Here is a 56,712-nt window from a genome sequence, read left to right on the forward strand (position 1 = left end):
GTACGGGCCTGGCCCTCCTCGTCGATCGTCAGCGCGATCAACGCCGCCCCATGCTCCTGCGCCAGCCGCGTGACCTTTGCGAACCGCGACTCCGGCCCGTCACCATCCTCATAATTCACCGAGTTGATGACCGCACGGCCGCCGAGCTTCTCCAAACCCGCCTGGAGGACATCTACTTCGGTGGAGTCCAGGACGATCGGGAGGGTGGAGGCGGTGGCGAACCGCCCGGCCAGTTTCTCCATGTCGGCGACGCCGTCCCGGCCCACGTAGTCGACGCACAGATCGAGCATGTGCGCGCCCTCGCGGATCTGGTCCCGCGCCATCTCGACGCAGTCGTCCCAGCGACCCTCAAGCATCGCCTCGCGGAACTTCTTCGAACCATTCGCGTTCGTCCGCTCACCGATCGCCATATAGGAGGTGTCCTGGCGGAACGGGACCGTCTGATAGAGCGAGGCGGCACCGGGCTCGGGACGCGGCTCACGGGCCGTCGGCGTCAGACCGCGCACCCGCTCCACGACCTGGCGCAGATGCTCCGGGGTCGTACCGCAGCAGCCGCCGACCAGCGAAAGGCCGTAGTCGCGGACGAAGGTCTCCTGGGCGTCGGCCAGCTCGGCGGCGGACAGCGGGTAGTGCGCGCCGTTCTTGCCCAGGACCGGCAGACCGGCGTTCGGCATGCAGGACAGCGGGATCCGGGAGTGCCGGGCGAGGTAGCGGAGGTGCTCGCTCATCTCGGCCGGGCCGGTGGCGCAGTTCAGACCGATCATGTCGATGCCGAGCGGCTCCAGCGCGGTCAGCGCGGCGCCGATCTCCGAGCCGAGGAGCATCGTTCCCGTCGTCTCCACCGTCACCGAACAGATCAGCGGCACGGTGTAGCCGGCGCTCTCCATCGCCCGCCGTGCGCCGATGATCGACGCCTTGGTCTGGAGCAGATCCTGGGTGGTCTCCACGAGCAGCGCGTCGGCGCCGCCCGCGAGCATCCCCTCGGCGTTCTCCTGGTACGCGTCACGCAGCGTCGTGTACGGGGCGTGCCCGAGGGTCGGCAGCTTGGTTCCCGGGCCCATCGAGCCGAGCACCCAGCGCTGCTGTCCGGTGGCGGCGGTGAACTCGTCGGCGACCTCGCGGGCGATCCGGGCGCCGGCCTCGGACAGCTCGAAGTTCCGCTCGGGAATGTCGTACTCCGCGAGCGCCGCGAAGTTCGTGCCGAAAGTGTTGGTCTCCACGCAGTCGACACCGGCGGCGAAGTACTCCCGGTGCACGTTGCGGACGATGTCCGGGCGCGTGACGTTCAGGACCTCGTTGCAGCCTTCCAGCTGCTGGAAGTCGTCCAGCGTGGGGTCCTGGGCCTGGAGCATCGTGCCCATCGCGCCGTCCGCCACCACCACCCGGGTCGCGAGTGCCTCGCGGAGTGCGGCGGCGCGGGTCCGGCTGTCAACGGAAGGGGTCGGCGACGAGGCCATGGATGAGCTCCCAGGATCGCGACGGCTGTCGGCTTCGCGCCCCGTGGCACCGGCACCCCTGGTCAGGGGCGCGGCAGTCCGCGGGGCGCTCTGTAAGCCTCTTCAGCTGGGAGCGGGGCGTCAACGCGAGACCTGTCAGGTCTCGGTGAAGCTGGTTCACAGGGAGGTCAAGGTTCGGCCCGTACGTATCGGCGTCCGGGGAGCAGGATCGCGGAGGTCACTCCGCGCCGGCCAGCGGGTCGAGGACCATCGGCTGGATCTTGCCCTCCAGCATGGCCCCGAGCCCGAGGATCGCGCAGACGTCGGGCCGTTCGGCGATGGCCACGGGCATCCCGGTGGCCTCGCGCAGCATCTGGTCGAGCCCCGGCAGCAGGGCGCTGCCACCGACCATCATGATGCCGCGCTCGGCGAGGTCGGCCACCAGGTCCGGCGGGCAGTCCCGCAGGATCTTGCCGATGCCGTCGAGGACGGCGGTCAGCGGGGTGTGGATCGCGTCGCGTACGGCGGCGGTGTCGACGGTCACCGAGCGGGCCAGGCCGGTGGCGACGTCCCGGCCGTGGATCTCGGTGTAGCTGGGGCCCTGGAGGGTCAGGCCGTTCCCGCTGAGGGCGAGTTGCAGCGGGCGGACGGACTGGCTGGGCAGCATCAGTTCGTGCTGGTGGCGCAGGTGCTGGATGACCGCGTGGTCGATCGCGTCACCTCCCACCGGGATCCGCTCGGCGGTCACGATGGAGCCCAGCGACAGCACGGCGACCTGGGTGGTCGCCGCCCCGCAGACCATGATCATGGTCGCGGTGGGCTGCTCGACGGGGAGTCCGCAGCCCACGGCTGCCGCGATCAGGGTGTCGACCAGCTCGACCCGCCGGGCGCCGAGACCGACGAGGGTCTCCACGGCCGCGCGCTGGGCGAGCGGGTCGCTGTCGTGCGGGGTGCTGGCGGCGGCGCGGAGCCGGGGCTTGCGGCGCAGCTGGCGGCGGAGCTTCTCGCCGAGCAGATGACGGAGCATCCGCTGGGCCATCTCGATGTCGACGACGGTGCCGCCGGAGACGGGCCGCACGACGCGGATGTAGTCGGGGGTGCGGCCGGTCATCTTCTCGGCGAGGGCGCCGACGGCGATGAGGGCGCCGGTACGGGTGTTCACGGCGGCGACACTGGGCTCGTCGACGACGAGCCCGGCGCCCTTGACGAAGACCCGGGTCCTGGCGGCCCCCAGGTCGACGGCGAGATGGCAACGGCGCAGCTGCTCAAGGCTGACGGTCACGGCAGATCCTCCGGAGTGCGGTGCTGGCACGGAGCGAGGCGAGGTGGATTCGCGTTCTGTTCGCATCGTGCGACCCGCTTCGGCGCGGCGCGCGCTGGGATGAGCCGCCCGGGGGTGTAAAGAGCCCTGACGCCAGGTCAGGGACCCGGCCGGGGGGCGTCGGTCGGAGCAGACGTCGACGCGGGCGGAAGCAGTCGCTGCAGCAGGCCCCAGGTGAACTCGGCGGCACCGGGGGAGCCGTCGGGGAGGGTGAAGTCCAGGCGCAGCCGGGTCGGCGCGCCGCCGTCGCGCGCCCGGGCCGGCGGGAAGGCGTTCCCGACCTCGGCGACCGTGCAGCTCCAGGGCCGCAGATCCGCCTCCGTGCGCAGCTCGGGGACGGGGGAGCCGGGCGCGCGGACCAGGCCGCTGCCCCAGACGTCCGGCGTCCGGCGGCCGAGCGGGCCCACCAGGACCTCCCAGCGCAGGTGCGGCCAGAGCGGCAGCTCCCACTGGAGGATCTCGGAGTCGTACCGCTCCACCCGGCGGCGCGCCACCGGCTCGCCGAGCGCCGCGCGGTACCGGGCGAGTCCGCCCGGGCCCCGGCGGGCGTGCGCCCAGGCCTGCCAGCGCCGGTTGGCCTCGCGCATCTCCGTCCTGGAGGCCCCGAGCGCGCGGACGGCGTCCTCGACGAGGTCCGGTTGGTGGTCGGCCATCCGGCGGAGCAGGACGAGCTGGAACTCGGTGGGCCCGAAAGGCTCGGACGAGGTCATGCGACCATCCTGCCCGAAGCGGGAGAATCACGACGACACGCCGTCGACCTGGGGTTTCCTCACAGGATCCACACGTTCTCGCCTACCTGTGGTGTCCCGCCGACACATACTCTGCGGCAGCCATGGACTACTGCCATCAGTGCCGACGGCATCTCAACGGCGCCCTCGCCTGTGCGGGGTGTGGAACGCCGGTGGAGGAGCTGCGGTACGAGCCCCCTCGCGCGACCGCGCCCCCGGCCGCGTACTCGGCACCGGTCGCGTATGCGGCCCCGACCGCGTACTCGGCCCCGACCGAGCACGCGGCCGAGGCCGAGCACGTCTACGAGCTGGACGTCGTCGAGCCTCCGCGCCCCGCCGCGGGGAGCCGGCGCGCCGCTCGGCGTGGCGCCGCGGCCGGGCCCGCCGCGGCCGGCCGTGCGGCCTCGCGCAAGGGGCGTCGGGCCCGCAGTCGCAAGGGGCGAAACGTTCTGGTGGGCGCGCTCGGCCTGGTCCTCGCGACCGGCGCGCTGAGCCTGACGAAGGCGGCCCTGGACCCCCCGGACGAGGGCGGCGCCGCCACCGCCGTACAGGAGGACGAGGTCGTCGAGACCTCACTGCCGCCGGTGCCTTCGGAGAGCGCCGTCCGGACCACGGACCCCGGGCCGGTCCGGGTGTCGACGTCGGCCGTACCCAAGGACACGGACACTCCCGCGCCCGGGCATACGGGCATACCCGGCGCCGGGTCCGGCGGATCGGGGTCCGGCGGGTCCGGGTCCGGCGGGTCCGGGTCGGGATCCGGCCGAGGCGGCGGGAACGGGGGCGATCAGGGCCCGGCCGGTAGCGCGGGCGGTTCGAGCGCCACGCCCACCGGTTCGCCGTCCGCGTCCACCGGGGGTCCCACCGAGAGCGGGAGCCCCTCGGCGCCCGGATCGACGCCCACAGGGCAGCCCACCGGGCCGACGTCCACCCCGGCACCTCCCACGCCGAGCCCGGAGCCTAGCTGCTTCCTCTGGATCTGCTGGTAGCCGACGAGGAGGCCGTCAGGCCACGTCCTCGCCCAGCATCCGCTTCAGCAGGTCCCGCAGCAGCGTCCGCTCGACCTCCGTGAGCTGCCCGAGCGGCTCGCGCGCGAAGTCCAGCGACTCCCGCAGCCGGCGGGCGGTGTCACGCCCCTCCGGTGTGGGCGCGGCCAGCTTGACGCGGCGGTCGGCCGGGTCCGGGCGGCGCTCCACCAGGCCGCGCGTCTCGAGCCGGTCGACGATCCCCGTCACGTTCGACGGCTCGCACTTCAGCTTCTGGGCGATCTTCCGCATCGGCACCGGCTCCATGGAGAGCAGCCCGAGGACCCGGGCCTGGGCGCCGGTGAGCGCGTGCTCCGAGGCCGCCTGCTCGTACTCCTCGTGGTACCGCGCCACGACCGTGCCGATCAGGTCCACGACTTCGAGGGTCAGGGGGTCTGTGCGTGAGGTGGCCATGGGCATCATCGTACCCAGATACTTGACAACATGAAATATCGAAGCGCATGGTTGTTTCAGTTGGTGAAGTAATTTTCCCGTTCCAGGAGGCAGAGCCGATGTCCGTACTTCCCGCGTCCAGCCGTGAGTGGCACCTCGTCGCACGCCCGCACGGCTGGCCGACCCCCGCGGACTTCGCGCTCCGTGAGACCCCCGTCACCGCGCCCGCCGAGGGCCGGATCCTGGTCAAGAACCTGCACTTCTCCGTCGACCCGTACATGCGCGGCCGGATGAACGACGTGAAGTCGTACGTCCCGCCGTTCAAGCTGGACCACCCCATGGACGGCGGCGCGGTCGGCGAGGTCGTCGCGTCGAACGCGGAGGGCTTCGCCGTCGGCGACCACGTCCTGCACGGCCTCGGCTGGCGTGAGTACGCCGACGTGCCCGCCCAGCACGCCACCAAGGTCGACCCCGACCTGGCCCCCCTCTCCACGTACCTGGGCGTGCTCGGCATGACCGGTCTGACGGCCTACGCCGGCCTCTTCGAGGTCGCCTCCTTCAAGGAGGGCGACACGGTCTTCGTCTCCGGTGCGGCCGGTGCCGTCGGCAGCCAGGTCGGCCAGATGGCCAAGCTCAAGGGCGCCTCCCGGGTCATCGGCTCGGCCGGCTCCGACGAGAAGGTCAAGCTCCTCGTCGAGGAGTACGGCTTCGACGCCGCGTTCAACTACAAGAACGGCCCGGTCAAGGACCAGCTCCGCGCGGCCGCCCCGGACGGCATCGACGTCTACTTCGACAACGTCGGCGGGGACCACCTCGAAGCCGCCATCTCCTCGCTCAATGTGCACGGCCGCGCCACCATCTGCGGCATGATCGCGCAGTACAACGACACCGAGCCGGTGGCCGGACCGCGCAACATGGCCATGATCATCGGCAAGCGGCTGCGCCTCCAGGGCGTCCTCGTCGGCGACCACTACGGGATGCAGCAGCAGTTCGTCCAGGAGGTCGGCGGCTGGCTGCGCTCCGGTGAGCTGAAGTACGGCGAGACCTTCGCCGAGGGCATCGAGAACGGCGCGGAGGCCTTCCTCGGTCTGCTCCGCGGCGAGAACACCGGCAAGATGATCGTTTCGCTGACCCGTTAGTCTTCCCTCAGCCGTCGCGATCGTGGGCGCGAGTCGCGGCGAACCAGCAGAAGGAAGCAACCAGATGTCCATCCAGCAGTCTGACGTCCTGTACACCGCCGTCGCCACCGCCGAGAACGGGCGGGACGGCCGGGTCGCGACCGACGACGGTCAGCTCGACGTCGTGGTGAACCCGCCGAAGGCCATGGGCGGCTCCGGCGCGGGCACCAACCCCGAGCAGCTCTTCGCCGCCGGTTACAGCGCCTGCTTCCAGGGCGCGCTGGGCGTCGTGGCGCGCAATGAGAACGCCGACATCTCGGGCTCGTCGGTCACCGCCGAGGTCGGCATCGGCAAGAACGACGACGGCTTCGGCATCATCGTGAAGATATCGGCGACCATCCCGAACGTGGACGCCGAGACCGCGAAGAGCCTGATCGAGAAGGCCCACCAGGTCTGCCCGTACTCCAAGGCGACCCGCGGGAACATCACGGTCGAGCTCGCCGTCTGAGTTCCGCATACGATGAAGTGGGCCGCACCTCGACCGACCGGGGTGCGGCTCTCTTTCGTACGGGCCGGTTCCGGCTTCGTACAGGCCGGTCCCGGCCGCCCGATAGGGTGATCGACATGCGTGATCTCGGGGCTGGGTTCGGGTTTCTGGTACAGGGGCAGAAGTGGGTGGGCCGGCACGGCCGCTGGTTCGGGTTCGGGCTGCTGCCCGGGCTCGTGACCCTCGTGCTGTACGTGGGCGCGCTCATCGGTCTCGGCTACGGAGCCGACGACCTGACCACCTGGGCGACCCCGTTCGCCGACGACTGGACCTCCCCGTGGCAGGGCCTCTTCCGGGGCTTCCTGACGGGTCTGGTCTTCGCCTTCGGCCTCTTCCTCTCGATCATCACCTTCACCGCGGTGACCCTGCTGGTCGGCCAGCCGTTCTACGAGTCGCTCTCCGAGCAGGTCGACCGCACCGAGGGCGGCGAGGTCCCCGAGTCCGGCCTGCCGCTCTGGCGTGAGCTGTGGATCTCCGCGCGCGACAGCCTGCGCGTGCTGCTCCGGGTCGTCCTGTACGGCATCCTGCTCTTCGCCTGTGGCTTCATCCCGGTCGTCGGCCAGACGGTGGTACCGGTCATCGGCTTCTGCGTCTCCGGCTTCTTCCTCGCCCATGAGCTGACGTCCGTCGCCCTCCAGCGCCGTGGCGTCGAGCTGAAGGAGCGCCTCACCATGCTCCGGGGCCGCCGGATGCTCACCCTGGGCTTCGGCGTCCCGCTGACCCTGTCGTTCCTGGTCCCGTTCCTCGCCGTGTTCCTGATGCCGGGCGCGGTCGCGGGCGCGACGCTGATGGCCCGCGAGCTGACCGGCGAGGCGGGTACGGGGGACGACGAGGCCCCCGCCCCCACCACGGTCCCGGCCGGCGCCCCCGATCTGCGGAAGCGCCAGGGCGCCTAGCCGGCTCACCCGTGGCCGGCCCACCCGTGGCCGGCCCACCCCTGGCCGGCCCACCCCTGGTCAGCCCACCCCTGGTCACCCCACCTCGGCGAGGACGAACCCCGCCCGCTCGGGGCCCGCGTCGACGATCAGCTCGCCGTCCGGGCCCCAGACGCCGCTGCGGCCGACGCACGTGCCCGCCTCGCTCGTGCCGAGCGGGTTGGACAGCACCACGTACAGCCCGAATTCCCTGGCCCGTACCGGATACACCTTCTCGAACTGGTCGCTGTCGGCGTCCAGCGCCGAGCTCGCCAGATAAACCGTGCAGCCGGCGGCGACGGCCCGCTCCGCGATCTCGGGGAAGCGGTTGTCGTAGCAGGTGGCGAGCGCGAAGCCGACGCCGTCGAGGGTGAAGCGGCCGTCGGCCGTACCCGGGGCGAAGACCTCGTTCTCGATGCCGTGCAGATGGGCCTTGTCGTACCGGGCGAGGAGCTCCCCGTCCGGGCCGATGACGAGGGAGGCGATGGCCGGCCGGCCCCCCGCCGTGTACACGGCGGCGCAGACCACCGCCGCCGTGCCCGCCGCGCGGCAGGCCTCCCGTACCGGCTCCAGCCGGACGTCGTCCTCGGTGAGGGACATGGCCGGCGTCGCGCCGATGAGGGCCGGTTCGTAGCCGGTGACGGCCAGCTCGGGGAGGAGGACGACCCGGGCGCCCTCGGCACCCGCGGCGCGGACCAGGCCGGCCGCCGTCCGGAGGTTGGCCTCGACGTCCCCGGTGACCGGGGCGAACTGTGCGGCTGCGATGATCATGACCGCCATCATCCCGCCGCCGCGCCGGGAGCGGAAGCCCCCGCCGCCACCGCGACGATCGCCCGGACCTGGCCGATGATGTCCAGCCGGTTGCGGACGAACTCCGGATCCGTGACCGTGCCCGTCGCCGGGTCGGTGTTGCCCGCGCCGAACTCCAGGACCGGCGTGTGGACATGTCCGCCGGGCAGCTCCCGCAGGCCGAGCCGGTCGCGCAGCAGCGTCGCCCGGTAGGCGATCTCGTTGGAGAGATAGTTCCCGCCGCCGCCCGCGCGGGCCGTGGACCCCGGCGTCGGACCGTCCGCCCGCTCCACGGGCCCGGTCCCGCCCGCCGGGATCTCCGTCACCGCCGTGTTGTCCCGTACCGGGAAGCGCCCGGTGTCCGCCGCGACGATCGAGGCGTACGGCAGGGTCGTCGCCGTCCACTGGGGCCGCGCGGCCGGGTCGTCGACCGGGACGGTCCCGGTGCGGGAGACGTTCTCGTTGTCCGGGAAGCCACCCCGCCAGGCGCCGTTGTACCGCTCGATGTCGAAGCGGCCCGGCCGGCCCTGGCTGACCGTGGTGAAGAGGTCCACCTCCGGCAGGTGCGCGCGCAGGGTCTGCTCGACCGTGCCGTCCGCGAAGTCCTGCCAGCGGACCGGGAAGACGGCCGTCTCGATCCGGGCGGGGCTCCCGTCCGCCGTCCCGATCCAGGTCCCGTCGAGGGCCAGCGCGGTGGCCCCGGACGGGTTGCTGATCCGGACGTCCCGGTCGAGCGTGAAGGGGTCGAAGCCGGTCAGCAGGATCCGCTTCACGCCCTTGCCGGCCGGAAACCGGATCGCGTCCTGGCCGCGCGAGGCGCGTTCGAGCCGGTCGAGCAGCCGGTCCCTGCCCTCCTCGGAGAGCGTGAACTGCGGGTCCCAGCCGCGCAGTTCGCGGGTCAGGGCGAGGCGCGCCCAGTACAGCGGGCGGTCGTCGTCCACGCTGAGGTCACCGCGCACCCGGCGCCCCTGTGCCCGGTCGACGGCGTCCCGCCAGAGCCGTGCCCCGTGCCGTACGACCGCCCGCTCGGCCTCCCCGTACGACTCCGCGCCGGCCAGCGCCCGCGCGAACTCCGGTGCCGCGGCGGCGAATCCACCGCGCCGGAGGATCTCCTGGGGCGCGGCGCGGTCGAGCCGCGCCTCCTCCACGGTGCCGACCCCGGCGGCCGAGGCGGGCGGCGCGCCAAGCGTCAGGGTTGCGGTGATCAGCGCGAGACCGAGCGCTGCGTGACGTATCCGGGACAGCACGGGCGGAACCTCCGTCGAGTCGGAAACCGGCCCGCGCAGTATCCCGGCTCACCCGTAACTCCCGCTACGGCGCCCTCACTTGTCGCTTGTGTCCCCGGGCTGCCCGAGGTCCCCGGGCTCACCGCCGTACAGCAGCCGCAGGAAGTCCCGGAACACGGCGGGCATGTCCACCGCCGCCGGGTCCAGCAGCCACTGGTACTGGAGCCCGTCCATCACCGCCGTCAGGATCGGAGCCGCCCGCTCCGGTGTCAGCCCGCTCGGCAGGCGCTCGCCGAACTCCAGGCGCAGCACGATCGCCATCTCCGAACGGACCTGGGAGTAGCGCTCGGTGAAGAACGAGCGGGCCGGATGGTCCTCCGTCACGCTCTCGCCCAGCAGCGCCGAGAAGGTCTGCACGATCCCCGGCCGCATGGCGTTGTACTCGACCAGCGAGTCGATCAGGTCGAGCCGCCAGCCCTCCCGCGAGCCCGCCCCGCTGGTGTCCCACTTGTCGCGCTCCGCGAGGACCGCGACGAGCAGGGCCTCCTTCGTCGGGAAGTAGTGCAGCAGCCCCTGCTGCGTCAGCCCGACCCGCTCCGCGACGGCGCCGAGCGACGCGCCCCGGTAGCCGCGCTCGGCGATCACCTCAAGGGCCGCGCGCACGATGTCCGCGCGCCGCTCCTCGCTCCTGGCCCGCACCACGCCGTGGCCCCCTTCCCCCGCTGTTCGTCCGCCCGAAGGCTCCTCGTCACGAGGACCGTACGGCATCGAATCATTACGAAATAATAACGTAACCTACCGCTCTACAGGTACGAGGTCCACCATGGGCCCCACAACGACTTCAACGAGGAGGTACGGCCGTGACGGAGAACAGCGCGGAGACCGTCCGCGAGCAGGCCGTCGAGGCGGCGCTCGGCAAGCTCGACCTGGACACCAAGGCACGGCTGCTCAGCGGTCAGGACATGTGGTCCCTGCCGGCCGTCCCCGAGATCGGACTGCGGTCGATCGTGATGTCGGACGGCCCGATCGGCGTCCGCGGTGTCCGCTGGACCGCCGACGACCCGTCCGTCGCCCTGCCCTCCCCGACGGCCCTCGCCGCCGCCTGGGACCCGGCCCTCGCCCGCCGCGCCGGCCGCCTGCTCGCCCAGGAGGCCCGTCGCAAGGGGGTCCACGTCCTCCTCGCCCCCACCGTCAACCTGCACCGCACCCCGCTCGGCGGCCGCCACTTCGAGGCCTACAGCGAGGACCCGTACCTCACCGGAGCCATCGGCACCGGTTACGTCCAGGGCGTCCAGGACGGCGGCGTCGGCACCACCGTCAAGCACTTCGTCGCCAACGACGCCGAGACCGACCGCTTCACCGTGAACAACACGATCGCCCCGCGCCCGCTGCGCGAGCTCTACCTCGCGCCCTTCGAGGCCATCGTCAAGAACGCCCACCCCTGGGGCATCATGACCGCCTACAACCAGGTCAACGGCGCGACGATGACCGAGCACCGCTACCTCGTCAACGAGGTCCTGCGCGGCGAGTGGGGCTTCGACGGCTACAACGTCTCCGACTGGATGGCCGCCCGCTCCACCAAGGGCGACATCGAGGGCGGCCTCGACGTCGCCATGCCAGGACCGCAGACCGTATACGGCGAGGCGCTCGCCGCCGCCGTCCGGGCCGGCGAGGTCGAGGAGTCGGCCGTCGACGCGGCCGTACGGAACGTGCTGCGGCTCGCCGCCCGCGTCGGCGCCCTCGAAGGCGCCCCGCCGGTCGTCGCCGAGCCCCCGGCCGCCATCGACGGCGACGCGCTCGCCCGCGAGATCGCCCGCCGCGGCTTCGTCCTGGTACGGAACGAGGGCGCGCTCCCCCTGAAGCCCGGCACCGTCGCCCTCGTCGGCGCCGCCGCCCGCGACGCCCGGGTCCTCGGCGGCGGCTCCGCCCAGGTCTTCCCCGACCACACCGTCTCCCCGCTCGACGGCCTCACCGCCGCCCTGCCCGACGGCGCCCTGACCTTCACGATCGGCGCCGACCCGAGCGACGAACTCACCCCCGCCGACCAGGGCTTCACCCTCCGCGCGATCTGCCGCGACGCCGCCGGCGACATCCTCGGCGAGGGCACCCTGCCCAACGGCCAGGTCCAGTGGATCGGCGACGACCTCCCGGCCGGCGCCACCCACGAGACCCTCGCCTCCATCGAGGTCGTCGGCACCTTCACCCCGCGCGAGTCCGGCGAGCACTCCTTCGGCACCCGCGGCCTCGGCGCCTACACCCTCCGCATCGCAGGGGAGAGCGTCTTCGACGGCGTCCAGACGATGGGCCCCGAGACCGACCCCTTCGAGGCGTTCTTCGGCTCCCCCGTCGAGCGGGCCAAGGTCGCCCTCACCGCCGGCCAGACCGTCGAGGTCTCCCTGCTCCACACCCTCGACAAGGAGTTCGCCGCCCCGCTGCCGGCCGTCATGTTCTCCTTCGTCCACCTCGGGCCGCGCCGCGACCCCGGCGAACTGATCGCCGAAGCCGTCGAGGCCGCCCGCGCCGCCGACACCGCCGTCGTGGTCGTCGCCACCACCGAGCGCGTCGAGTCCGAGGGCTTCGACCGCAAGGACCTCGGCCTGCCGGGCCGCCAGGACGAGCTGGTCCGGGCCGTCGCCGCCGTCAACCCGAACACGGTCGTCGTCGTCAACGCCGGCTCCCCGGTCGAGATGCCCTGGCGCGAGGAGGTCGCCGCGATCCTGCTCAGCTGGTTCCCCGGCCAGGAGGGCGGCGACGCGCTCGCCGACGTCCTCACCGGCGCCGAGGAGCCCGGCGGCCGGCTCCCCACCACCTGGCCCGTCGCCCTCGCCGACGTCCCGGTCACCGAGGTCACCCCCACCGACGGCGAACTCGCCTACGCCGAGGGCGTCTTCATCGGCTACCGCGCCTGGGACAAGGCCGGCACCACCCCCGCGTACCCCTTCGGCCACGGCCTCGGCTACACCACCTGGACGTACGACTCCCTCGAAGTCACCCCCACCGAGGCGAAGGTCCGGATCACCAACACCGGAAGCCGCACCGGCCGCGAGGTCGTCCAGGTCTACCTGGCGCCGCAGTCGACCGTGCCTGACAGCGCGCGGAGCACGACCGTGGAGCGCCCGGCCCGCTGGCTGGCCGGCTTCGCGAGCGTCGCGGCGGGCCCCGGCGAGAGCGTCGAGACCACGATCGCGCTGCCCCGCCGCGCCTTCGAGGTCTGGGACGAGGAGAAGGGCGACTGGTCCTGCGTCGCCGGCACGTACGAGGTGCGGGCCGCCCACTCGCTGACCGACGCGCGCCTCACGGCCACGCTGGACATCTGAGGCCGGGGAACACCCTCATGACCGGCCCCGGGGCGGAACCTGACAGCCGCCCCGGGGCTGCAGCACGTCGTTCGCCGAGGTCGGCGCCTTCGACCGGCCGCAGCGTCACCTCGCCACCCGCCCCCCGTGGCTCTTGGGTGCTCGACGTTCCCGCGGGGCCCGGCGATCTTCGGGCTCCCCGGACATTCCGGAGATCGTCTCGGAGAGCGTCGCTTTCGCCGCTTGGTTCGGCGTGCCGTTCGGTGCGTCGTTCAGCGCGTGCCGAAGCGGTACACGGTCGTGGACATGTACACCTCGTCCGGCCGCAGCACCGTCGACGGGAACTCCGGCCGGTTCGGCGAGTCCGGGAAGTGCTGGGTCTCCAGTGCGACCCCGCCGAGCTCCGGGTTCGCGTACACCTGGAGCCCGGGCTCGGTCGTGTCCACGCCCACCGCCCGCCCGGTGTCCGGCGCGTACAGCTCGGCGGCCGGCGAACCGCCCCCGTCGAGGACGAAGTTGTGGTCCAGCGGAATCGCCGGCGGCCTGCCGGTACGGAAGTCCAGCTCCGTGCCCGCGACCTCGGCGAACGCCCCGGTGGGGACCCCCGTCTCGTCGGTCGGCGTCCAGCGGTCCGCTGCGACCCGCAGCTCGTGCGCCCCGCCGCCGAGCCGCCAGTACGCGTGGTTCGTCAACGCCACGACCGTCGGCGCGTCCGTCACCGCCCGGTAGCCGATGCACAGCGCCCCGTCCTCCCGCAGCCGGTAGCTCACCGAGACCTTCAGGCGGCCGGGGAAGCCCTCCTCACCGGCCGGGCTCACCCGGGAGAGCCGTACGCCCGAGGTGACCTCCTCCGCGTCCCACACGTGCTTGTCGAAGCCGCGCTCCCCGCCGTGCAGGCAGTTCGGCCCGCCGTTCCGGGCCAGCCGGTACGCCGTGCCGTCGAGGGCGAACGACCCGCCCGCGATCCGATTGGCGTAACGCCCCACCAGAGCGCCGAAGTACAGCTCCGGATGCTTCAGATAGCCCGTCAGATCCGGGAACCCGAGGACCGACTCGCCCGGCACGCCGTCCCGGTCCGGCGTCACCACGGACTGCACGATGCCGCCGTACGTCAGCACCCGCACCCGCACGGCGCCCCGCTCCAGCGTCCAGCGCGACACGTCCGTGCCGTCGGCCGAACCGAAGGGCTCCCGGGTGATCCTCATGATCCGGAACCCTTCGCGGGCGGCTCCGAGGCCGTCACCTGCCGATGTGCCAGCTCCGCGAGCCGCGCCTGCCCGTTCCTGCTGGGATGGAACCAGTCCCACGGACTCAGCTGCCCGCCGTCGAAGCGGAAGCCGAACACGGCCCCGCCGTCGTACCGGCAGCGCTCGTCCTTCGCGCAGACCTCCGCCAGGACCTCGTTGTACGCCACCACCCGGTCCCGTACCGCCGTCCGGCGCCGCTCGGCCGGTGCGCTCAGATCCTCGGCGTCGGCAAGCATCGAGGCGCAGATCCCCAGCTTCCAGACCTGCCGGCCCATCGGGCTGCCCTTGCCCTGCGCCCACAGCCGCTTCAGGTCCGGCACGCTCGACACGTACACCTGCGCCTTGGGCGCGGCGGCCCGCAGACTCGCGAGCGACGCCTCGAAGTCCGCGCGGAACTCGGCGACCGGGGTCATCAGTTCGGCCCGGTCCCGGCAGGCGTCGTTGGCGCCCATCATCACCGTCACCAGCTCCGGCCTGCGGGCGCCCGCCCGCGCCATCTGCTGGGGCAGCTCCGCCATCCGGGCCCCGGTCCGCGCCAGGTTCCAGCTGCGCTCGCCGACCCGCTCGGGGCCGAGGAGCCGCAGCGCCAGGCTGTTGACCCCGGTGTCCGTGCCGGTCGCCCAGGAGGCCTCCGGGCAGTCCGCCAGGACCGTACAGGCGTCGAAGGCGCGGGTGATGGAGTCGCCGACGGCGGCGACGGAGGCGGGCGTACGGTCCCAGAGCGGGGTCGGCCGTGGTGTCGGCGCCATCTTCCGCGCGGCTTCCGCGGCGGGCTCCGCCGTCTCACACCCCGTCAGGACGCCCGCGCACAGCAGCGCCACGGCCCCCGCCGCGGCGACGGTGGTACGGAATCGTCGGCTCCCGCGCATCCCCCTGGCCCTTCTCCCGCATCCGGTCGGCGTCCTGGCGAGTGAAAGCTTCGTGTCCACCGGCCCCCGGACCGACCGTACGTCACCCCAAGGGCGGTGCGGCACGGTAGCTTTTCCCCCGTCGAACCAGAGGCACCTTTGCCAATCGGCTCCGGTAAATTACATCACGTCACATGCTGTCCCCTTTTCGGGGGTTTACGGACTTTACTCCCGATGCTGTTTACTGAGGCCGCTGGGAAAGGCGAACCTCGTCCCACACTGGAGGTCCCGGTGACGACACGTGGAGTCCTGTACGTACACTCCGCACCGCGCGCGCTGTGCCCGCACGTCGAATGGGCGGTCGCGGGTGTCCTCGGTGCGAGGGTCCAGCTCGACTGGATCCGCCAGCCTGCGTCGCCCGGCACGTGGAGAGCCGAGTTCTCCTGGCGGGGCGAAACCGGTACGGCGTCCAAACTGGCCTCCGCGCTGCGCGGCTGGCAGATGCTCCGCTTCGAGGTCACCGCGGAGCCGTGCCCGACCGCCGAGGGCGAGCGCTACAGCGCCACCCCCGAACTCGGCATCTTCCACGCGGTCACCGGCATGCACGGCGACATCCTGATCCCGGAGGACCGCCTGCGGGCCGCCCTCGCCCGCTCCGTGCGCGGCGAGACGGAGCTGGAGGCGGAGATCGCCAAACTCCTCGGCAAGCCCTGGGACGACGAACTGGAACCCTTCCGCTACGCCGGCGAGGGCGCCCCGGTCCGCTGGCTGCACCAGGTCGTCTGATCCGCTGGGGCGATGGGGGTTCCCCCGGACGAAGTCCGGGGGAGGGTGGGCACAACGGAGCGGCGCCCTGGCGGGCGCGTCCGCCCCGTGCCCGTCCGTCCACCCCAAGGGCCCTGCACAGCGCAACGGCCCCGGGCCGGAACGCCGAAGGCCCACCCCCGCCCGGGGGTGGGCCTCATGCGTGACTTCGGGTCAGATGGTGCGGAACGCCAGCACCACGTTGTGGCCGCCGAAGCCGAAGGAGTTGGCCCCTTCCTCGTGCGCCCCTCGCGCCGCTTCGCGGGCTTCGGAGCGCTGTGCCGGACTCCGTCCGGCCGCGACCGCGGGCGTGGCAGAGGCCCACCCCGTGCCCGGGGGTGGGCCTCATGCGTGACTTCGGGTCAGATGGTGCGGAAGGCCAGCACCACGTTGTGGCCGCCGAAGCCGAAGGAGTTGTTGATCGCGGCGATCGTGCCCTGCGGGAGCTCGCGGGGCTGGTCGCGGACGATGTCCGCCTCCACGGCCGGGTCCAGGTCGTCGCAGTTGATCGTCGGCGGGGCCAGGCGGTGGTGCAGCGCCAGGACCGTCGCGACGGTCTCGATGCCGCCCGCGCCACCGAGCAGGTGACCCGTCATCGACTTCGTCGCGGAGATCGCGACATGGTCCAGGTCGTCGCCGAGCACCTTGCGCAGCGCCTTGATCTCGGCGACGTCACCCTGCGGCGTCGACGTCGCGTGCGCGTTGAGGTGCACGACCTCGGCCGGCTTCAGGTCCGTCGCGTCCAGCAGGTTCTGCATCGCGGCCGCGATGCCCCGGCCGGTCGGCTCGGGCTGCGCGATGTGGTGGCTGTCGGCCGACAGGCCCTGCCCCAGCACCTCGCAGTAGATCCGCGCGCCACGGGCCTTCGCGTGCTCCTCGGACTCGAGGATCACCACACCCGCGCCCTCGCCGAGCACGAAGCCGTCCCGGCCCGTGTCGTACGGACGCGAGGCCTTCGTCGGCTCGTCGTTGTTCTTGGACATCGCCATCATGTTGGCGAAGGCCGCGATCGGCAGCGGGTGGATCGCCGCCTCGGTACCGCCGGCCACGACCACGTCGGCGCGACCCGTACGGATCATCTCGACGGCGTAGCCGATCGCCTCGGCACCCGACGCGCACGCGGAGACCGGGGTGTGCACGCCCGCCCGGGCGTTCACCTCCAGGCCGACGTTGGCGGAGGGGCTGTTCGGCATCAGCATCGGCACGGTGTGCGGGGACACGCGGCGGACGCCCTTTTCCTTCAGGACGTCGTACTGGTCGAGCAGAGTCGTGACACCGCCGATGCCGGAGGCGATGACGGAGCCGAGCCGCTCGGGCGCGATGCTGTCGTCCTCACCGGCCGGGGCGGTGTAGCCCGCGTCGGCCCACGCTTCACGGGCCGCGATCAGCGCGAACTGCGCCGAGCGGTCCAGCTTGCGGGCGAGCGGGCGGGGCAGAACGTCGCCCGGGTCCACCGCGGCGGGCGCCGCGATCTGGACCGGCAGTTCGGCGAATCGTTCGCCCTCGAGAGCCTTGACGCCGGAGCGTCCCGCGATCAGACCTTCCCAGGTCGATGCGGAGTCGCCACCCAGCGGTGTGGTTGCGCCGATACCGGTGACGACCACAGTGCGATTGGTCGAGCTCACAGGAATTCGTTCTCCATGTGTGTGATGGTCGGAATACGGCGCCACCGCCGGGTGGCTGACCGGGTCAGCAGGGGCCGAATCAGCCCTGGTGCTTCAGGATGTAGTCGGTCGCGTCGCCGACCGTCTTGAGGTTCTTGACGTCCTCGTCCGGGATCTTGACCTCGAAGCGCTCTTCGGCGGCCACAACGACCTCGACCATGGACAGGGAGTCGACATCGAGGTCGTCGGTGAAGGACTTGTCCAGCTGGACGTCCTCGACCGGGATGCCGGCGATCTCGTTGACGATCTCGGCAAGACCCTTGACGATCTCTTCCTGGGTGAAGGCCATGTTGGCGCTCCTTCTGTGATTGCTTCGGTAAACGGCTTCCGGAAGATCCGGGGGTGCCTAGGGGAGAGTAACGACCGTCGCGGCGAAGACGAGACCCGCCCCGAAGCCGATGAGGAGCGCCGTGTCGCCGCTCTTCGCCTTGCCGGTCGCCAGAAGCCGCTCCATCGCGAGCGGAATCGAGGCGGCCGAGGTGTTGCCGGTGGTTTCGACGTCACGCGCGACCGTGACGTGCTCCGGCAGCTTGAGAGTCTTCACCATCGAATCGATGATCCGCATGTTCGCCTGGTGCGGAATGAAGACATCCAGGTCGTCCGCCGAGATTCCGGCGGCGTCCAGCGCCTGCTGGGCGACCTTCGCCATCTCGAAGACGGCCCAGCGGAAGACCGCCTGACCCTCCTGCGTGATGGCGGGGAACTTGATCTCACCCTGCTCGTTGAGGGGAAGATTGGAGACATCGCCGATGGCGAATTCGTCCCACGGCACGGTCTGCTTGATCGTCTCGGACTTGTCGCCCTCCGAACCCCACACCGTGGGGCCGATGTGCGGCACGTCGGACGGGCCGACCACGACCGCGCCGGCGCCGTCGCCGAACAGGAAGGCCGTCGCGCGGTCCTCCAGGTCGGTCAGGTCGCTCAGCCGCTCGACGCCGATGACGAGGACGTGCTCCGCCGAACCCTCGACGATCATGCCCTTCGCGAGGGTCAGGCCGTAGCCGAAGCCCGCGCAGCCGGCGGAGATGTCGAACGCGGCCGGCTTGCCGGCGCCGATCTTGTCGGCGATCTCGGTGGCGACGGCCGGGGTCTGCTTGAAGTGCGAGACCGTGGAGACGATCACCGCGCCGATCTGCTCCGGGGTGATCCCGGCGTCGGCGATGGCCTTCCCGGAGGCCTCGACCGACATCGCGGTCACGGTCTCCTCGGGGGAGGCCCAGTGGCGGGTGGCGATGCCGGAGCGCGAGCGGATCCACTCGTCGGACGAGTCGATCGTCTCGAGGATCACCTCGTTCGGCACGACCCGGGTGGGGCGGTAGCCGCCGACACCCATGATCCGCGCGTACGGGGCGCCCTTGCTGGGCTTGATCTTCGACATGCTCTACGGCTCCTTCTCAGGCTGCAGTCTGCTCGGCGACGAGCGTGCGGGCCGCGTCGAGGTCGTCGGGGGTCTTCAGGGCGACGGTCTTGACGCCCGGGAGCGCGCGCTTGGCGAGACCGGTCAGGGTGCCGCCGGGGCACACCTCGATCAGCGCCGTCGCGCCCAGCTCCTTGAAGGTCTCCATGCACAGGTCCCAGCGGACCGGGTTGGCGACCTGGCCGACGAGCCGGGAGATGACCTCCGCGCCCTCGGTGACGACCTGGCCGTCCTTGTTGGAGACGTAGCGGAGGGTCGGCGCGGAGACCGTCAGCTCCTTCGCGGCGGCCGCCAGCTTCGCCACCGCCGGGGCCATGTGGTGCGTGTGGAACGCGCCGGCGACCTTCAGCGCGACGACGCGACGGACACCCTCGGGCTTGTCCGCGTCCAGCGCGGCCAGCTGCTCCAGGGTGCCGGCGGCCACGATCTGGCCGGCGCCGTTGACGTTGGCCGGGGTCAGGCCGAGCTTCTCCAGGTGCGGGACGGTCACCTCGGGATCGCCACCGAGCAGCGCGGACATGCCGGTCTCGGTGACCGTGGCGGCCTCGGCCATCGCCAGACCACGCGTCCGTACGAGACGCAGCGCGGCTGCCTCGTCGAGGACACCGGCGAACGCGGCGGCCGTGATCTCGCCGACGCTGTGGCCCGCGACGGCGCCGGGGGCGAGGCCGGGGACGGCCTCCGCGAGCGCGGCGGCGGACAGCAGTCCGGCGGCGACGAGGAGCGGCTGGGCCACGGCGGTGTCACGGATCTCGTCCGCGTCCGCCTTCGTGCCGTAGTGGGCGAGGTCGAGTCCGATGGCCTCGGACCAGGCCGCGACACGGTCGGCGGCACCGGGGAGTTCGAGCCAGGGAGTCAGGAAGCCGGGCGTCTGGGCGCCTTGGCCGGGAGCGACGAGTACGAGCACCCTCACACTCTCTCTTGGGGACGGCTCTTGGCGCCCGTGGGGACTAGGACGAAGAACCGTCGGGGTAATTGTTGGTGTTCGACAAAAGTCTAGGATTGCGAATCTCCGTCGGCCAAGCGCCCCAGGATGAGCGCGATCCGCAGCGTGAACGCGGACCGGACATCGGAGGGTGACCAGCCGGTGACGTCTGTCACACGTCGAAGCCGGTAGCGCACGGTGTTCGGGTGCACGAAGAGCATCCGCGCCGCGCCTTCCAGGCTGCTCGCCTGCTCCAAGTAGACACTCAGAGTTTCCAGCAGCGCCGAGCCCGCTTCCTCCAGCGGTCTGTAGATCTCCTCCACCAGCTGCTCGCGCGCCGACGGGTCGGAGGCGATGGCGCGCTCCGGCAGGAGATCGTCCGCGAGGACCGGCCGCGGGGCGTCCTGCCAGGCCGTACACGCCTTGAGCCCGGCGGCGGCGGCCTGCGCGGACCGGGTCGCGGCGAGCAGGTCGGGGACGACGGGTCCGGCGACGACCGGACCGGCGGCGTACGGCCCGATCAGCGCCTTCGCCACGGCGAGCGGGTTGTCGTTGCCGCCGGCGATGACGACGAGCCGGTTGCCGAGGACGCCGGTGAGGACCTGGAGCTTGGCGTGCCGGGCGGCGCGGCGGATGGCCTCGACGGTCAGCTCGCTGTCGCCGTCGGGGGCGGTGCCGAGGATCACGCAGACGTGCTCGGGGGAGTTCCAGCCGAGGGCGGCGGCGCGGGAGACGGCGCCCTCGTCGGCCTCCCCGGAGAGCACCGCGTTGACGACGAGCGACTCCAGGCGGGCGTCCCAGGCGCCGCGGGCCTCGGCGGCCTGGGCGTAGACCTGGGCGGTCGCGAAGGCGATCTCCCGGGCGTAGACGAGGAGGGCCTCGCGGAGGATGGACTCGTCGCCGGGGGCGGCGACCTCCTCGATCGCCGTCTCCATGACCTCGATGGTGGTCCGGACCATCTCGACGGTCTGCCGCAGGGTGATGGCCCGGGTCAGCTCGCGGGGAGCGGTCCCGAACACGTCGGTGGAGATGGCCTGCGGGGTCTCCGGGTGCCGGAACCACTCGGTGAACGCGGCGATACCGGCCTGGGCGACCAGACCGATCCACGACCGGTTCTCGGGCGGCATCGCCCGGTACCACGGCAGCGTCTGGTCCATACGGGCAATGGCATCGGCGGCAAGCCGCCCGGAGGACTGTTCGAGGCGCTTCAGGGTGGCGGAGTGGGGATGGGCGGCGTTCGTGGGTTCAGACACGGACTAAGGGTGCCTCATCGGCATAGCGGGATGCGCGCGGGTGCTGCCTGGGGGTTGTGGCGGCGAGGCAATACCGTAACCCCGTGATTCGTATCCAGCGCGCCGGTGACCGCTACCCCGGTGGTGACGCCGACGCCGGCATCGAGACCCGGCACGCCTTCTCCTTCGGGGCCCACTACGACCCCGACAACCTCCGCTTCGGCGCCGTGCTCGCCTGCAACGAGGAGCGGCTCGCGCCCGGCGCCGGGTTCGACGAGCACCCGCACCGGCACACCGAGATCGTCACCTGGGTCGTGGAGGGCGAGCTGACGCACCACGACACGGCCGCCGGCCACACCACGGTCGTCCGGCCCGGCGACGTCCAGCGGCTCAGCTCCGCCGCGGGCGTACGGCACGAGGAGCGCAACGACGCCGACGTGCCGCTGGTCTTCGTCCAGATGTGGCTCGCCCCGCTGGAGCCCGGCGGCGACCCCGCGTACGAGATCGTCCGGGGCATCGCCGACTCCACCCCGTACGCCCTCCCCGAGGCGGCCTCGATGCTGCACGTCCGCCGCCTGGAGCAGGGCGAGCGCACCGCGGTCCCGGACGCGGACCTCGTCTACGCGCACGTGGTGCGCGGCACGGTCCGGCTGGCCGGCGAGGAACTCGCCCCCGGTGACGCGGCCCGCGTCACCGACGCCCAGGATCTCGCGGTCCTGGCCACGTCGGACGCGGAACTCCTCCTCTGGGAGATGCGGGCGGCCTGACGGCGGGTGCCGGTGTGGGCATTCGTGCCGCGGCGGGGGTCCCCCCAGGGCGAGGCCCTAGGGGGAGGAACGGGTGGGCACAACGGAGCGGCGCCCTGGCGGGCGCGGTCCGCCGCGTCCCCCACGCCCCGTGGACCCGCACGCTCAAGCTCGTCGGCCACGCCCCCCGGCCCCGCGCCCACGCCCCCGCCCCCCGGCCGCTTCAGCGGCCCGCCGCGCTCTTGGCTCGCCAGTCCTCCCAGCTCACGTTCCACGCGCCGTAGCCGTTGCCCTCCGCCACCGTGCCCTTCGTGTCCGCGCCCCTGATCTCGAAGGGGTCCCCGGCCCGGACCTGGCCGTAGAACCACGCCGCGTCGGCGTCGCTCATCCCGATGCACCCCGAACTCCGGTTCGCGCGCCCGAAGTTCGCCGCGTTCCAGGGCGCCGCGTGCGCGTACATCCCCGACCAGGTGAGCCGCATCGAGTAGTCGACCATCTTGTCGTACGCGTCGCCGAGCCCGACCGTCTCCGAGTTCATGTTGATCGTGCCCTCCTTCGCCATCAGCACCGCCGTACCCCGCCACGACCGCTTGTCGCCGCCGGGTGTCCCGCCCGATACGGGGATCGTGCGCACGGCCCGCCCGTCCCGCTCCAGGACCAGCCTCTTGCGGTCCAGGTCCACTTTGACGACCTGCTTCGCGCCCCCGACCGTGAACCCGGTCCGGTAGTCCCGTACGAACCAGCCCCCGCCCGAGTCCGTCCCGTCGAGCGTCGCGTCCAGATCCACCCGGGTGCCCGGCTTCCAGTACTCCTTCGGCCGCCAGTCCACCCGGTCCTTGCCCGACCAGTCCTTCAGCCAGCCCCACGACCCGACGGCGCCGTTCGAGGTCGTCACCTTGAGCTGCTTCTCCACCTCGGCCTTGTTCGTCACCGGCCGGTCGAAGACGATCGACAGCGGCTGCGCGACCCCGACCGTGGTGTTCTTCCCGGGCGCCAGCGTCAGCTTGTTGACCTGTGAGGCCGGGGCGGTCCTGAACGTCGAGCGGGCCGACGTCTCCTTCCCGCCCGCCGTACGGGTCGTCGCCTCCACCCGGTACGAGGTGCCCGGCACCGCCTTCCGGTCCGAGACCCAGGACGTCCCGTCGGCGCCGGTACGGCCCACCAGCACACCGCCCTCGGCGTCGACGACCTTCACCGTCGTCAGCCTGCCGCCCGCCGCCGTCACGGTCACGGTCCGCCCGGCCGCCGGGCGCACGACGGTCACCGTCGCCGCCGCCTCCGGGGCCGCCTCCGCGCTCTCGTTCGTACGGGATGCGCCGACCGCCCCCGCCGTACAGGCGGTGAGCGAGCCGCAGAGGGCGACGGCCGCGAGCGTCTGGCGTATTCGGGTGCGTGCGGGAGTCACTGGGCGAGTCACGGAGGCCTCCGGAAAAAAGTGTGGGATGCCCGGACTGTAGGCCGCCGAACGGCCCCCGCAGGCTCTGTGACAGGGGCTGCGGAGGAACGGTCACACTCCGGTCACACACGACGTGCGGCGCGGTCAAGGACGGCTGTGAACATCCTGTGCGCCCCCCGACCGAGGGGGCGGCCCCGACCGAGGGGCGGCCCCCGAACGCGGGGCGGAACAAGGAGGCTCACGTTGTGTCAGCTCTGCTCGTGACGGCCGCACCGCCGCAGACCACCCGCCTGGAGCCCGTCACCGTCGAGACGTACCGCGCCCTCCTCGCCCGGAGCGACGCGGGCCCCAGCTTCCTCCAGTGCCCCTCCTGGGCCGGCGTCAAGGACGGCTGGCGCCACCAACTCCTCGCCTGGGGACCGCAGTCCGGCGCCGCACCGACCGGCGCCGCACTCGTCCTGCTGCGCCCCTTCCCCGGCACCCGCAAGTTCTTCGCGTACCTCCCCGAGGGGCCGGTCGCCGACTGGTCCGACCCGGACGTCGACGGCTGGCTCACCCCGCTGCTCCAGCACCTGCGCGCCGCCGGGGCCTTCGCCGTACGCATCGGCCCCACGCCCGCCTTCCGCAGCTGGAACGCCGCCACCCTCAAGGCGCACACCGGGCCGGGCCGGCGGCTCGCCGACGTCCTCGCCGACGAGGTCGACCCGCTCGGCACCGCCGTCGCCGAACGGCTCCGCTCGCGCGGCTGGCGCCGCTGCGGCGGCGACTCCACCGGCGAGTCCGACGGCGCCGACGCCCAGCCCCGTCACGTCTACCGGGTCCCGCTCGCCGGGCGTAGCTCCGACGACCTGTGGAACGGCCTCAACCAGGAGTGGCGGCGCAACGTCCGCAAGGCCCGCAAGTCCGGGGTCGAGATCGTCGTCGGCTCGGCGGCCGACCTGCCCGACTTCTACCGGCTCCTGCGGATCACCGAGGAACGCGACGGCTTCCGGCTCGGCCGCTCCCTCGCGTACTACGAACGCCAGTACGCGGTCCTCAACGCCGAGCAGCCCGGCCGGATGAAGCTCTATCTCGCCCGCCACGAGGGCGAGACCCTGGCCGCCCACACGATGATCACGGTGGGGAAGCGGGTCTGGTACCAGACCGGCGCCTCCGCCGACCACCGCCGCGAGGTCCGCCCCTCCAACGCCCTGCAGTGGCGGATGCTGCTGGACGCCCACGCGGTCGGCGCGGACGTCTACGACATGCGCGGGATACCCTCCACTCTTGACCCGGACGACCGCGCCCACGGGCTGCTGCGCTGGAAGCTCGGCACGGGCGGGCAGGCCGTCGAGACGCTGGGGGAGTGGGAGACACCGTTGGCCGGCACGACCAACCACGCGCTGTACCGGGCGTTCCAGGCGTACCTGGCCCGCCGATGACGACGACCCTGGTGGAGGCGGGCGAGGCCAAGGACCGTGCCGCGCCGTCCGTGCTGCGCAGCGGCGCGCTCATGGCCGCCGGGTCGCTGGTCTCGCGGGCCACCGGATTCGTCCGCTCGGCGATCGTCGCGGCGGCGCTCGGCGTCGGCGGGATCGCCGACGGGTACGCGGTCGGCAATTCGATCCCGACCATCGTCTACATGCTGCTCCTCGGCGGCGCGCTCAACGCGGTCTTCGTCCCGGAGCTGGTGAAGGCGGCCAAGGAGCACGAGGACGGCGGCGTCGCCTACACCGACCGCCTCCTCACCGTCTGCGTCTGCGCGCTGCTCGTCCTCACGGCGGGCGCGGTCCTCGCGGCCCCGGCGATCGTCGACGCGTACACCGACTACACGGGCGCGCGGGAGTCGATGACGGTCGCCTTCGCACGGTACTGCCTGCCGCAGATATTCTTCCTCGGCCTCTTCACCCTGCTCGGCCAGGTCCTCAACGCGCGCGGCCGGTTCGGCGCGATGATGTGGACGCCGGTCCTCAACAACGTCGTCGTCATCGCCGTCTTCGGGCTGTACCTGGTGACGGCGGTGGGCGGGGACCTCACGGCGGGGGAGACCGCGCTGCTCGGCTGGGGTACGACAGCGGGCATCGCGCTCCAGGCCCTCGCGCTCGTCCCCTCCCTCCGGGCCGCCGGCTTCCGCTGGCGCCCGCGCTTCGACCTGCGCGGCAGCGGGCTCACCGCGCCGCTGCGGTCGGCCGGGTGGCTGGTGCTGCTCGTCCTCACCAACCAGGCCGCGTACTGGGTGACGACCACGTTCGCGACGGCGGCGGGGCAGCGCGCGGAGGCCCTGGGCGGGGGCGGCGGCTTCGGCTTCGCCGCGTACAACAACGCCTATCTGCTGTGGGCCGTGCCGCACGGCATCGTCACCGTCTCCCTGGTGACGGCGCTGCTGCCGCGGATGAGCGGGGCGGCGGCGGACGGCGACCTGGCGGGGGTGCGGCGGGACGTCTCGTACGGGCTCCGCACGGCGTCGGCGGCGGTCGTCCCGGCGGCCTGCGCGCTGTTCGCGCTCGCGGTGCCGCTGATGGGCCTGGTCTTCCAGTACGGCAGGACCGGCGCGGACGACATCCGGGCGATGGCCTGGATCCTGATGGCCTTCGCACCGGGGCTTATCGCCTTCTCGGGCCAGTACGTCTGCACCCGTGCCTTCTACGCGCTGCGCGACACCCGGACGCCCTTCCTCCTGAACCTGGTGATCGCGGCGCTGAACGCGGCCCTGTCCCTGACCGCGTACCGGCTCCTGCCCCCGACCTGGGTGGTGGCGGGCATGGCGGCCGGCTACTCGGTGGCGCTCTGGGCGGGCTGGGCGGCGACCGCGTACGTCCTGCGCCGCCGCCTGCGTGGTGCGCACGGGGACCCCGGGACCGCGCCCCGAGCCGTCGGCTCCCTCGCGCGGCTGCTCCTCGCCGCCGCCCCCGCCGCCGGGTTCGGACTGCTCGTCGCCGACACCACCGCCCCGGCGGGCGCGCTGCCCGCCACCCTGGCCGGCGGCCTCGCCGTCCTCGCGGTCTTCGCACTGCTGGCCCGGCCGCTCCGGCTCACGGAGGTCAGCGCCCTGCTGACGACCGTCGCCCGGCGCGGGCGCGCGCTCGCGCGGCGCGGCTGAGCACGAGGCACCCCCGCACCCGGACAAATCCCCGCCCCGTCCCGCCCCTCCTCACCTTGGGATACTGCTCGAATGCCTCGCGTGCTCCTCATAGAAGACGACCCCTCCGTCCGCGAAGGGGTCGAACTCGGCCTGCGGCGCCGAGGACACGAGGTACGGGCCGCCGCGACCGGCGAGGCGGGGCTCGTGCTGCTCGCGGAGTTCCAGCCGGACCTGGTGCTGCTCGACCTGATGCTGCCCGGCATGAACGGCGTCCAGGTCTGCCGCCGGGTCCGGGAGACCAGCCAGCTGCCGGTCATCATGCTCACCGCACGCGGTGACGACTTCGACGTCGTCATCGGCCTGGAGGCCGGCGCCGACGACTACATCGTCAAACCCGCCCGCACCGAGGTCATCGAGGCCCGTATCCGCGCCGTCCTGCGCCGCATCGAGGAGCCCGGCGCCGGCCGGCCCGCCGTCGAGTTCCACGGCTCGCTCGCCGTCGACCGGGTCGGCCTCACCGTCGCCAAGTCCGGCGAGCGCCTCGCCCTCGCCCCCTCCGAGCTCAAGCTGCTGCTCCACCTCACCGCCCACCCCGAGCAGGTCTTCAGCCGGCAGCAGCTCCTCGAACACGTCTGGGAGCACAACTACCACGGCGACGCCCGCCTCGTGGACGCCTGCGTCAGCCGCCTCCGCAACAAGATCGAGGACGCCCCAGGGACGCCCCGCTACATACAGACCCTGCGCGGCTTCGGCTACCGCTTCGGACCGCTGTGAAGCGCCGCCTCCGCCCCTTCGGGCTGCGTACCCGGCTCGTCCTCGCCTTCCTCCTGGTCGCCGCCGTCGGCTGCGTCACCACCGCCGCGCTCACCTACCGGGCCGCGCGCAACGCCATCCTCGAACAGGCCCAGGACACCGCCGTCGCAGCCTTCCGCGAGCAGGTGGGGACGCTGTCCACCACACTGCCCGTCGAACCGGACCAGTTGCGCGACGAGCTGTTCCGGATCGCCAAGCAGGGCAAGCCGCACCCCTGGCGGGTCTACGCGGAGTACGGCGACCTCTGGGTCTCCTCCACGGACCGCCCCACCTCCAGCGTCCTCACCCCCGAACTGCGCGCCCGTGCCCAGAGCAGTACCCAGGACACCACGCACGCCGGCTTCCAGCGGGTCGTCAAGAACGGCACCGCCTACCTCACGATCGCCGTCCCCGCCCTCCTCAGACCGGGCCCCGGCGCCGACGCCCGGCCCACCGGCCTGGTCATCTACGCCGTCGTGGACATGAGCAACGAGCAGCAGAACATCGACGCCATGGTGGCCGCGGCGCGCGGCGGCGCCCTGCCGGCCATCGCCGTCGCGCTCGTCCCCGCCCTGATCGCCGCCCGGAGCGTGCTGCGTCCGGTACGGGACCTGAGGCGCGCCGCGCACAGCATGGGACAGGGCGAGCTGGACACCCGTATCGACGCCAAGGGCAGCGACGAACTCGCCGATCTCGCCCGGACGTTCAACGAGTCCGCCGCCGCGCTCGAACGCTCGGTCGCGGAGCTCCAGCGCGCCGAGGCCCGCGCCCGCCGGTTCGCCTCCGACGTCTCGCACGAACTGCGCACCCCGCTCGCCGGGATGCTGGCCGTCACCGAGGTCCTCGACGAGGACGCCGCCACCCTCGACACGGACACCGCCCGCGCGGTCCGGCTGGTCAGCGCCGAGACCGTCAAACTCGCCGTCCTCGTCGAGGACCTGATGGAGATCTCCCGCTTCGACGCGCGCGCGGCCGAGCTGCACACGGACGAGGTGGACGTCGCCGAGACGATCCACCGGACCCTGGCGGGCCGCCGCTGGACCGACCCGGACCAGGTCGTCCCCGACCTCCAGCCCGGCATCCGCGCCCGGCTCGACCCGCGCCGCTTCGACGTGGTCGTCGCCAACCTGGTCGGCAACGCGCTGCGGCACGGCCGCCCGCCGGTGACGGTACGGCTGTCCACCGAAGGACCCTGGCTGGTCACCGAGGTGATCGACCGGGGGCCCGGCATCGCGCCCGAGGTGCTGCCGCACGTCTTCGACCGCTTCTTCAAGGCCGACCCGGCGCGCACCCGGTCGTCCGGCAGCGGTCTGGGTCTCGCGATCACCCAGGAGAACGTACGGCTCCACGGCGGCACCGTAGTCGCCGCCGACCACCCCGACGGCGGGGCCGTCTTCACGGTGAGGATCCCGCTGTGAGCGCGAACGTGCGGGGGAACGCGAGCGGGAATGCGAGTGGGAAGGGGGGCGGGAGGGTGAGCGCGCACCGCGGGTTCCTGCGCGCGAACGGGCGCGCGTACCGCCGCCTACCGGCCGCTCTCGTCCTGCTCCTCGCCCTCGGGGCCTGCGGCATCCGGGGCACCGACGTCGTCGAGGCCGGTGACGCGGCGGCCGTGCCCGTCTTCCCGCCGACCGCGCTCAGGATGACGCTCTTCTTCGTCGGCGGCGACGGGCGTCTGCTGCCGGTCGTACGGGACGGGGACGGCGTACCGGAGAACGGGCCGGTGCCCACCCCCACCCACCCCGACGGCACGCCCGTGACCGGCGCGGAGTCGCGTCTCGACGCGTCCGAGGACGACCCGGGCAAGCCCCTGAAGGTGCTCGCCGCCCTGATGGCCGGCCCCACCGACGCCGAACGCGCCGCCGGCCTGCGCACCCGGCTCCCGGGACCGGAGTCCCGCGCGAACGAGCTGTTCGTGAGCCCGGACGCGGTCAAGCTGGGGGAGGACGGCCTGCCGGTGTTCCGGGTGAGGTCCACGGGTCCGGTGACGGACCTGGATCCGCTCGCCGTCCAGCAGATCGTCTGTACGACGGCCTTCTCGCAGCACCCCGCGGGTCTGGTCTCGGTCATCCTCGCCGGCCCGGACGGCTCCCTGCCGGCCCAGTCCTGCCCCGCGACCGACTAGAGGCCTTGGGCCTGTCCGGCGGATCATGGCCGGGGCCGCGACGCCTGGCACGGCACCTCGCGGCGTTGCCGAAACACCCCGATAGCTCCGCTATCGAGGCGCTTCGGCGCCTTGCGATGCACCGCACCAGACGCCGCGGCCTATCCGACCCTGATCCGCCGGACAGGCCCTAGCTCAGGCCCCGGCGCGCAGCTCCGCGAGGACCGCGTCCGTGAACGGCGGCCAGGCCTCGACCGCCCACGGCCCGAAGGCGCGGTCGGTCAGCGCCACGCACGCGGCGCGCGCGTCCGGGTCGATCCACAGGAACGTGCCGGACTGCCCGAAGTGGCCGAACGTACGCGGCGAGGACGAAGCGCCCGTCCAGTGCGGCGCCTTGCCGGCCCGGATCTCGAAACCGAGCCCCCAGTCGTTGGGCCGCTGGTGCCCGTAGCCGGGCAGGATGCCGGTCAGACCGGGGTACGTCACCGTCATCGCGTCCACGACCGTCCGCGCGTCGAGCAGCCGCGGCGCCTGCACCTCGGCCGCGAAACGCACCAGGTCGTCCACCGTCGAGACGCCGTCCTTCGCGGGCGAGCCCTCCAGCGTCGTCGCCGTCATCCCCAGCGGCTCCAGGACGGCCTGGTGGAGGTAGTCGGCGAAGGGGATGTCCGTCGCCTTGGCGACATGGTCGCCGAGCGCCTCGAAGCCGGTGTTGGAGTAGATCCGGCGGGTGCCGGGCGCGGCCATGACCCGCTGCTCGTCGAAGGCGAGCCCGGAGGTGTGCGCGAGCAGGTGCCGGACCGTCGCGCCCTCGGGCCCGGCCGGCTCGTCGAGGTCGATCGCCCCCTCCTCGTACGCGACGAGGACGGCGTACGCCGCCAGCGGCTTGGTGACCGAGGCGAGCGGGAACCGCTGTCCGGTGGGGCCGTGCGCCCCGGCCAGGGTGCCGTCCGCGCGGACGACGGCGGCGGCCGCCGTGGGGACGGGCCAGTTCTCGGTCAACGCCAGGCTCTGCAACGACATGGGGCCGAGCCTACTTGCTTCGAGTGCACTCCAAGGTCCTAGCGTGGGGACCATGAGCGTGATCGAGAGCAGCGCCGCCCACTTCACCATCAGCGAGGTCGCCGCCCTGACCGGTCTGTCCGCGCACACCCTGCGCTGGTACGAGCGGATCGGGCTCATGCCCCACGTCGACCGCTCGCACACCGGGCAGCGCCGCTTCTCCCAGCGCGACCTGGACTGGCTGGCGTTCGTCGGGAAGCTCCGGCTGACGGGGATGCCGGTCGCCGGGATGGTGCGGTACGCGGAGCTGGTGCGGGAGGGCGACCACACCCGCGACGAACGGCGGGAGCTCCTGGAGACCACCCGCCGTGACGTCCTCTCCCGGATCGGCGAGCTCCAGGACGCGCTGGCCGTGCTCGACATCAAGATCGGTCATTACGGAACCACCTGCGGAGGCACGACCTCATGACCATGACCAGGATCGACACCGTACGGCTCGGCGGCCAGGACGGACCCGAGATCGGCGTCCAGGGCTTCGGCGCCATGGGCATCAGCGAGTTCTACGGCGACACGGACGAGGCCGCCGCCCGCGACACCCTCGACGCCGCCCTTGAGGTGGGCGTCACCCTGATCGACACCGCCGACATCTACGGCAGCGGCGCCAACGAGGAGTTCCTGGCGCCGTTCCTCGCCCGCCACCGCGACGAGGTCGTCCTCGCCACCAAGTTCGCCATCGAGCGGCGCGCCGACGACCCGCACTACCGGGGCATCCGCAACGACCCCGCGTACATCCGGCAGGCCGTGGAGGCGAGCCTGCGCCGGCTGGGCATCGAGACGATCGACCTGTACTACATGCACCGCCGCAACCCGCAGGTCCCGCTGGAGGAGTCGGTGGGGGCGATGGCGGAGCTGGTACGGGAGGGCAAGGTCAAGCAGCTCGGGCTGAGCGAGGTGACCGGCGCGGAGCTGCGCGAGGCGTACGCGGTGCACCCGATCGCGGCCCTGCAGTCGGAGTGGTCGCTGTTCTCGCGGGACGTGGAGCGCAGCGCGGTGGGCGCGGCGGCGGAGCTCGGGGTGACCTTCGTGCCGTACTCGCCGCTGGGCCGGGGCTTTCTGACCGGCGCGTTCGCGGACGCCTCGAAGGACCTGTCGGGCGGCGACTTCCGGAAGTTCCAGCCGCGGTTCACCGGCGAGAACGCGGCCCGGAACACGGCCCTGCTCGCGCCGCTCCACAAGATCGCGGCGGACCACGGTGTGACGGTGGCGCAGGTCGCCCTGGCCTGGGTGCAGCAGCGCGCCGCCGTGCACGGCCTGACGGTCGTCCCGATCCCGGGCACCCGCAAGCGCAGCCGCCTGATGGAGAACGCGGCGGCGACCCGGCTCACGCTGACCGCCCCGGAGCTGGCCGAACTGGAGCCGATCGCGGCCCAGGTGGCGGGGGACCGCTACCCGGACATGAGCTCCACGTCGGCGGCGCGCGAGTAGAGGCTCTGCCGAGGTCACGCGAGCCCCAGGGCGAAGACCGCGAACCCCGCCGCGAGAAGTCCGGCCACGGTGCGGCGGGCGGGGCCGGTCTTCGTCCACGGGGCCTCGAAGCGGCGCGCGTACCGCCCGATCAGGACCAGCAGCCCGGCGAAGAGCGGCATCCACGCGAGCCGGGCGAGGATCCAGCCGACCGAGTCCGGTGCGCCGACCAGGCCCGGGATCTCACCCGCGTACGAGGCGGGGATCGCGGCGGCGAGCATCGCCGTCTGATGCCAGCACAGGATCGTCATCGCGGACAGGTTGACGATCACGACCGGCGCCCACAGCGCGGGCCGCTTCAGGAGCTTCCCGAGCCGGTCGCGGAGCAGGATCGCGGCGCCGCTCTGTGCGGCGGCGAGGGCGAGGACGAGCAGCGACGGCGGGTGCGAGTTGGTGCGGACCTCGCCCGGCACGCCGACCATCGACGCCGGGTAGCCGAAGGCGAGCAGCAGCGCGGCGAAGAGCGCGGCGCCGCCGAGCAGCAGCCCCCAGGCGTGGCGCCGGGTGACCCGCCCCTCGCCCCAGGAGACGCCGAGCTGGTAGGCGAAGAGCCAGCCGGGGAGGATGTTCAGGAGGCTCAGCCAGGACGGCACGGAGTCCGCGTACGGCCCGTAGCGCAGGAAGTCGACGACGGCGACGGAGCCGAGCAGCGGCGCGGCGGCCCAGACGCCGGCCCGCCGGGCGGCGCGCACGCAGAGCGGGGTGAGGGCGGTGACGACGGTGTACACCCCGACGAACCAGAGCGGTTGGATCACCAGCGTGGAGGCGGTCCGCAGGGTGTCGCCGGGCACCCCGAACCCGTAGTGCAGGAGGGGAAGAAGGGCCGCCCAGACGGCGGTGACACCGAGGACGGGCCGGCCGAGCCGGGCGAGCCGCCCGCCGAGCCAGGCGCGGGTGGTGCCCTGATGCCGCCGGTAGGAGAGCACGGACGCGTACCCCCCGACGAGGAAGAAGATCCCCAGCATCTGAAGGATCCAGCTGGCGGGCGCGAGACCGGCGTAGGCGGCGAGCGGGCTGGCGTTGTGGATGGCGCCGTCGGCGGAGAGGGTGAACCCACCGAGCAGCCAGTGCCCGGTGGGCACGGCGAGCAGGGCGAGGGCGCGCAGCCCGTCGATGGCGCGGTCGCGATGGGCGGGGGTACGGGATTCGACGCGAGCGGCGAGCGTGGTCAGCGTGCTCATCGGACGTCTCCCTGGGCGATGGCGGCGAAAGTACGGAGGGACTGCGTGCCGGGCGCGAAGTAGCCGTTGTGGCCGCGGGCGTCGTCGGCGGGGACGCGGCGGGCGCCGAACTCGGGGTCGGTGGGGTCGGCGCCGTGGCCGAGCCCGGCGAACCGGACGTTCGGGATCCGGTCGATCCAGTCGGTGGGGTCCTTGGCGGCCCAGACCCGGGCGTCGGTGCCCAGCGCGCCGACGCTCGCGGCGCGCATGCCGGGGGAGCCGAAGACGACGAGGTCCTTGGCCTTGAGCTGGTGGGCGGCGAGACCGCAGACGACGGAGCCGTAGCTGTGGCAGAACAGGGACGGCTCGGCCGCCCCGGCGGCTCGGGTGGCGGCGAGGCCGTCGGTCAGCCGGGCCAGCCGCTCGGCCCCGGCCTCGGCGAGATCGCCGGAGGCGGCGTCGACGCCGACACCGACGGGGGTGGTGTAGCCGGCCCAGGCGATGACGGCGGTACGGCCGTGGGTGGCGCGGCGGAGGGCCTCGGCCATGTCGGTGAGGGGCCGGACGTTCCCGGCGTCGATGTCGGACCCGGGTACGACGACGGCGACGTGCGCGGCGGCGGTGAGGTCGCCGTAGACGAGGGCGACCTGTCCTCGGCCGCGCGGGTCGGCGGCGAGAACCTGCTGGCCGGCGAACTGGCCGTCGAGGGTGCGGGCGTTGGCTTGGTACCGCAGCCGAGGGGGAACGCCGTCAAGGTTCCCGACGACGGAAGGATGAGCCCGCACGAGCTCCTGCCGGCGGGCGGGGCTGAGGCCGTCGAAGAACGCGGCGACGTCGGCGGGACTGGTCCGCTCGGGGTCGGGCAGCCCGTCCCGCCGCCAGACCTCGGCCCCGACGGGCGCCCCGGTCACGGCCTGCTGCGCCGTCCCGGACGCCCACCCCGCGGTCCCGGCCACCACGGTCGTGGCAAGCGCGGCGGTGACCAGGGCCCTCGTAAAGCGACGCATGCGACGCCCTCCCTCTTCGTGTCTCTCGTTCGTTGGCGAGAGGAAGGTAGGAAGAGGACGGGTGACGACACGTCACACCGGGGCGCCAAGTGGCAAGTGATACCCAGGTAGGGGCGGGAGGAGGCACGAACCCCAGGTAGGGGGTGGGGTTTTCCCCCGCAGGGGGGCACGTGGGCGCCCGCCCCGCCCCGTTGTGGGCAGCGGTCCCGCTGGGGCGGCCCCCGCCGCTCTGTTGTGGGCGGGTGGGCACAACGGAACGGCACCGTTGGCGGGCGCGTCCGCCCCGTTCCCCTAGCCCCACCCCGAGGTACCTGCACGCGCAACGGCCCCGGGGTACAGGGGGGCGCATGTGCGGAAGGCGCCCGCATGGGCGCCGTCCCGTGTGCCCACCCTCCCCCAAGCTCTCGGCTTCGCTCGAGCAGGGGGGACCCCCATCGCCCCTGCGGGACGATTGCCCACACGGGGGGTGGGTGGGAAAGCGGGACCCCCGCACGCGCGGGGTGGGTAGGCGCGGGCGGTTGCCCGCACGGGGGTGGGCGGGGCGGCGGCACCCCCCGGGCGCAGGCCACAACGGGCCCCCGGGGCAAGGCCCATGCCCGTTCCGCCGCGCGGCCGCGCGCTAGCGCCCCGTGTCGCCCGGGATCACCAACCCCGACTCGTACGCGAAGATCACCGCCTGCGCCCGATCCCGCAGATCCAACTTCGCCAGCACCCGCCCGATATGCGTCTTCACCGTCTGCTCCGCCAACACCAGCCGCTCCGCGATCTCCTGGTTCGACAGCCCCCGAGCGATCAGCTCCAAGACCTCCGTCTCCCGCGGCGTCAGCCCGTTCAACCGCAACGCCGCCCGATCCCCCCGCGGCCCCGGCCGCGACGCCGCGAAGTCCGCGATCAGCCGCCGCGTCACCGACGGTGCCAGCAGCGCCTCGCCCCCCGCCACCACCCGTACCGCCGCGATCAGATCCGCCGGCGGCGCGTCCTTCAGCAGGAACCCCGACGCGCCCGCCCGCAGCGCCTCGTACACGTAGTCGTCCACGTCGAACGTCGTCAGCATCAGCACCTTCGGACGGTGCACGACCCCCACCGGCGGGTTCAGGATCTCCCGCGCCGCCGCGAGCCCGTCCATCTCCGGCATCCGTACGTCCATGAGCACCACGTCCGGATGCGTCGACCGGGCCACGTCCACCCCCTGCCGCCCGTCCGGTGCCTCGCCCACCACGTCGATGTCGGCCTGCGCCGACAACAGCGCGGCGAACCCCGCCCGCACCATGGCCTGGTCGTCGACGATGATCACCCGGATGGTCACGACAGCTCCTCCGTACCCGTATCCGTACGCAGCGGAAGCCGGGCCGCGACCCGGAAGCCGCCGTCCGGCAGCGGCCCGGTGTCCAGCGTGCCGCCGGTCAACCGTACGCGTTCCCGCATGCCGACAAGCCCGTGACCCGTCCCGTCCCCACGCTCCAGCGGCGAACTGGGCCGCGGAGCGGGCCCGTTCACGACCACCACCACGAGCCCGCCGTCCTCGGCCCGTACCGACACCCGCGTCGGCGCGCCCGGCGCGTGCCGGACGATGTTCGCGAGCGCCTCCTGCACGATCCGGTACGCCGACAGATCCACCGCCTGCGGTACGTCCCCGAGTTCCGCCGCCATGGACAACTCGGCCGGCACCCCCGCCCGTACCGTCGCCTCGATCAGCTGCTGGACCCGGTCCAGACCCGGCTGCGGCGCCCGTTCGCCCTCCGTACCCTCACTGCGCAGCACCACCAGCAACCGGCGCATCTCCGCGAGCGACTCCCGCGCGCTCGCGGCGATCGAGGTGAACTCCTCGCGCGCCGCCTCCGGAAGATCCGGGATCCGGTACGGCGCCGAGTCCGCCTGCACGGTGATCACGGACATGTGGTGCGCGACGACGTCGTGCAGCTCGCGCGCGATCCGGGCGCGCTCCTCCAGGAGCGTGGTGCGGGCCCGTTCCTCCTGCGTACGGCGCTCGGCGTCCCCGCGCTCGCGCAGCGTCGCCGTCAGGAGCAGGACGACCCCGCTCAGGACGAAGAGGAGGATGTGGATCCGGGTGTCGTGCTCCGGTGCAAGCGCCACGAGCAGGAACCCGGCGGCCCCGGTCACCAGCCACACCCCGAGCAGCGCCTTGCGGGACTCGCGGAACGCGAGGGCGAGCATCAGAGCGAGGTAGCCGACGACGACCATCGGCGTCCACGGCCAGGACCGGCCATCGGGACCGTCGCCGCCGAGCAGCACGATCGCGCCGAAGACATCGGCGACGCCGATGATCCACCAGGCCTGGAGGGGACGGGTGACGGCGAGCAGCAGCGGCGCGGTCTGCGCGGTGGCGAGCGCTCCGGCGAGGGCGCCGTTCACGTCGTAGTCCTGGACGAGGACGGTGACGGTGACGGGGAGGAGCGAGCAGACGAAGCCGAGCGCGACGACGTACGGGAGGAACCGCAGCCACCGGTTGCGCGCGCCGGCGAGCAAGGGGGCGCCGGGCTCGGTCGGCGTCGCGAGGGCGACGCCCAGGGCCCGCAAGGCCCCGCGCGTGGGCACGAGCCGCGCGGCCAGTCTCGACGCGCGTCCGAGGAGTTCGGGGGAGGTCTGTGTCTTCTTCATGGCCCGCCCAGGTTAGGCAGGGCATGCCACGCCGGACGTCATACCGAGGGCCCGCGCGAAGGGTGATACCGGAGTATGACGAGGTCCCGGGGACCTGACCCCTACGGACCTGACCCCTACGGACCTGACCCCTACGGACCTGACCCCTACGGACCTGACCCCTACGGACCTGACCCCACGGGCTCGACGCCACGGACCGGACCCGCCCCCTCACAGCTCCGCCAGCAACTCCGCCTTCTTCGCCGCGAACTCGTCGTCCGTCACAAGCCCCGCCGCGTGCAGCTCCCCCAGGTGCCGGATCCGCTCCGCGACCCCCGCCGGGTCGCGCGCCTCCGGCAGCGCGTCCACGGGGGCCGGCGTCCGCCCCGCGCCCCGGATCGCCGCCAGGACCGCCGCGGCGAACGGCAGGGACTTGTGGACCGGGCCGTAGCCGAGGCCGAAGACCACGGCCGCCGGGTCCTGGTCCGCCTGGGCGGGCCGGGGTTCCGCGGAGCGGGGCAGCAGGCGCAGGTAGCCGTCGAAGACGTCCGGCGAGCGCCACTCGACCCCGCTGAGGTCCCGTACCGCGAACGTCTGGTCGCCGGCCTTCCACTTCTCCGAGGACGCGCCCGTCCAGAACCAGCGGAACGAGACCTCCGACGCGCCGTCGAAGCTCGCCGCCCCGTCGTACGCCTTGAAGGACTGCGGCCCCTGCGGCGCCGCGACCAGAAAACCGCCGCCGGGTTCGTCACCGGTCCCGCCGTACCCGTCGTACCCACCGCGCCCGTCGTACCCGCCGGTCCCGTCGTACCCACCGCGCCCGTCCACGAGGCGTTCCCGCAGCTCGTCGCGGTAGTACTCGGCGAGCGTCTCCCGCTCGGCCGGCAGCACGAGCCGGTACGGATCGCTTCCCTCCGGAAGCTGTCCCGCGGCCGCCTCCATCAGCGGATCGGCGCCCCGTCTCGGCTCCGCGTGCAGCACGACCGTGCCCCGCTTGCCCGGGGTGAGCGTCACCGACGCCAACGCCTCGTGCGGGACATGCCGTTCGCCCAGCGCCTGGAAGAGCTTCGGTGTACGGATCCCCCGCTCGAAGCGGATGAAGACGGCGTCGCTCTCGAACTCCCAGGAGGCATGAATTCCGGCCAGAACATCACCCATGTGCCTCATCGTAGGCGGCGCGTGCCCCTGCGTCGCCCCTGTACAAGGGTCCGAAATCCGCCGCTCTACGCGCGTCAGACCCCGGCGCCGCCGGAAATACCGCTCTGGCAAGCGCTGTCGGCGGTCGCGCAGGTCAGGTTCCGGTACGAGCCGACCCCTATGGCTGCGAAGTTGTCCAGGCTCACCGTGCCCGGCTCGAAATAGCCGGTGTGACCGTTCGCGCCGGCCGCCGAGAGCAGCCGCGCGCCGAACTCCGGCTCCACCGGGTCCGCCCCGTGCCCGACCCCGCCGACCGCGAGGTGCGGCACGTCCGCGATCCAGTCGTCGGCGTCCCGCATCGCCCACACCCGGGCCCGGGTGGACAGTTCGGCCGCCCGCTCCACCCGCATCCCGGGCGACCCGGCCACGACGACGTCCGTCACCCGGGAGGGCAGGTCGTCCGCGGCGACCCCGCACAGCACGGAGCCGTAACTGTGGCAGAACAGGCTGACGCGCGAGTCGCCGGGCAGGGCGCCCGCCATGGCCTGGAGGCGTACCGCGCCGGCCGAGGCGAGCCGCCCCATCGCGGCGTCGATGCCGACCCCCACCGGGGCGGTGTAGTCGGCCCAGGCGATGACGGCCGTACGGGTCCCGGGCGCGGCCGCGCGCTCGGCGGCGTACAGCGACTGGGCCATTCCGACGGGGGCCGTGTAGCGGCGGGCCGTCTTCTGGAAGGTGAGCAGATTGGTGTCGACGCCCGGCACGATCACCGAGACCCGGCGCGCCCGATCCAGATCGCCCATCACCTCGGCCATGCGGCCGCCGCCGGTCGGGTCGAAGGCCAGGATCTGCCGGTCGGGCGCCATGAGGGCCTCGAAGCGGTGCGCGCGGCGCACGGCCTCGCGCCGCCCGTCGGTGCTCAGCCGCGCATCGTCCACCCGGTCCCGCTCGGCGTCCAGGGCGCGGGCGAGCGAGAGTCGGTTGGCGCGGTAGCGGAGCGTGACCGGAGCGCCGTCGAGATTGCCGACGACGAGCGGGTGCGCGTCGGCCAGGAAGGCGCCCCGCGAGGGGCCGATCGAGGCGAAGAAGGCGGCGATCGTACGGGCGGGACCGGTCGGGTCGGGCAGCGCCCGCTGGCCGATCCTGCCGTGGGCCCAGGAGGCGAGCGCGGCCTCGCGGGACTCCCCTGGCCCGCGCTGATGGCTGATCGTCGTCCAGCCGGTGGTCGCCAGCATGACGAACACCACGGCCAGCGCGAGCAGCATGCGCCAGAGGGAGAGCGTGGGGGAGGAGTCGAAGGAAGTCACTGCGCCACACCCTAGGAGACGACCGCGGCGGGTCGGGCGGCCGAGTGAGGCGGATCACGGGGAGAGGCGGGTTGTGATAACGCTCCGTGCCCGCCCGCGTACGCGCAGGCGGACGCGGTGGCTCGTGCGCGACGACGGCGGGACGCTTCCTGTGCGGAAGGGGTGGGCGGCTTCGTATACGAAAAGGGGGCGTCAGCCCCGCCAGTCCCGCGCCAGCGCCGGAACCAGGTGGTCCAGATAGTCCTCGGTCAGGGCGCGGATGCCCTCCAGGCTCAGGTCGGTGCCCCGGCCCCAGAGCTGGCCCGTCACCCGCATGACGCCGCTGAACGCCGCGACCACGATCCGCGGGCGGGGGTCCTCGTCCACGTCGACGCCCTCGCGCGCGGCGACGAGGCGGGCGATGGCCTCCTCCATCTCCATGGAACGGCGCAGATGCACGGCGAGCAGCGCCGGTGTCGACTCGATCATCTGGAAGGTCCGCAAGTACAGCTCGACGGGTACCACCTCCATGATCGCCTCGCCGATGCTGTCCCAGGCGCAGAGCACCGCGTTGCGCAGGGCGTCGAGTGGGCCCTCCTCGGGGGGCCGCTCCGCGAGTGCCTGGACGAAGCGCTCCTCGACCGTCTGCTGGACGGCGAAGGCGACCTCCTCCTTGGAGGTGAAGTAGCGGAAGAACGTGCGCTGGGAGACCTCGACCGCGTCGGCGATCTCGTCCACGGTGGTCTGCTCGTACCCCTGCGTCGTGAACAGCTCCAGGGCCACGCGCAGCAGCGCGTTCCGGGTGCGCTGCTTCTTCCGTTCCCGCAGACCCGAAATCGTCACCTCATGGCCCCCTTTCCGCCACGTTCCGTCACTTCGTGCGTCTCAGCGTACCTGTGAGCTAAGTGACAGTTACTGTCGGATGAATTGCTTTGTCAATTGTCAGTCGCTGACATTAGCCTCTTTCGCATGACTAGTCAGACCACCGTGGAAAAGGCCCCGCAGGGTCATGGGGGGGACCGGAGCCCCGCGCCGGCGCCGGCGAAGGGACTGCGAGGCCACCCCTGGCTGACCCTGTTCGGCGTCGCTGCCGGCGTGATGATGGTCGCGCTCGACGGCACGATCGTCGCCATCGCCAACCCTGCCATCCAGGCCGACCTCGGAGCCTCGCTCGACCAGCTCCAGTGGATCACCAACGGATACCTCCTCGCGCTCGCCGTCGCCCTGATCACGGCCGGCAAGCTCGGTGACCGTTTCGGCCACCGCCAGACCTTCCTCATCGGCATCGCGGGCTTCGCCGCCTCCTCCGCGGCGATCGGCCTGTCGGAGTCGATCAACCTCGTGATCGCCTTCCGTGTCCTCCAGGGCCTCTTCGGCGCCCTGCTGATGCCGGCCGCGCTCGGCCTGCTGCGCGCCACCTTCCCCGCCGAGAAGCTGAACATGGCCATCGGCATCTGGGGCATGGTCATCGGCGCCTCGACCGCCGGCGGCCCGATCCTCGGCGGCTTCCTCGTCGAGCACGTCAGCTGGCAGTCCGTCTTCTTCATCAACGTGCCGGTCGGCATACTCGCGCTGGTGCTCGGCCTGGTGATCCTCAAGGACCACCGCGCCGAGAACGCCCCGCGCTCCTTCGACATCCTCGGCATCGTGCTGCTCTCCGGCGCGATGGGCTCCCTCGTCTGGGGCCTCATCAACGCCGGTGCCAAGTGGGGCTGGGCGAGCGGTAACACCGTGGGCTGCCTGGCGGCCTCGGTTCTGCTCTTCGTCGTCTTCGCCCTCTGGCAGACGAAGGTCAAGGAGCCGCTCATCCCGCTGGCCATGTTCCGCTCCGTCCCGCTCACGGCGGGCGTCGTGCTGATGGTCCTGATGGCCTTCGCCTTCATGGGCGGCCTCTTCTTCGTGACCTTCTACCTCCAGGGCGTGAAGGGCCTGAGCCCGATCGACAGCGGTCTGCACCTGCTGCCGCTGACCGCGATGATGATCGTCTCCTCGCCGCTGGCCGGCGCCCTGATCACCAGGTTCGGCCCGCGCATCCCGCTGGTGGGCGGCATGGTCTGCACCGCCGTCGCGATGTTCGGCATGATGACGCTCTCCGCCGGGACCAGTACCTTCGCGACCTCGCTCTGGTTCGCGCTGCTCGGCCTGGGCCTCGCCCCGGTGATGGTCGGCGCCACCGAGGTCATCGTCGGCAACGCCCCGCTGGAGCTCTCCGGTGTGGCCGGCGGTCTCCAGCAGGCCGCGATGCAGGTCGGCGGCGCGCTCGGTACGGCGGTGCTCGGCGCGGTCATGTCCTCCAAGGTCTCCAGCGCGTTCGAGGAGAACTGGGCGGCGGCCGGGATCCCGGGCGCGCCCGCACCGGGTCTTGAGCAGGCTGCCGAGTTCGGCATGGTCCCGCAGGAGCTGGCCAAGGCTCCGAACATGACCCCGGACATGTTCGACAAGATCGGTGGTGTCATCCACGACACCTTCCTGGACGGCATGGGCCTCGCGTTCACCGTCGCCGGTGTCGTCGCCGTCGTCGCGGCCCTGGTCGCCACGCTGACCAAGCGCGGCGACAACGCGGAGGCGGGTGCGGGCGCGGCCCACATCTGACGCTCCGTTTCTTGTACGAGCGAGGAAGCCCCGCCGGACCTGTCCGGCGGGGCTTTCGCCTGTCGTCACCTGTTCGGGTGATTCGACCCTTGGCCTCTTCCCAACAGGCGGTGACCTCCCTCAGAGTTCTGATTACAGAGAGTGACCAATCGGGGGGTTCACCGACATGTATACGAAGCACGTACTCCTGGCCGCACTGGCGGCCATCCTGCTCACGGCCCTGCCGGCCGCCGCTGCTCCCGCGACGAAGCTCGGCGCCTGCGGACCCGGTCAGCTGTGTCTCTGGCCCAAGGCGGACTTCAAGGGCGCCCCGTGGACGCACGAGCTGGCCGACACGGATATCGAGAGCTGTGTCGCCCTGCCCTCGGGCGCGAGCGCCCGGGCCCTCGCCAACCGGACGGGGCGGCCGGTCACCACGTACCAGTCACCGGAGTGCGCGGAGACGGGAGAGTTCGAGACCTATCCGGGGCGCGGGACCTGGGTGCCCGAGAGTCCGTACGAGGTCAGAGCCTTCAAGCTCTGGGAGCGCTAGGGGGCCCGGGGATCTTACGGACGTGCTGGATCTCGGGGGGCGTGCCCTGAGCCGAAGCCGGTACGGGGGCGGAGAGCCGGGACACCTCGGCGCGCAGCTCCTGGACCTCCCGGGTGAGCGCCTCCAGGAGTTCGGTGTGCCGGCGCTCGACGGCGTCGTCGCGCTCGAAGCGGGAGATGAACCAGGCGGCGATGTTCGCGGTCACCACACCGAGCAGGGCGATCCCCGAGAGCATCAGGCCCACCGCGAGGACGCGGCCGAGTCCCGTCTTCGGGGCGTGATCGCCGTAGCCCACGGTCGTCATCGTCGTGAACGACCACCACACCGCGTCGCCGAGCGTCTTGATGTTCCCGTCCGGGGCGTTCCGCTCCACCTGGAGCACGGCCAGCGAGCCGAACATCATCAGCCCGACCACCGCGCCCGCCACATAGGTGGTGAGCTTTACCTGTGGGGCCATCCGGGCCCGCCGGCCCACGAGGAGGAGCGTCGAGACCAAGCGCAGCAGCCGAAGCGGCTGCACGAGCGGCAGCAGGACGGCCAGCAGGTCCAGCGGGTGGTGACGGACGAAGTGCCACTTGTGCGGAGCGAGCGCCAGTCGTACGGCGTAGTCGAGCGCGAACGCACCCCACACCACCCACTCCACGGCCAGACACAGTTCGTGGATCGAGCGGGCGGCGTCCGGCGCCACGATCGGTACGGCGTACGCGACGCCGAACGCCACTGCCAGGATCAGCAGTGGCGTCTGGGTGCGCTTCTCCCAGCTTTCCATCATGGCGGGAATCGTATGGCGGGTGCGGGGGCGCACTGGCCCCCGCACCCGCACCGCACGAGTACGCCGCTACGCGAGGAGCGCGACGAGTGCGGCGAACGCGCTGTTACGCGTCTCCGCCCGCGGCACCCGGGTCGGCGGCCGCGACGTCGAGCAGCTGGTAGCGGTCGATGGCCTGCTTCGGGGCCGACCGGTCGACCTTGCCCTCGCGGGCGAGTTCGGTGAGGACCGCGAGCACGATCGACTGGGCGTCGATGTGGAAGAAGCGGCGGGCCGCACCCCGGGTGTCCGCGAAGCCGAAGCCGTCCGCGCCGAGCGAGGTGTAGGTGCCCGGCACCCAGCGGGAGATCTGGTCCGGGACCGAGCGCATCCAGTCGGAGACCGCGACGAACGGGCCCTGCGCGGAGGACAACTTGCGCGTCACGTACGGGACGCGGGGCTCCTCCTCCGGGTGGAGCAGGTTGTGCCGGTCGACGTCCACGGCCTCGCGGCGCAGCTCGTTCCAGGACGTGGCCGACCAGACGTCGGCGCGGACGTTCCACTCCTCGGCGAGGATCCGCTGCGCCTCCACCGCCCACGGCACGGCGACACCGGAGGCCATGATCTGCGCGGGGATCGCGCCGGCCTCGCCCGCCTTGTAGCGGTAGATGCCCTTGAGGATGCCGTCGGCGTCCACGTTCTCGGGCTCGGCCGGGTGCTGGATCGGCTCGTTGTAGACCGTCAGGTAGTAGAAGACGTCCTCGGCGCCGGGGCCGTACATCCTCTTCAGGCCGTCCTGGACGATGTGCGCGATCTCGAAGCCGAAGGCCGGGTCGTACGCGACGCAGCCCGGGTTCGTCGAGGCCAGCAGGTGCGAGTGGCCGTCGGCGTGCTGGAGGCCCTCACCGGTCAGCGTCGTACGGCCGGCGGTGGCGCCGAGCACGAAGCCGCGCGCGAGCTGGTCGGCCATCTGCCAGAACTGGTCGCCGGTCCGCTGGAAGCCGAACATCGAGTAGAAGACGTAGACCGGGATCAGCGGCTCGCCGTGCGTGGCGTACGCCGAACCTGCCGCGATCAGGGAGGCCGTGCAGCCGGCCTCGGAGATGCCGTCGTGCAGCATCTGACCGGTCGGGGACTCCTTGTACGCGAGGAGCAGTTCGCGGTCCACGGCCTCGTACTGCTGGCCCAGCGGGTTGTAGATTTTCGCGCTCGGGAAGAACGAGTCCATGCCGAACGTGCGGTACTCGTCGGGGGCGATCAGCACGAACCGCTTGCCGATCTCCTTGTCCCGCATCAGGTCCTTGAGCAGCCGGACGAAGGCCATCGTGGTGGCGATCGACTGCTGGCCGGAGCCCTTCTTCACCGGGGCGTAGGTCTTCTCCTCCGGCAGGACCAGCGGCTTCGACCGCACGACACGGGTCGGGACGTACCCGCCGAGCGCCTTGCGGCGGTCGTGCATGTACTGGATCTCCTCGGAGTTCCGGCCCGGGTGGTAGTACGGCGGCAGGCCGTTCTCCAGCTGCGTGTCGGTGACCGGGATGTGCAGCCGGTCGCGGAAGCGCTTGAGGTCGTCGACCGTCAGCTTCTTCATCTGGTGGGTCGCGTTGCGGCCCTCGAAGTTCGGGCCCAGCGTCCAGCCCTTGACGGTCTGCGCGAGGACGACGGTCGGCTGGCCCTTGTGGGCCTTGGCCGCCGCGAAGGCCGCGTAGACCTTCTTGTGGTCGTGACCACCGCGGCCCAGGTGCAGGATCTGGTGGTCCGACATGGACTCGACCATCGAACGCAGCCGCTGGTCGTCGCCGAAGAAGTGGTCGCGGATGTATGCGCCGGTCTCCGTGGCGTACGTCTGGAACTGGCCGTCGGGTGTCGTGTTCAGCTTGTTGACCAGGATGCCGTCGCGGTCCTGGGCGAGCAGCGGGTCCCAGGAGCGGTCCCAGATGAGCTTGATCACGTTCCAGCCGGCGCCGCGGAACTGCGACTCCAGCTCCTGGATGATCTTTCCGTTGCCGCGCACCGGGCCGTCGAGGCGCTGCAGGTTGCAGTTGACGACGAAGGTCAGGTTGTCCAGGCCCTCACGGGCGGCGATGGAGAGCTGGCCGAGCGACTCCGGCTCGTCCATCTCGCCGTCGCCGAGGAACGCCCAGACGTGCGACTTGGAGGTGTCGGCGATGCCGCGCGCCTCCATGTAGCGGTTCATCCGGGCCTGGTAGATCGCGCCGAGCGGACCGAGGCCCATCGAGACGGTCGGGAACTCCCAGAAGTCCGGCATGAGCCGCGGGTGCGGGTACGAGGACAGGCCGTTCGGGTACTTCGACTTCTCCTGGCGGAACGCGTCGAGCTGCGTCTCGCTCAGCCGGTCGAGCAGATAGGCGCGGGCGTAGATACCGGGCGAGGCGTGGCCCTGGAAGAAGATCTGGTCGCCGCCGTCGCCCTCGTCCTTGCCCCGGAAGAAGTGGTTGAAGCCGACGTCGTACAGCGAGGCGGAGGAGGCGAAGGTGGCGATGTGACCGCCGACCCCGATGCCCGGGCGCTGCGCGCGCGAGACCATCACGGCCGCGTTCCAGCGGGTCGCGTTGAGGACCTTGCGCTCGATCTCCTCGTTGCCCGGGAAGAACGGCTCGTCCTTGGTCGCGATGGTGTTGACGTAGTCCGTGCTGCGCATCTCGGGCACGGCGACGCGCTTCTCGCGGGCGCGCTCGATCAGCCGGAGCATCAGATAGCGGGCCCGCTCCCGGCCTCGCTCGTCGACGGCCGCGTCGAGGGAGTCGAGCCACTCCTGGGTCTCTTCGGGATCAAAATCCGGGACCTGGCTGGGAAGGCCGCCAATGATGATCGGGTTGCGATCGGATCCGGAAGCCACGCTGTTCCTTCGCTGTCGGTGGAGCCCGCGGAGGCCGGGACGCCAGCCGGGATGTCCATCGTGTACCCCGTCGGTGTAAAACGTCATCTCTACCGAGGGGTAACCCCCACTGGGCGCCTGGTTGGGTCAAATCGCAACCTTACGCCCAACCCGCGCATGCGTTTCGTCAGGACGTTCGGCAGACTGAAGCCGCGGAAGCCCGCAAAGCAGGACGAAGCGTGTGCCATATGTCACGGAGCGGAGTGGAACCGAACCGGGAGATGCGGCGAGACGGCCCCAAACGTCACCGTTTCGGCGGTCTCGGCGGCCGGGTACTTGCGCGATCCGCCCAGCCCGTGTGGACTACGGCCAGCGTCACGCGTGTGCGCGTGGCCGAAGCATTTTCCGATACATGATCAGGAGGCAAGCCGTGAGCGCGACCGCGGACCACGCGGAGGAGCGGACCAACCCGGCAGCGAGGCTGGGGTTCGAGCCCGGACAGGTGGTCCAGGAGATCGGTTACGACGACGCAGACGTCGACCAGGATCTCCGTGAAGGCATCGAGTCCATCATCGGTCAGGAACTCGTGGACGAGGAATACGACGACGTCGCCGACGCTGTCGTCCTCTGGTTCCGCGACGAGGACGGTGACCTCACCGACGCACTGGTGGATGCCATCGGTTTCCTGGACGACGGCGGCAACATCTGGCTGCTGACGCCGAAGACCGGCCGCGACGGCTACATCGAGCCGAGCGACATCCAAGATGCCGCGCAGACTGCTGGTCTCTCCCAGACCAAGAGCATCAGCGTCGCGAAGGACTGGTCGGGCACCCGCCTGGCGGCCCCGAAGCGCTGATCCTCCCCACGCTGCACCGGAGCCCCCGCCGACCCAACCGGCGGGGGCTCCCGTACGTAGGGCGCCCCGGCTCCGCCCTAAGCTGGGCCTTCACCTGTCCGGTCCAGTGGAGGGACGCGTACGCGATGGCGATCGAGGTCGGCACGAAGGCCCCGGAGTTCGAGCTCAAGGACAACCACGGCCGCACCGTGCGGCTCTCCGACTTCCGGGGCGAGAAGAACGTGGTCCTGCTCTTCTACCCGTTCGCCTTCACCGGCGTCTGCACCGGCGAGCTGGGCGAGCTGCGCGACCACCTGCCGGCGTTCGTCAACGACGACACCCAGCTCCTCGCCGTCTCCAACGACTCCATCCACACCCTGCGCGTCTTCGCCGACCAGGAGGGCCTGGAGTACCCGCTGCTCTCCGACTTCTGGATCCACGGCGAGGCGTCCCGTGCCTACGGTGTCTTCGACGAGGAGAAGGGCTGCGCCGTGCGCGGCACCTTCATCATCGACAAGGAGGGCGTGGTCCGCTGGAGCGTCGTCAACGCCCTGCCGGACGCCCGCGACCTCAACGACTACGTCAAAGCGCTCGACACACTCTGAGCATCAGGGCGAATCGTCTGTCCCGCTCGGGAACCCGTCACTAGGATCCACTCGTTGATCCGAATGCCAACGCACGACGGGGGCGCTGCCCCTGGAAACCACATGGAGGGACTCGTGGGAGTCAGCCTCAGCAAGGGCGGCAACGTCTCGCTGACCAAGGAGGCCCCTGGCCTGACCGCCGTCACCGTCGGTCTGGGCTGGGACATCCGCACCACCACCGGTACGGACTTCGACCTCGACGCCAGCGCCATTCTGGTCAGCGCGGAGGGCAAGGTCCGCAACGACCAGGACTTCGTGTTCTTCAACAACCTGAAGAGCGCCGACGGCTCGGTCGAGCACACCGGTGACAACCTCACCGGCGAGGGCGAGGGCGACGACGAGCAGGTCAAGGTCAGCCTGGCCACGGTGCCCGCCGATGTCGCCAAGATCGTCTTCCCGGTGTCGATCTACGATGCCGAGAACCGCCAGCAGTCCTTCGGTCAGGTCCGCAACGCCTTCATCCGCGTCGTGAACCAGACCGGCGGAACCGAGATCGCCCGTTACGACCTCTCCGAGGACGCCTCGACGGAGACCGCCATGGTCTTCGGCGAGTTGTACCGCAACGGCGACGAGTGGAAGTTCCGCGCGGTCGGTCAGGGGTACGCCTCGGGCCTGCGCGGTATCGCCGCGGACTTCGGCGTCAACGTCTGAGTCGCGCAGCACTGATACGTCCGGCGCCGCACGTTCGTGCGGCGCCGGACGTGCCTCATCGGCAGGACCACGAGCAGCGACCAGCAGCACCACCAGCACCACCAGCAACGACGAGCAGGACCATCAGCGGGCACACCGCAGTTTCACCGGGGAGGACACACACATGGGCGTCACGCTCGCCAAGGGAGGCAATGTCTCCCTCTCCAAGGCCGCACCCAACCTCACCCAGGTGCTGGTGGGCCTCGGATGGGACGCGCGCTCCACCACCGGAGCCCCCTTCGACCTCGACGCCAGCGCCCTGCTGTGCCAGTCGGGCCGGGTGCTCGGAGACGAGTACTTCGTCTTCTACAACCAGCTCAAGAGCCCCGAAGGCTCCGTCGAACACACCGGCGACAACCTCACCGGTGAGGGCGACGGCGACGACGAGTCGCTCATCGTGGACCTGGTCAAGGTCCCGGCCCACGTCGACAAGATCGTCTTCCCGGTCTCGATCCACGAGGCCGACAACCGCGGCCAGACCTTCGGCCAGGTCAGCAACGCCTTCATCCGCGTCGTGAACCAGGCGGACGGCCAGGAGCTGGCCCGTTACGACCTCTCCGAGGACGCTTCGACCGAGACCGCGATGATCTTCGGCGAGCTGTACAGGTATGGCGGTGAATGGAAGTTCCGAGCAGTGGGGCAGGGGTACGCGTCGGGACTTCGGGGCATCGCTCTAGACTTCGGGGTCAACGTTTCGTAAAGCCGCGTACATAAAACGATGGGGTAGACAGTGGTACTGAAAACCTTCGGCTGGTCGTTCGCCATCACGGCGCTCGGACTGGTCGCAGCGGTGCTCTACGGGGGGTGGGAAGCGTTCGGGATCGTCGCGATCCTGTGCATCCTCGAGATCTCGCTGTCCTTCGACAATGCGGTGGTCAACGCCGGAATCCTGAAGAAGATGAATGCCTTCTGGCAGAAGATCTTCCTCACGATCGGTGTGCTCATCGCCGTCTTCGGCATGCGACTGGTCTTCCCCGTCGTGATCGTCGCGATCAGCGCCAAGATCGGCCCCATCGAGGCCGTCGATCTCGCCCTCAACGACGCCGAGCGCTACGAGCAGCTCGTGACCGACGCGCACCCGTCGATCGCGGCCTTCGGCGGCATGTTCCTGCTGATGATCTTCCTCGACTTCATCTTCGAGGACCGTGACATCAAGTGGCTCGGCTGGCTGGAGCGCCCGCTGGCCAAGCTCGGCAAGATCGACATGCTCTCGGTCTGCATCGCCCTGATCGTCCTGGCGATCAGCGCCATGACCTTCGCGACCCAGGCCCACCAGTCCGGCGGTACGGCCGACAAGGCGGCGACCGTCCTGCTCTCGGGCGTCTTCGGTCTCATCACGTACCTCGTCGTCGGCGGTCTCTCCGGCTACTTCGAGAACAAGCTGGAGGAGGAAGAGGAGCGCGAACACGAGGCCGAGGAGGAGGCCAAGCGCAAGGGCAAGAAGGTTTCCGCCGTGCAGTTGGCCGGCAAGGCCGCCTTCTTCATGTTCCTCTACCTCGAGGTCCTCGACGCGTCGTTCTCCTTCGACGGTGTCATCGGCGCCTTCGCCATCACCAACGACATCGTCCTGATGGCGCTCGGCCTCGGCGTCGGCGCGATGTACGTCCGTTCGCTGACGGTCTACCTGGTCCGCCAGGGCACCCTCGACGACTACGTCTACCTGGAGCACGGCGCGCACTACGCCATCGGCGCGCTCGCGGTGATCCTCATGATCTCCATCCGCTACCAGATCCCCGAGGTCGTCACCGGCCTCATCGGTGTCGCCCTGATCGGCTGGTCCTTCTGGTCCTCCGTCCGGCGCAACAAGGCCATCGCGGCGGCCGAGGGAAATGCTGACTCCTCGGGCAAGACCGAGGTGTCGTCCGGGGTGTGACACCCCTGGCAATGAGGAACGCTTCACTGCGGGGCGGTCGGTGCACCCGGCCGCCCCGCGGCGTACGACCAGGTTTCGAGTGGGGGGTGGGGGCGCATGGGCTTCTGGGACGGCCTTTTTCCGGGGAGGGCGTGGGCGCAGTTCGATTCGGGCAGCGCCGCCGGCAACACCATCGACCTCACCAAGCGGCGCCCGACGGTCTCGCTGACCAAGCAGGGCGCGGCCACCGGCAATCTGCGCGTCAACCTCTCCTGGCGGATGCGCACCTCCGACATCGAGGGCCGGTCCCGCCAGAGCGGCCAGCTGCTGCGGCACCCCTCGAAGCTCTTCAAGCCCGAGGTCGTCCAGGCGCACACCCAGAGCATGGTCAACGTCGACCTTGACCTCGGCTGCCTCTACGAGCTGTCGGACGGCAGCAAGGGCGTCGTCCAGCCGCTCGGCAGCTTCTTCGGATCGCTGAACGCGCCGCCGTACGTGAATCTCAGCGGCGACGACCGGTTCGGCGGCTCGTCCGGCGAGACGATATTCGTCAACCTCGACCACCGCGACGAGATCAAGCGCCTGCTCTTCTTCGTCTACATCTACGACCAGACCCCGGCCTTCGACCGCACCCACGCCAAGGTGACGCTCTACCCCAGCAACGGCCCCCGGATCGAGATCGAACTCGACGAGCGGGCCCCGCAGGCCCGCTCGTGCGCGGTCTTCACGGTCGAGAAGGTCAAGGACGAGCTGGTCGTCCGCCGCGAGGTGAAGTTCGTCTACGGCTTCCAGGCCGAGCTGGACCGGCTGTACGGCTGGGGCCTGCAGTGGGGGCGCGGCTACAAGACCAAGGCCTGAGCCGTGGCGTCATGGGCCGGCCCCGGCCTACGGGCGGACGAACTGCGGGCCCATCGGCGGCAGCCGGAAGTTCGGGTCCGGTGCGGGCGCGGCTGCTGCGGCGGGCTGCGGATAGCCGTACGCCTGCCGGTCGCCCGAGACCGGCTGGGGATAGCCGTAGCCGGGCGCGGGCGCCGGGGGAGCGGTCGGCTGCGGCGGCACGGACACGGCTACGGGCGGTGCGGAGGGCGCGGGCGGTACGGGACCGGGAGCGGCCACCGGCGGGTGGACGACCGTCGCGTCGAGGTCCGGGGCCGCGTGGGTGGCCGGATCATGCCCCTGGGCCGGGGTGGAGTCCGCCGCCGGGCCTGCCTCCTCGGTGCCCTCGTCCACGGAGATCCCGAAGTCGGTGGCAAGGCCGACGAGACCGGTCGGATAGCCCTGCCCGACCGCGCGGAACTTCCAGCCGTCCCCGCGCCGGTACAGCTCGCCGCAGATGATCGCGGTCTCCTCGCCCGTCTCCGCCTTCACGTCGAACAGGGCGAGCGGCTCCCGGTCCGCCGCGGTAGCGTCGTAGAGCAGGATCCGCAGATCGGTGACGCTGCGGAAGGTGTCGCCGTCCGAGGAGGCCGCGATCACCACCTGGTCGACCGACGGGTCGAGCCCGCCGAGATCGGCCTCCACGGTGTCGGTCAGCCCTTCCGCCACCCGTTTCTTGGGCAGCCGGCGCACCAGGCCGGAGGGGTGGCGGGGTTGGTTGTAGAAGACGAAGTCCTCGTCGGAGCGCACGCGGCGGCCGGCGCCGAGGAGCAGCGCCGAGGCGTCCACGTCGGGGACCCCGGGGCCCGGGGTCCAGCGGAGCACGGCCCGTACGGCCGCGGTGTCGAGAGGGACGTTGGAGCCCTTCAGCATCGCGTGCGTCATGACCGTCATCCTGCCTTCCCCGCCGACCGCCGGACAACGCGGGGGCCATACCGATCCGCGCGTCGCGCCCTCACGCGAAGCACAAGGCATGTGACGGATGCGGACGAGTTACCTGGATTTCATACACGAGGGGAACTAAGGACACCCGCACCTACGTACTATTACCGGCCACATGTCGTCAGGGCCCGCAGAGCCAGTCGGGGGAGTCATATGCGTCATTTCGGGCACATCTCGGCCACCACGCGGGCCGGACTGTTCCACCAGGAGCCCGCCGAGTTCACGGCGGACTCACCCGCGAGCACGCTCGCCGTGGCCCTGGGCGCCACCCTCTACAGCCCGGCCACCCGCCCGCGTCTCGCCGATGACGTGCGCAAACAGGCCGCTCGCGGGGTCGTCTCCATGGTGCTGTGCCTGGAGGACTCCATCGCCGACGCCGACGTGGAGGCCGCCGAGGCCAACCTCGTCCACCAGTTCGCCGACCTCGCGCGGGGCGATGCGGCGGGCGACGGCGGCCTGGACGTGCCCCTGCTCTTCATCCGGGTCCGCGAGCCCCACCAGATCACCGATCTCGTCACGCGTCTCGGCGACGCCGCCCGTCTGCTGTCCGGATTCGTACTGCCGAAGTTCACGGAGACCCGCGGCCGGGCCTTCCTGGAGGCGCTCACCACCGCCGAGCGGAGCAGCGGCCGGAGACTCTTCGCCATGCCCGTCCTGGAATCGCCCGAGCTTCTCCACCTGGAGACCCGCGCCGAGAGCCTCGCCGGCATCGCCACGACCGTCGACAAGTACCGCGACCGGGTCCTCGCCCTGCGCCTCGGCGTCACCGACTTCTGTTCCGCCTACGGACTGCGCCGCTCGCCCGACATGACGGCGTACGACGTCCAGCTCGTCGCCCATGTCATCGCCGACGTCGTCAACGTCCTCGGCCGATCCGACGGCACCGGCTTCACCATCACCGGACCGGTCTGGGAGTACTTCCGGCTCGGCGAGCGCATGTTCAAGCCCCAGCTGCGCCGCAGCCCCTTCCTGGAGGGCCGCGCCGAGGACCTCCGTACCGCGCTCATCGAACACGACCTCGACGGGCTGCTGCGCGAGATCGAGCTCGACCGGGCCAACGGGCTGCTCGGCAAGACCTGTATCCACCCCACCCATGTGGTGCCGGTGCACGCGCTCTCCGTGGTCAGCCACGAGGAGTACAGCGACGCGCAGGACATCGTGCGGCCCGAGCGCGGCGGGGGCGGAGTGATGCGTTCCGTGTACACGAACAAGATGAACGAGGTGAAGCCGCATCGCGCGTGGGCCGAGCGGACCCTCCTGCGCGCCGAGGTCTTCGGCGTCGCCCGGGAGGACGTCGGCTTCGTGGATCTGCTCACGGCCGGCCTGGCCGGCTGACGAAGCCCGAAGGACGGCGGCTGAGGACGAAGGGTGAAGGACGAAGGGTGAAGGACGACGTGGTGTGGTCGGGAACGTGGGTCGCGGAGCGGCTCGGCGTCGCACTGGACGGCGACGAGAAGCTCCCCGGCATGTTGGGCCTCGCCCTGCGCCGTAACCCCAGACGGGCGCATCTGCTGGTCTCCAACGTGCTCGGCAAGCACGTGCCGCAGCGGCCGAGCGTCGTCTACGGCTCCGGCTTCTCGCTCGGCCTGCGGGTGCGCGACCTGCTCGGCGCAGAGGAGGCCGCGCGCGGCGTCGTCGTCGGCTACGCGGAGACCGCCACCGGCCTCGGCCACTCGGTGGCCGACGGCCTCGGCTTCGCGCCCTACCTGCACTCCACCCGGCGGCCCGTCGACGGCGTGCCCAGCGCGGGCGGCTTCGAGGAGTCCCACTCGCACGCCACCTCCCACCTCCTGCTCCCCGAGGACCCGAAACTGCTGGCCGGCGACGGGCCGCTGATCCTCGTCGACGACGAGTTCTCCACCGGCAACACCGTCCTCAACACCATCCGCGACCTGCACGAGCGCTACCCGCGCGAGCGGTACGTGGTCGTGGCCCTGGTCGACATGCGCTCCGCCGCCGACCTCGGCCGGCTGGAGGGCTTCGCCAAGGAGATCGGCGCCCGCGTCGACCTGGTGACCGGCGCGGCAGGCACCGTACGGCTGCCGGAAGGCGTCCTGGAGAAGGGCCAGGCGCTGGTCGCCGCCCACGAGACCGCGTACGAGCCGGCCAGGGAGACCGCGTCCGAGACCGCGCCGGATGCGTCCGTCCCGCCGCCCAGGGCGCCCCGTACGGCCCCCGTACGGGTCGAGCTCGGCTGGCCGGCCGCCATCCCCGACGGGGGCCGCCACGGCTTCCGTGCGCCCCACGCCGTCGCCCTGGACGAGGCCCTGCCGGCCATGACCGAGCGCCTCGACACGGCCCTCGGGGGCGCGGAGCGGGTGCTCGTCCTCGGCTTCGAGGAGCTGATGTACGCGCCGCTGCGGCTCGGCCTCGCCCTGGAGCGCGCCGGACGGGACGTCTCGTACTCCACCACCACCCGCTCGCCCGTCCTCGCCGTGGACGACCCCGGCTACGCGATACGCACCCGGCTCGTCTTCCCCGCCCACGACACGCCCGCCGACGGACCCGGCGAGCGGTACGCGTACAACGTGGCCGGTGCCGGCTTCGACGCGGTGGTGGCCGTCGTGGACTCGGTCGCCGACACGTCCGGACTGCACGCCCCGGACGGCCTGCTGGCCCAGCTCGCGGCGCACATCCCGCACGTGGTGCTCGCCGTGGTCCCGTCGTACGTCCCCGGTCCGCTTCTGCCAGCTCCCCAAGCTCCTCAAGCTCACCAAGCTCCCGAAAGGAGCTCCATGCTGCCCGAGCCCCTCCGCGGCCCCGCCTTCTCCTCGTACGCCCCCGAGGAGGTCGGCTGGCTGCTCCAGGACCTCTCGGACGTCGAGCTGGAGGCCCCGACCGAGGAGCGCGAGGAGGCCATCCAGAGCGGCGGCGCCCACTACGCGGAGTCGCTGCCGGTGGAGTACCAGCCGAGCGAGCGGTACCAGGAGCTCTTCCACGCCGCCCTGGAGACCTCCGCCGCCCGGATCGCCCGCGCGGTCGGCACCGTCACCGAGACCGTCCTCGCCGAGAAGACCGGCCGGGGGAGCGGCACGCCCGTGCTCGTCTCGCTCGCCCGGGCCGGCACCCCCGTCGGCGTTCTCATGCGCCGCTGGGCCCAGGCCCGGCACGGCCTCGAACTGCCCCACTACGCCGTCTCCATCGTCCGCGGTCGCGGCATCGACGCCAACGCGCTGCGCTGGCTCGCCGCCCACCATGACCCGGCCGACGTCGTCTTCGTCGACGGCTGGACCGGCAAGGGCGCCATCACCCGCGAACTCGCCGAAGCCGTCGAGGAGTTCGAGCGCCGCGAGGGCATCAGCGGCTTCGACCCGCAGATCGCGGTCCTCGCCGACCCCGGTTCCTGCGTGCGCACCTACGGCACCCGCGAGGACTTCCTCATCCCCTCCGCGTGCCTCAACTCGACCGTATCCGGCCTGATATCGCGGACCGTCCTGCGCGCCGACCTCGTCGGACCGGACGACTTCCACGGCGGAAAGTTCTACCGCGAACTCGCCGGCGCCGACGTCTCCAACGACTTCCTCGACGCCGTCGCCGCCCACTTCGGCGAGGTGACCGACGACGTCGACGCGGCCGTCAAGGAGCTGCTCGCCGCCGACCGCACGCCCACCTGGGAGGGCTGGGCGGCCGTCGAGCGGATCAGCGAGGAGCACGGCATCCACGACGTCAACCTGGTCAAGCCCGGTGTCGGCGAGACCACCCGTGTCCTGCTGCGCCGCGTCCCCTGGAAGATCCTCGCCCAGCGCGGCGCCGGCGCCGACCTCGCACACGTACGCCTCCTCGCCGAGCAGCGCGGAGTCCCCGTCGAGGAGGTCGACGGACTGCCGTACACCTGCGTCGGCCTGATCCACCCCCAGTTCACGAAGGGCGCCACGGGCGCCGACGGAAAGACGGTGGTTTCCCAGTGACCGGCACCGTGATGGTCGCGAGCGACCTCGACCGTACGCTGATCTACTCCTCGGCCGCCCTCGCCCTCGGCATGCCCGACGCGCAGGCGCCCAGGCTGCTGAGCGTCGAGGTGCACGAGTCGAAGCCGCTCTCGTACCTGACCGAGCACGCGGCCGGCCTCCTTGAGCGGCTCGCCGCCGAGGCCGTCTTCGTACCCACGACGACCCGCACCCGCAAGCAGTACCAGCGGATCCAGCTCCCCGGCCCCGCGTCGACGTACGCGATCTGCGCAAACGGCGGGCACATCCTCGTCGACGGCGTCGCCGACCTCGACTGGCACGAATCCGTGCTGCGCAGGCTCGCCGAGGAGTGCGCGCCGCTCTCCGAGATCCGCGCGCACTTCACCGCCACCACCGATCCGTCGTGGGTGCGCAAGCACCGGGTGGCCGAGGAGCTGTTCGCGTACCTGGTGGTGGAGCGGGAGCGGATGCCGGAGGAGTGGCTGAAGCAGTTCGGGGAGTGGGCGGAGGAGCGCGGCTGGACGGTCTCGCTCCAGGGCCGCAAGGTGTACGCGGTGCCGAAGCCGCTCACCAAGAGCGCGGCCATGCGCGAGGTCGCCCGGCGCTGCGGCGCGGACCTCGTGCTGGCCGCCGGCGACTCGCTACTCGACGCGGACCTGCTGCTCGCCGCCGACCGCGCCTGGCGCCCCGGCCACGGCGAGCTCGCCGACACCTCCTGGACCGCCCCGCACCTGGACGTGCTCGCCGAGCGGGGTGTGGCGGCCGGTGAGGAGATCCTGCGCCGCTTCCGTACGGCGGTGGCGGACCACTGGGCGCCGGTGCTGCCCGCCCAGGTCAACGGTTCCCCCGCCGTGCTCCCCGACCAGGCCTGAGCAGCCGGGTCACCACGAAGCAGAGGACGGCCACGGCGGCGACGACGAGCACCGCCTTCGAGTAGACGGACACGTATCCGGTGACTTCCTCCCAGTTGTCACCGAGGGCGTAACCGGCGAGCACGAAGGCGGTGTTCCAGATCGCGCTGCCGAGGGTGGTGAAGAGGAGGAAGGCGGGCAGCGGCATGCGTTCGACGCCCGCCGGCACGGAGATCAGGCTGCGGAAGATCGGCACCATCCGGCCGAAGAACACGGCTTTCGTGCCGTGCCGCACGAACCACGCCTCCGTCCGCTCGATGTCGGAGACCTTCCTGGTCTTCCTCGCCGACCAGGGCGCGCTCGGTGTCGTCGCCCTGGAGGACGGGCTGGCGCGGCGCTTCCTCGGGCCCAGCCCCGCCGACGCCCTTGAGGCCCGGATCGCCCAGCTGGCGACGAGTCGCGCCGAGGTCATGGACGTCGTGCACGACGAGCGGCGCCGGATCGAGCGCGACCTCCACGACGGCGTCCAGCAGCGGCTCGTCGCCCTCGGCATGCTGCTCGGCCGGGCGCGCCGGACCCGGGCCCGGGACCCCGAGGGCGCCGACGCCCTGCTGCTCCAGGCCCACGAGGAGAGCCGGCGCGCGCTGGCCGGACTGCGCGAGG

The 56,712-nt window shown here is 71.8% G+C and carries 53 protein-coding genes (1 of these 53 only partly in view); 26 read left to right on the forward strand and 27 right to left on the reverse strand.

What is annotated here, in order from left to right; all coding sequences use genetic code 11:
- From Q5762_RS28375 to Q5762_RS28385, 3 genes are all read right to left on the reverse strand, one after another.
- Nucleotides 1-1,457, reverse strand: a 1,457-nt coding sequence (locus Q5762_RS28375; protein ID WP_315895101.1) for a homocysteine S-methyltransferase family protein, incomplete at its 3' end; no start/stop codon positions are given.
- 217 nt (nt 1,458-1,674) lie between these two features.
- A complete protein-coding gene (locus Q5762_RS28380; RefSeq protein WP_315895102.1) occupies nt 1,675-2,718 on the reverse strand; it encodes a rod shape-determining protein in 1,044 nt (347 codons plus the stop codon).
- 137 nt (nt 2,719-2,855) lie between these two features.
- On the reverse strand, nt 2,856-3,467 hold the full coding sequence (locus Q5762_RS28385; protein ID WP_315895103.1) for a hypothetical protein: 612 nt from the start codon (nt 3,465-3,467) through the stop codon (nt 2,856-2,858).
- 122 nt (nt 3,468-3,589) lie between these two features.
- Here Q5762_RS28385 and Q5762_RS28390 point away from each other — a divergent pair, with 122 nt between their 5' ends.
- On the forward strand, nt 3,590-4,471 hold the full coding sequence (locus Q5762_RS28390; protein ID WP_315895104.1) for a hypothetical protein: 882 nt from the start codon (nt 3,590-3,592) through the stop codon (nt 4,469-4,471).
- Between the two features lie 15 nt (nt 4,472-4,486).
- Here the strand turns inward: Q5762_RS28390 and Q5762_RS28395 are convergent, their stop codons facing one another.
- On the reverse strand, nt 4,487-4,921 hold the full coding sequence (locus Q5762_RS28395; protein ID WP_315895105.1) for a MarR family transcriptional regulator: 435 nt from the start codon (nt 4,919-4,921) through the stop codon (nt 4,487-4,489).
- Between the two features lie 98 nt (nt 4,922-5,019).
- Here Q5762_RS28395 and Q5762_RS28400 point away from each other — a divergent pair, with 98 nt between their 5' ends.
- The 3 genes from Q5762_RS28400 to Q5762_RS28410 all read left to right on the forward strand — a co-directional run bounded on the left by Q5762_RS28400 (nt 5,020) and on the right by Q5762_RS28410 (nt 7,461).
- Nucleotides 5,020-6,039 (forward strand): NADP-dependent oxidoreductase, encoded by a 1,020-nt coding sequence (locus Q5762_RS28400; RefSeq protein ID WP_315895106.1) that lies wholly within the window; start codon nt 5,020-5,022, stop codon nt 6,037-6,039.
- A gap of 64 nt (nt 6,040-6,103) precedes the next feature.
- On the forward strand, nt 6,104-6,526 hold the full coding sequence (locus Q5762_RS28405) for an organic hydroperoxide resistance protein (protein WP_315895107.1): 423 nt from the start codon (nt 6,104-6,106) through the stop codon (nt 6,524-6,526).
- A gap of 116 nt (nt 6,527-6,642) precedes the next feature.
- Nucleotides 6,643-7,461: an EI24 domain-containing protein gene (locus Q5762_RS28410; RefSeq protein ID WP_315895108.1), complete on the forward strand. Its 819-nt coding sequence runs from the start codon at nt 6,643-6,645 to the stop codon at nt 7,459-7,461.
- A gap of 75 nt (nt 7,462-7,536) precedes the next feature.
- On the opposite strand, the gene Q5762_RS28415 is transcribed toward Q5762_RS28410, so the two are convergent.
- The 3 genes from Q5762_RS28415 to Q5762_RS28425 form a co-directional block, all read right to left on the reverse strand.
- Entirely contained in the window at nt 7,537-8,250 is a 714-nt protein-coding gene (locus Q5762_RS28415; RefSeq protein ID WP_315895109.1) for a carbon-nitrogen hydrolase family protein, read from the reverse strand.
- An 8-nt stretch (nt 8,251-8,258) separates the two neighbouring features.
- Nucleotides 8,259-9,512 (reverse strand): pyroglutamyl peptidase, encoded by a 1,254-nt coding sequence (locus Q5762_RS28420; RefSeq protein WP_315895173.1) that lies wholly within the window; start codon nt 9,510-9,512, stop codon nt 8,259-8,261.
- Between the two features lie 78 nt (nt 9,513-9,590).
- Nucleotides 9,591-10,196: a TetR/AcrR family transcriptional regulator gene (locus Q5762_RS28425; RefSeq protein ID WP_315895110.1), complete on the reverse strand. Its 606-nt coding sequence runs from the start codon at nt 10,194-10,196 to the stop codon at nt 9,591-9,593.
- Nucleotides 10,197-10,354: 158 nt separating this feature from the next.
- Here Q5762_RS28425 and Q5762_RS28430 point away from each other — a divergent pair, with 158 nt between their 5' ends.
- On the forward strand, nt 10,355-12,811 hold the full coding sequence (locus Q5762_RS28430; RefSeq protein WP_315895111.1) for a glycoside hydrolase family 3 C-terminal domain-containing protein: 2,457 nt from the start codon (nt 10,355-10,357) through the stop codon (nt 12,809-12,811).
- A gap of 251 nt (nt 12,812-13,062) precedes the next feature.
- Here Q5762_RS28430 and Q5762_RS28435 read toward each other — a convergent pair whose 3' ends face one another.
- Nucleotides 13,063-13,995 carry an aldose epimerase family protein gene (locus Q5762_RS28435; RefSeq protein ID WP_315895112.1) on the reverse strand — a complete coding sequence of 311 codons (933 nt, stop codon included), beginning with the start codon at nt 13,993-13,995 and terminating at the stop codon, nt 13,063-13,065.
- Complete coding sequence (locus Q5762_RS28440) at nt 13,992-14,906, reverse strand: SGNH/GDSL hydrolase family protein (protein WP_315895113.1); 915 nt, start codon at nt 14,904-14,906, stop codon at nt 13,992-13,994. Before Q5762_RS28440 ends, Q5762_RS28435 begins: the two co-directional genes overlap by 4 nt.
- Before the next feature lie 270 nt (nt 14,907-15,176).
- On the opposite strand from Q5762_RS28440, the gene Q5762_RS28445 reads away from it, so the two are divergent.
- A complete protein-coding gene (locus tag Q5762_RS28445) occupies nt 15,177-15,671 on the forward strand; it encodes a DUF3145 domain-containing protein (protein WP_315895114.1) in 495 nt (164 codons plus the stop codon).
- 380 nt (nt 15,672-16,051) lie between these two features.
- Here the strand turns inward: Q5762_RS28445 and fabF are convergent, their stop codons facing one another.
- The 5 genes from fabF to fasR all read right to left on the reverse strand — a co-directional run bounded on the left by fabF (nt 16,052) and on the right by fasR (nt 20,948).
- Nucleotides 16,052-17,314, reverse strand: a complete 1,263-nt coding sequence (fabF, locus tag Q5762_RS28450) for a beta-ketoacyl-ACP synthase II (protein ID WP_315895115.1) — start codon at nt 17,312-17,314, stop codon at nt 16,052-16,054.
- A 79-nt stretch (nt 17,315-17,393) separates the two neighbouring features.
- A complete protein-coding gene (locus tag Q5762_RS28455; RefSeq protein WP_315895116.1) occupies nt 17,394-17,642 on the reverse strand; it encodes an acyl carrier protein in 249 nt (82 codons plus the stop codon).
- Nucleotides 17,643-17,699: 57 nt separating this feature from the next.
- Nucleotides 17,700-18,731 (reverse strand): ketoacyl-ACP synthase III, encoded by a 1,032-nt coding sequence (locus tag Q5762_RS28460; protein ID WP_315895117.1) that lies wholly within the window; start codon nt 18,729-18,731, stop codon nt 17,700-17,702.
- 16 nt (nt 18,732-18,747) lie between these two features.
- Nucleotides 18,748-19,677 carry an ACP S-malonyltransferase gene (locus Q5762_RS28465; RefSeq protein ID WP_315895118.1) on the reverse strand — a complete coding sequence of 310 codons (930 nt, stop codon included), beginning with the start codon at nt 19,675-19,677 and terminating at the stop codon, nt 18,748-18,750.
- Between the two features lie 89 nt (nt 19,678-19,766).
- Nucleotides 19,767-20,948, reverse strand: a complete 1,182-nt coding sequence (gene fasR, locus Q5762_RS28470) for a fatty acid biosynthesis transcriptional regulator FasR (RefSeq protein WP_315895119.1) — start codon at nt 20,946-20,948, stop codon at nt 19,767-19,769.
- Between the two features lie 83 nt (nt 20,949-21,031).
- Between fasR and Q5762_RS28475 the strand changes: the two genes are divergently transcribed.
- Nucleotides 21,032-21,694 (forward strand): pirin family protein, encoded by a 663-nt coding sequence (locus tag Q5762_RS28475; RefSeq protein ID WP_315895120.1) that lies wholly within the window; start codon nt 21,032-21,034, stop codon nt 21,692-21,694.
- A gap of 202 nt (nt 21,695-21,896) precedes the next feature.
- Here the strand turns inward: Q5762_RS28475 and Q5762_RS28480 are convergent, their stop codons facing one another.
- Nucleotides 21,897-23,090, reverse strand: a complete 1,194-nt coding sequence (locus tag Q5762_RS28480) for an Ig-like domain-containing protein (RefSeq protein ID WP_315895121.1) — start codon at nt 23,088-23,090, stop codon at nt 21,897-21,899.
- Nucleotides 23,091-23,314: 224 nt separating this feature from the next.
- Here Q5762_RS28480 and Q5762_RS28485 point away from each other — a divergent pair, with 224 nt between their 5' ends.
- From Q5762_RS28485 to Q5762_RS28505, 5 genes are all read left to right on the forward strand, one after another.
- Nucleotides 23,315-24,490: a peptidoglycan bridge formation glycyltransferase FemA/FemB family protein gene (locus tag Q5762_RS28485; protein WP_315895122.1), complete on the forward strand. Its 1,176-nt coding sequence runs from the start codon at nt 23,315-23,317 to the stop codon at nt 24,488-24,490.
- Nucleotides 24,487-26,148, forward strand: coding sequence for a murein biosynthesis integral membrane protein MurJ (murJ, locus tag Q5762_RS28490; RefSeq protein WP_315895123.1), 1,662 nt, complete (start codon nt 24,487-24,489; stop codon nt 26,146-26,148). Before Q5762_RS28485 ends, murJ begins: the two co-directional genes overlap by 4 nt.
- Nucleotides 26,149-26,220: 72 nt before the next feature.
- Nucleotides 26,221-26,904 (forward strand): response regulator transcription factor, encoded by a 684-nt coding sequence (locus tag Q5762_RS28495; RefSeq protein ID WP_315895124.1) that lies wholly within the window; start codon nt 26,221-26,223, stop codon nt 26,902-26,904.
- Nucleotides 26,901-28,340 (forward strand): HAMP domain-containing sensor histidine kinase, encoded by a 1,440-nt coding sequence (locus Q5762_RS28500; RefSeq protein ID WP_315895125.1) that lies wholly within the window; start codon nt 26,901-26,903, stop codon nt 28,338-28,340. Before Q5762_RS28495 ends, Q5762_RS28500 begins: the two co-directional genes overlap by 4 nt.
- Nucleotides 28,341-28,396: 56 nt before the next feature.
- On the forward strand, nt 28,397-29,047 hold the full coding sequence (locus Q5762_RS28505; protein WP_315895126.1) for a hypothetical protein: 651 nt from the start codon (nt 28,397-28,399) through the stop codon (nt 29,045-29,047).
- A gap of 174 nt (nt 29,048-29,221) precedes the next feature.
- Here Q5762_RS28505 and Q5762_RS28510 read toward each other — a convergent pair whose 3' ends face one another.
- Nucleotides 29,222-30,049 carry a serine hydrolase domain-containing protein gene (locus Q5762_RS28510; RefSeq protein WP_315895127.1) on the reverse strand — a complete coding sequence of 276 codons (828 nt, stop codon included), beginning with the start codon at nt 30,047-30,049 and terminating at the stop codon, nt 29,222-29,224.
- Between the two features lie 52 nt (nt 30,050-30,101).
- Between Q5762_RS28510 and Q5762_RS28515 the strand changes: the two genes are divergently transcribed.
- Nucleotides 30,102-30,497 carry a MerR family transcriptional regulator gene (locus Q5762_RS28515; RefSeq protein ID WP_315895128.1) on the forward strand — a complete coding sequence of 132 codons (396 nt, stop codon included), beginning with the start codon at nt 30,102-30,104 and terminating at the stop codon, nt 30,495-30,497.
- Nucleotides 30,494-31,513 carry an aldo/keto reductase gene (locus Q5762_RS28520; protein ID WP_315895129.1) on the forward strand — a complete coding sequence of 340 codons (1,020 nt, stop codon included), beginning with the start codon at nt 30,494-30,496 and terminating at the stop codon, nt 31,511-31,513. Before Q5762_RS28515 ends, Q5762_RS28520 begins: the two co-directional genes overlap by 4 nt.
- A gap of 14 nt (nt 31,514-31,527) precedes the next feature.
- Here Q5762_RS28520 and Q5762_RS28525 read toward each other — a convergent pair whose 3' ends face one another.
- From Q5762_RS28525 to Q5762_RS28555, 7 genes are all read right to left on the reverse strand, one after another.
- Nucleotides 31,528-32,733, reverse strand: a complete 1,206-nt coding sequence (locus tag Q5762_RS28525; protein ID WP_315895130.1) for an acyltransferase — start codon at nt 32,731-32,733, stop codon at nt 31,528-31,530.
- A complete protein-coding gene (locus Q5762_RS28530) occupies nt 32,730-33,719 on the reverse strand; it encodes an alpha/beta hydrolase (RefSeq protein ID WP_315895131.1) in 990 nt (329 codons plus the stop codon). The genes Q5762_RS28525 and Q5762_RS28530 overlap by 4 nt, the downstream gene beginning before the upstream one ends.
- A gap of 619 nt (nt 33,720-34,338) precedes the next feature.
- The gene (locus tag Q5762_RS28535; protein ID WP_315895132.1) at nt 34,339-35,025 is read right to left on the reverse strand and encodes a response regulator transcription factor; all 687 of its coding nucleotides are present in this window, start codon (nt 35,023-35,025) and stop codon (nt 34,339-34,341) included.
- Complete coding sequence (locus Q5762_RS28540) at nt 35,022-36,338, reverse strand: sensor histidine kinase (protein ID WP_315895133.1); 1,317 nt, start codon at nt 36,336-36,338, stop codon at nt 35,022-35,024. The genes Q5762_RS28535 and Q5762_RS28540 overlap by 4 nt, the downstream gene beginning before the upstream one ends.
- A 210-nt stretch (nt 36,339-36,548) precedes the next feature.
- Entirely contained in the window at nt 36,549-37,484 is a 936-nt protein-coding gene (locus Q5762_RS28545; RefSeq protein WP_399495282.1) for a DUF4429 domain-containing protein, read from the reverse strand.
- Nucleotides 37,485-37,549: 65 nt separating this feature from the next.
- On the reverse strand, nt 37,550-38,761 hold the full coding sequence (locus tag Q5762_RS28550) for an alpha/beta hydrolase (RefSeq protein ID WP_315895135.1): 1,212 nt from the start codon (nt 38,759-38,761) through the stop codon (nt 37,550-37,552).
- A 192-nt stretch (nt 38,762-38,953) separates the two neighbouring features.
- Nucleotides 38,954-39,583 (reverse strand): TetR family transcriptional regulator, encoded by a 630-nt coding sequence (locus tag Q5762_RS28555; protein WP_315895136.1) that lies wholly within the window; start codon nt 39,581-39,583, stop codon nt 38,954-38,956.
- 126 nt (nt 39,584-39,709) lie between these two features.
- On the opposite strand from Q5762_RS28555, the gene Q5762_RS28560 reads away from it, so the two are divergent.
- Together Q5762_RS28560 and Q5762_RS28565 are read left to right on the forward strand one after the other, a co-directional pair.
- Entirely contained in the window at nt 39,710-41,332 is a 1,623-nt protein-coding gene (locus Q5762_RS28560) for an MFS transporter (RefSeq protein ID WP_315895137.1), read from the forward strand.
- A 166-nt stretch (nt 41,333-41,498) separates the two neighbouring features.
- The gene (locus tag Q5762_RS28565) at nt 41,499-41,864 is read left to right on the forward strand and encodes a peptidase inhibitor family I36 protein (protein ID WP_315895138.1); all 366 of its coding nucleotides are present in this window, start codon (nt 41,499-41,501) and stop codon (nt 41,862-41,864) included.
- On the opposite strand, the gene Q5762_RS28570 is transcribed toward Q5762_RS28565, so the two are convergent.
- Together Q5762_RS28570 and aceE are read right to left on the reverse strand one after the other, a co-directional pair.
- A complete protein-coding gene (locus Q5762_RS28570) occupies nt 41,845-42,636 on the reverse strand; it encodes a potassium channel family protein (RefSeq protein ID WP_315895139.1) in 792 nt (263 codons plus the stop codon). The two genes, Q5762_RS28565 and Q5762_RS28570, sit on opposite strands and share 20 nt — an antisense overlap.
- Nucleotides 42,637-42,739: 103 nt before the next feature.
- The gene (gene aceE, locus Q5762_RS28575; RefSeq protein ID WP_315895140.1) at nt 42,740-45,472 is read right to left on the reverse strand and encodes a pyruvate dehydrogenase (acetyl-transferring), homodimeric type; all 2,733 of its coding nucleotides are present in this window, start codon (nt 45,470-45,472) and stop codon (nt 42,740-42,742) included.
- A gap of 409 nt (nt 45,473-45,881) precedes the next feature.
- On the opposite strand from aceE, the gene Q5762_RS28580 reads away from it, so the two are divergent.
- The 6 genes from Q5762_RS28580 (at nt 45,882) to Q5762_RS28605 (ending at nt 50,330) form a co-directional block, all read left to right on the forward strand.
- Nucleotides 45,882-46,307 (forward strand): DUF3052 domain-containing protein, encoded by a 426-nt coding sequence (locus Q5762_RS28580; RefSeq protein ID WP_315895141.1) that lies wholly within the window; start codon nt 45,882-45,884, stop codon nt 46,305-46,307.
- Between the two features lie 125 nt (nt 46,308-46,432).
- Nucleotides 46,433-46,891 carry a peroxiredoxin gene (locus Q5762_RS28585; RefSeq protein ID WP_315895142.1) on the forward strand — a complete coding sequence of 153 codons (459 nt, stop codon included), beginning with the start codon at nt 46,433-46,435 and terminating at the stop codon, nt 46,889-46,891.
- Between the two features lie 114 nt (nt 46,892-47,005).
- Nucleotides 47,006-47,581 (forward strand): TerD family protein, encoded by a 576-nt coding sequence (locus Q5762_RS28590; protein WP_315895143.1) that lies wholly within the window; start codon nt 47,006-47,008, stop codon nt 47,579-47,581.
- 163 nt (nt 47,582-47,744) lie between these two features.
- Nucleotides 47,745-48,320, forward strand: coding sequence for a TerD family protein (locus Q5762_RS28595; RefSeq protein WP_315895144.1), 576 nt, complete (start codon nt 47,745-47,747; stop codon nt 48,318-48,320).
- A 30-nt stretch (nt 48,321-48,350) separates the two neighbouring features.
- Nucleotides 48,351-49,493, forward strand: coding sequence for a DUF475 domain-containing protein (locus Q5762_RS28600; RefSeq protein WP_315895145.1), 1,143 nt, complete (start codon nt 48,351-48,353; stop codon nt 49,491-49,493).
- Between the two features lie 96 nt (nt 49,494-49,589).
- Nucleotides 49,590-50,330, forward strand: coding sequence for a Tellurium resistance (locus Q5762_RS28605; protein WP_315895146.1), 741 nt, complete (start codon nt 49,590-49,592; stop codon nt 50,328-50,330).
- A gap of 27 nt (nt 50,331-50,357) precedes the next feature.
- Here the strand turns inward: Q5762_RS28605 and Q5762_RS28610 are convergent, their stop codons facing one another.
- A complete protein-coding gene (locus Q5762_RS28610; protein ID WP_315895147.1) occupies nt 50,358-51,242 on the reverse strand; it encodes a TerD family protein in 885 nt (294 codons plus the stop codon).
- 201 nt (nt 51,243-51,443) lie between these two features.
- On the opposite strand from Q5762_RS28610, the gene Q5762_RS28615 reads away from it, so the two are divergent.
- From Q5762_RS28615 to Q5762_RS28625, 3 genes are read left to right on the forward strand one after another with little or no spacing between them, the layout of a single operon-like run.
- Entirely contained in the window at nt 51,444-52,625 is a 1,182-nt protein-coding gene (locus Q5762_RS28615) for an HpcH/HpaI aldolase/citrate lyase family protein (RefSeq protein WP_315895148.1), read from the forward strand.
- A 47-nt stretch (nt 52,626-52,672) separates the two neighbouring features.
- Nucleotides 52,673-55,198: a phosphoribosyltransferase gene (locus tag Q5762_RS28620; RefSeq protein WP_315895149.1), complete on the forward strand. Its 2,526-nt coding sequence runs from the start codon at nt 52,673-52,675 to the stop codon at nt 55,196-55,198.
- A gap of 11 nt (nt 55,199-55,209) precedes the next feature.
- Entirely contained in the window at nt 55,210-56,070 is an 861-nt protein-coding gene (locus Q5762_RS28625) for an HAD family hydrolase (RefSeq protein ID WP_315895174.1), read from the forward strand.
- On the opposite strand, the gene Q5762_RS40060 is transcribed toward Q5762_RS28625, so the two are convergent.
- A complete protein-coding gene (locus tag Q5762_RS40060) occupies nt 56,033-56,344 on the reverse strand; it encodes a DedA family protein (protein WP_399495283.1) in 312 nt (103 codons plus the stop codon). The genes Q5762_RS28625 and Q5762_RS40060 overlap by 38 nt on opposite strands.
- Here Q5762_RS40060 and Q5762_RS28635 point away from each other — a divergent pair.
- Nucleotides 56,256-56,712, forward strand: the 5' portion of a protein-coding gene (locus tag Q5762_RS28635) for a hybrid sensor histidine kinase/response regulator transcription factor (protein WP_399495284.1). It continues 446 nt past the right edge of the window; 457 of the gene's 903 nt are visible here — the first part of the coding sequence; its start codon is at nt 56,256-56,258; its stop codon lies beyond the right edge, outside the window. The genes Q5762_RS40060 and Q5762_RS28635 overlap by 89 nt on opposite strands.

Origin of the sequence: Streptomyces sp. P9(2023) (assembly GCF_032436795.1) — a bacterium.
In the GTDB taxonomy this organism is placed as follows: domain Bacteria; phylum Actinomycetota; class Actinomycetes; order Streptomycetales; family Streptomycetaceae; genus Streptomyces.

Bases quoted from the DNA above. Each gene is read 5' to 3' on its own strand.
- Q5762_RS28385 (WP_315895103.1), bottom strand. From the start codon at position 3,467: ATGACCTCGTCCGAGCCTTTCGGGCCCACCGAGTTCCAGCTCGTCCTG.
- Q5762_RS28390 (WP_315895104.1), top strand. From the start codon at position 3,590: ATGGACTACTGCCATCAGTGCCGACGGCATCTCAACGGCGCCCTCGCC.
- Q5762_RS28395 (WP_315895105.1), bottom strand. From the start codon at position 4,921: ATGGCCACCTCACGCACAGACCCCCTGACCCTCGAAGTCGTGGACCTG.
- Q5762_RS28400 (WP_315895106.1), top strand. From the start codon at position 5,020: ATGTCCGTACTTCCCGCGTCCAGCCGTGAGTGGCACCTCGTCGCACGC.
- Q5762_RS28405 (WP_315895107.1), top strand. From the start codon at position 6,104: ATGTCCATCCAGCAGTCTGACGTCCTGTACACCGCCGTCGCCACCGCC.
- Q5762_RS28410 (WP_315895108.1), top strand. From the start codon at position 6,643: ATGCGTGATCTCGGGGCTGGGTTCGGGTTTCTGGTACAGGGGCAGAAG.
- Q5762_RS28415 (WP_315895109.1), bottom strand. From the start codon at position 8,250: ATGATCATCGCAGCCGCACAGTTCGCCCCGGTCACCGGGGACGTCGAG.
- Q5762_RS28435 (WP_315895112.1), bottom strand. From the start codon at position 13,995: ATGAGGATCACCCGGGAGCCCTTCGGTTCGGCCGACGGCACGGACGTG.
- Q5762_RS28440 (WP_315895113.1), bottom strand. From the start codon at position 14,906: ATGCGCGGGAGCCGACGATTCCGTACCACCGTCGCCGCGGCGGGGGCC.
- Q5762_RS28455 (WP_315895116.1), bottom strand. From the start codon at position 17,642: ATGGCCTTCACCCAGGAAGAGATCGTCAAGGGTCTTGCCGAGATCGTC.
- Q5762_RS28460 (WP_315895117.1), bottom strand. From the start codon at position 18,731: ATGTCGAAGATCAAGCCCAGCAAGGGCGCCCCGTACGCGCGGATCATG.
- murJ (WP_315895123.1), top strand. From the start codon at position 24,487: ATGACGACGACCCTGGTGGAGGCGGGCGAGGCCAAGGACCGTGCCGCG.
- Q5762_RS28495 (WP_315895124.1), top strand. From the start codon at position 26,221: ATGCCTCGCGTGCTCCTCATAGAAGACGACCCCTCCGTCCGCGAAGGG.
- Q5762_RS28510 (WP_315895127.1), bottom strand. From the start codon at position 30,049: ATGTCGTTGCAGAGCCTGGCGTTGACCGAGAACTGGCCCGTCCCCACG.
- Q5762_RS28515 (WP_315895128.1), top strand. From the start codon at position 30,102: ATGAGCGTGATCGAGAGCAGCGCCGCCCACTTCACCATCAGCGAGGTC.
- Q5762_RS28520 (WP_315895129.1), top strand. From the start codon at position 30,494: ATGACCATGACCAGGATCGACACCGTACGGCTCGGCGGCCAGGACGGA.
- Q5762_RS28525 (WP_315895130.1), bottom strand. From the start codon at position 32,733: ATGAGCACGCTGACCACGCTCGCCGCTCGCGTCGAATCCCGTACCCCC.
- Q5762_RS28530 (WP_315895131.1), bottom strand. From the start codon at position 33,719: ATGCGTCGCTTTACGAGGGCCCTGGTCACCGCCGCGCTTGCCACGACC.
- Q5762_RS28540 (WP_315895133.1), bottom strand. From the start codon at position 36,338: ATGAAGAAGACACAGACCTCCCCCGAACTCCTCGGACGCGCGTCGAGA.
- Q5762_RS28545 (WP_399495282.1), bottom strand. From the start codon at position 37,484: ATGAGGCACATGGGTGATGTTCTGGCCGGAATTCATGCCTCCTGGGAG.
- Q5762_RS28560 (WP_315895137.1), top strand. From the start codon at position 39,710: ATGACTAGTCAGACCACCGTGGAAAAGGCCCCGCAGGGTCATGGGGGG.
- Q5762_RS28565 (WP_315895138.1), top strand. From the start codon at position 41,499: ATGTATACGAAGCACGTACTCCTGGCCGCACTGGCGGCCATCCTGCTC.
- Q5762_RS28570 (WP_315895139.1), bottom strand. From the start codon at position 42,636: ATGATGGAAAGCTGGGAGAAGCGCACCCAGACGCCACTGCTGATCCTG.
- Q5762_RS28585 (WP_315895142.1), top strand. From the start codon at position 46,433: ATGGCGATCGAGGTCGGCACGAAGGCCCCGGAGTTCGAGCTCAAGGAC.
- Q5762_RS28595 (WP_315895144.1), top strand. From the start codon at position 47,745: ATGGGCGTCACGCTCGCCAAGGGAGGCAATGTCTCCCTCTCCAAGGCC.
- Q5762_RS28605 (WP_315895146.1), top strand. From the start codon at position 49,590: ATGGGCTTCTGGGACGGCCTTTTTCCGGGGAGGGCGTGGGCGCAGTTC.
- Q5762_RS28610 (WP_315895147.1), bottom strand. From the start codon at position 51,242: ATGACGGTCATGACGCACGCGATGCTGAAGGGCTCCAACGTCCCTCTC.
- Q5762_RS28615 (WP_315895148.1), top strand. From the start codon at position 51,444: ATGCGTCATTTCGGGCACATCTCGGCCACCACGCGGGCCGGACTGTTC.
- Q5762_RS28625 (WP_315895174.1), top strand. From the start codon at position 55,210: ATGGTCGCGAGCGACCTCGACCGTACGCTGATCTACTCCTCGGCCGCC.